The sequence below is a fragment of the Nocardioides lianchengensis genome (assembly GCF_900101465.1).
Taxonomy (GTDB): Bacteria; Actinomycetota; Actinomycetes; order Propionibacteriales; family Nocardioidaceae; genus Nocardioides; species Nocardioides lianchengensis.
Genome location: NZ_FMZM01000007.1, coordinates 125,286 through 182,956 on the forward strand (window position 1 = coordinate 125,286; position 57,671 = coordinate 182,956).

Sequence of the window (57,671 nt, forward strand, 5' to 3'; positions counted from 1 at the left end):
CGTGGTGGCGATCGGTGAGATCGCCGAGATCATCACGAGCATCAACGACTACCAGAACACCATCGCCGCGGCGGTGGAGGAGCAGACCGCCACGACCAACGAGATGTCCCGCAACGTCGCCGAGGCCTCCACCGGCTCGGGAGAGATCGCGACCAACATCTCGGGTGTCGCGGCTGCGGCGGAGAGCACGACGCAGGCGGTCAACCAAACGCTGACCGCGATCGCCGAGCTGGCCACCATGGCCGCCGACCTCAACACCGAGGTCGGGAGGTTCCGCGTGGCGTGACGGGGCTAGCCCGACCCGGCAGCGAGCACGTCGACGACCGTCAGCGGGGGCCGTCCGATCAGCCGGCTGAGCTCGTCGGGCGGCTGGGCGAGCAGCCCGGCGCGGAACAGGGCGTGCACCGGGCCGAACGGGCCCAGCCCGGCCTCGTCGACGGACTCGTGGTGGACGGGACGGCCGAGCCGGTCGGCGAGCTCGCGGGCGAGGGCGTCGTACGTCCACCCCGGGCCGTTGAGGTCGAGCGTCGTCCCGGGCACGGGGTTCGCCAGCGCGCGGGCGGCGGCCATGGCGAGGTCACGGACCGACGCCGTGCGGACCGGATGTCCGTACGTCGCGGATCGGACGACCCCGGTCGTGGTCGCCTCCCACCGGGCCCGGGCGACGAACGGCTCGGTGTAGAGGCCGTTGCGGAGGATCGTGTAGCTCGTCGGACCCTCGGTCAGGGCGCGCTCGGTCCGGTGGTGGCCGGGATCGTGCTCGGAACCGAGAGCGCTGGTGTAGACGAGGTGCCGGGTCCCGGCGGCGGCCACGGCGTCGAGGACGGCGAGGTGCTGACGGCTCCGGGTGGCGGAGTCGAGGACGGGGCTCGACACCAGCAGGACACGGTCGATGCCGTCGCACGCCGCCCGGAGACTGGCCGGGTCGTCGTAGTCGCCGCGGCGTACGAGGACGCCGGACGCGACGAGCGCGTCGGTGTCGGCGCCCGGCCGGGCGAGGGCGACGAGGTCGGCGTGGGGGTCGAGGGTCTGGAGTGCCTGGGTGGCCAGGTGGCCGAGGGTCCCGGTAGCACCGGTGACGAGGTAGCTGGTCATGGTCGTCGTTCCTGGGGAGAAGGGTCGCGTCAACGAGCCGGCGGGACAGGGGGCCGGTGCCCACGAGACGGGCAGGCAGTAGCGGACGAGCGCGCAGGGGCTCGCCGACGGACGCGATCAGCCAGGAGGGTCAGGACTGGGAAAGAAGCACAGTGCGTCGAGGATAGGGGAGTCGGGCGGAGCCCGGTGCTTTACCTTCGTCCCGTGGCGAGACAGGGAGCGTCCTCCGCGGACGAGGTGCGCCGGAGACTGGTGGAGGCGGCGGTCCGCGCGCTGCGGGAGCTGGCGCCCGCGGACCTGCTGTCGGCCATCGGGTCGCGGGAGCTGGCCCGCCGGGCGGAGGTGAGCTCGACCTCGCTCTTCTACCACTTCGGCTCGATGGAGGCGTTCGCCGACGAGGTGGTCGGGCGGGTCTTCGACCCCGACAAGCTCCCGAAAGAGCGGACGCACGCGCTGATCGGCCGGGTCCGCGCCGGCGTCGTCCCCCTGCCCGACCTGCTCGAGCTGCACCGGCAGGAGCTCGGCCGCCTCAGCGGCGACCCCGAGCTGCGGGTCCGGCTGGGGCTGTGGGCGCTGGGCGGGGCGGCGGTCGACGACGTGTACGCCGCGTACCTGACCGAGCTGGACCGGCTGCTCGCGGCGCTGGTGGGACCGGTGTTCGAGGGGTGGGGGCGGGAGCTGCGCTCGCCGTACGACATGGCGACCTTCGTGGCGACCCAGGGCGCGCTGCTGACCGGCTCGGCGATCCGGCACGTCGTCGATCCCCGGGTCAGCCGGCCGGAGGTGTTCGCACGGGCGGCCGGCTCGTTGAGCGTGGTCGCGGTCGGGCCGGTGGGGGACCGGCGCGAGGTGGACGACCGGCTCGCGGAGGTGAACTACTACGCGGATCGTGCCGCGGTCGTCGCCCCGACCGCCGACGGGCGCCGTGAGCGCACCCGGGCCCGGATCCTCCAGGCGGCCAGCGCCCCGTTCGCCGAGCGGGGGTACGACGGCGTGACCCTCGCGCAGGTGGCACGGGCAGCAGGCGTCAGCGTCTCGACGCTTGCCCAGCACTTCCCGACGAAGGCCGCGCTGGCCGCCGCCGTGTTCCGCCACGCCGTCGCCGGGCACCTGGCCGGGCTGACGACGGACCCGACCACCCCGGCCGATGACCGTCTGGCCGACGTCGTGGGCGAGATCGCCCGGGCCGCCGGGACGTACGTCGGGGTCGCCGCGCCGTACCTCGCCGAGGCGACCGCGCACGATCCGCGGCACGAGGGCGATCCGGTGGTGACGGCGGTCCGTGCGCTCGTGGAGGAGCTCGCCGCGGCCGACCGGCTGCGGACGTCGCTCGCCGCGGGAGCGGTCGCGGACCTGCTCGTGGTCACGACGGTCAGCCAGGTCGTCGCCGCCCCGAGCCAGGACCTCGTCCGGCTGGCCCACGACGTGGTCGGCCTGGTCGTCGAGCCGTCCGAGGTTTGAGCGACCGCTCAAGAGGTCCCGCTCGACCCACGGTCACGCGGGGTGGAGATCGATCAGTCCGGTTCCGGTTCAGGTAAAGGACCTCGGGCGGGTGCCGATGCATGGTGTCGTACCGCCTGGCCGTTCGGCCCGCCCCATCCTGTCCGTCCGGTCCTCGAAGGGTCCCGCATGTCCTTCTCCCCGCGCGCCTCGACCTCGCCTACCGGCGTCCGTCGTCGCCGTCGTCTCGCCGTTCCTGTCACGGCCCTGACGCTTCTCGGCGTCGTCTGCGTCCCCGTGACGTCCCCGGCCGCCGCGGCCCCCGCGCCACAGGCCGACGGCTCCGCGATGCGGACCGGCGTGCTGGCGATCGCCGGCGCCATCTCGGCCGTCGGCCAGACGCCCGAGCTCGCGACGGCGCTGCCGTTCGCCCCGACCTCCGTGGCGGAGCTGCTCGACCTGGACGCCAACCTGGCGAAGGGCGTCGAGCGGGCGCTGGAGAACGGTGGGACCAACCTTGCGGCGGCGCTCGACTCGATCGACGGCGTCGACGTCGGCCCCGGGAGCACCGCGCGCTCGATCTCGTTCACCTACGACCGGACCGTCACCACGGACCTCGACCTGGCCTACGACGACGGCGACCTCCGGGTCGGCGGGCAGGGCGCCGGCGGCGAGGTCGAGGTCTCGCTGATCACCGACGACGCGCACCCCTTCGTCGTGAGCATCGACCCCGACCAGCAGGACCCGCTGCTGCGCACCGCCCTGGTCAGCCAGCCCGTCATGGACCTGTCGATCACGGTCGACACCGACGACATCCACGGCCTCGACGCGCGCCAGGGCTTCACCCGGCTCGACGTGACCGACGGCCACTACCGGATCGAGCGCGACCAGCGGATCACCATGCGCGACCCCGACGGTCGCAGCCTGCTCACCATCGAGGACCTGCGGTACTCGACGCTGCCCGACCTCTTCCGCATCGTCACCGGCACCGACGACCTGGACATCGAGCTCGGCCTGGCGCTCCCCGACTCCCTCGCCGGGGGCGCGGACGACGAGCGCACCGGCACCCTGGGCCTGGACGGCGTCCCGTCCGGCGTGGTGTGGCCGAAGGCGGGCGACGCGGTCCGCGACTACGGCACCGCGCTGGCCCGGGCCACGAGCCTCTCGATGGTCGACGGCATGACCTCGCTCGCGCAGTACACCGGCACGGTGCTGTCCCTCCAGGACGCCGCCGACGTCGACTTCCCCAACCTCCAGGGCGGTACGACGGACCTGTTCGCCCCCGGCGACGACCTGCTCGACATGGTCGCGACCTCCGCCGCGGCGCAGGTCCAGTGCGGCGTGGCACCGCAGTCCCCGCCGGGTGGCGTGGCGGCTCCGGGCGACACGACGTACTGCCAGGCGACGACGGCCGACGGCCTCGGCGAGCCCACCGGCATCACCTGGAAGCTGAACGACGGCGGCACCATCGCCAGTGCTCCCGACGCGGCGCTCGGCGAGTCCCCGAGCGACTTCGTCGTGGTCGAGAACGGCGACGGCGAGCCCGACCTCGAGGTCTCCTTCACCGCCGACGGCGAGCCGCTGGCCGGCCGGACGGTTCCGCGCACGGTCCAGGACGTCGTCAGCCGGATCGACGAGATCGAGGGCTCCAGCGCGAAGGCCACCCTCACCGCGGACCGGCTCGACGTCGACGTCTCGATCGTCCGCGCGGAGAACACCGAGTCGCTGGAGCTGGGCAACCCGAGCACGCTGGGCACCCTGGTCGGCCTCACCGGGCTGCGCTCCGAGGACCCGGAGAACCCCGCGACCGCGCCGGCGACGGCCACCGGGGCGAGCTTCGACGTGGGCTTCGGCATCCAGACCGGCCCGCTCGGCGAGGGCGAGTCCCGCGAGACGGTCCTGCTGCCGCGCGACGGCTCCCTCCTCGTCGTCGAGGGGCTCAGCGCCTCGGCTCCGTCGACCGTCACGGGTCTGCCGGCGCGGATCGGCTTCCTGGGCGTGACCACCGACCTCGAGGAGCTGAGCCTGGGCACCGCCGGCTCCGCGAACGCCGTCGAGCTGGAGCGCGTCGTCCGGGCCGGTCAGTCCGTCACCGACCCGCTTCCCCTCACCGACCTCGTCAGCGAGGACGGCACCGTCGACACCGACCAGCTCTCGCTGACCTCCGCCGTGACCGGGTCCATCGCCTTCACGGCGACCGAGCGCCCCCTGCCCGGCGGCGCCCACGCCGTGGGCACCGCGGCCGACCCCGCCAGCGGCACCGCGAAGGTCTCCTGGAGTGCACGCTCCGTGCCCTCCGTCACCGTGGACGCCGGCTACGAGCGCCTCCGGGTCTTCGACCCGGTCCCGGCCGCCTTCCTGCGCGGCACGGCCCGGGTGACCACCACCGACGGCGTCGAGTCCGTGACCGTCGACGTCACCTCGCTCCCGCAGGGCCAGACCCTGTACGACGCGCTCCGCGTGGGCGCCAGCCCCGACCCGGTCGGCGTCGCCCGGCGACTCGTCGGCGACGGCGTCGCCTGCCAGAACGTCACGATCCTCGACGCGGACTCGCTCACCTGCGGCGAGCTCGCGCCCAGCGGCCGGGCCGCCTGGGCCGACGGGGCGACCGTCGACGCGATCGTCCTCGGCAACCCCTACGTCATGCGGGACTCCGTCATCGAGGGCCTGGCCTCCACGCTCTCGAAGTTCGACCAGCTCGCGGGCGACAACCTGACCGGCGCCGACGACCAGCCGGCCGACCAGTACGCCTCCACGCTCCCGCTGGTGGACCTCAAGCCCGCCCAGCTGGCCGTCGAGCGCGACACGCTGCGTGCCGGCATCGGCGGCCTGACCCAGGCCGCGGCGGCCGACGAGGGCGGCACCGGCGGTGCCACCCTGCCGTCGGTCTCGAGCGTCCAGGAGCTCTCCGCCGCCGTCGACACGCTCTTCGCGGCCGACAGCGGTCACCAGCCCACGATCGACTTCGATCTCGGTGCCCAGGCGCTGGCCGTCGAGCTGAGCGTCCAGGCCCCCGAGAGCACCGTGCTGCGGGCCGCCCTCCGCTTCGACGACGCCGGCTCGCCGAGCCAGCCCGGCCGCGGCCAGGTCATGAGCGGCCGGGTCGAGGACGAGCAGCGGACCGTCCCGGTCGCCGTCGAGTCGTCGACGACGCTCGCGCTGGCCGTCGACCGCGCCACGGCGCGCGCCGCCGTCACCGCGCCCACCGGCACCTCCTCGAGCGCCGTGGTCGGGCGCACCGGCCCCCAGCTGGCCGAGCACCCGCTCCAGGCCGGTGTCAGCGCGCTCGAGGTCCTCGGCAAGGACACCAGCGTCAACCCGGTCCAGGACAGCTCGGTCGACCTCGGCGTCGACGTGAGCACGACGTACGTCGCCGACGGTGACGGCCTGCTGCGGACCACCCGCACCAACGCCCGCTCCTCGGGCCGGGCCGCCGAGGCCCGCCTCGTCGTCGGCCCCGGCGACCTGATCTCGTACGACGCCGACGCCACCGACACCTCCGGCGGCGAGGGCACCGCCCAGCCCGCCCCCGACCCGATGCAGGTCGGCTTCCTGGCCGAGGGCCTCGACGGCCTCGCGGCCGCGATCGGCTCCGCGCAGGACGGCGCGGCCCCGCGCAACCTGGACCCGCAGACGAGGGTCCCCGTGTCGGCGCCGCTCATCGGCACCGACCTGGACGCCGGCGCCGGCGTCCCCGACACCCTGACCTCGCTCACCTCCGCCCTGCGGACCGAGCTCGCGGCGCCCGCCGTCGCGGAGGCCGCGGACGCCGCCGCGCTGAAGGGCGCGCTCGACGACGCCGTCTCCGCCGCGGTCGGGTCGACCGAGGGCATCGCCCCCGTCGCCGCGCGCGACGTGGCCGTCGAGGTCACCTGCGGCGGTCTCGCCGGCGCGTGCAGCCCGTGCCCGAGCGTCGACCCCCAGGACCCGGACCCGGCCGCGTGCACGACCGACAGCAGCACCGGCTGGAAGAGCGTCGAGGTCTCCTTCCTGCTCGACGGCGTCGAGGCCGAGGGCGAGGTGGCCTTCGAGACCGGTCTCGCCGGGCTCGAGGTCCGCTCGGACAAGATGGTCGAGACCACGACCACGTGGTCGCTCCCGGTCACGCTGCGCCTCGTGCGCGGCGTCGGCCCGCAGGTCGTCGTCGGTGCGGACGAGGCCCTCGAGACCCACGTCAGCGCCCGCCTCCCCGAGGACGGCATCGACGCCATCGTCGGCTACCTGCCCGCCCACCTGGACGCGCAGGACGCGGCCGACAAGTCCGTCGACACCGTCATCCGGATCGCTCCCGAGCCGGGGGCCTACGACCTGTTCGATCTCTACGACGGCGAGCTGAAGGCGCGCCCGTCGTTTACCGACACCGCCGACGGCCCGGAGGAGGGCCTGACCCTCGGCTTCGCGACCCTGGACCAGCCCGGCCTCCTGGGCCTCGAGGGCACCCTCGGGCTCCCCTGGACGGCCGACGAGGGCTTCGGCGAGGTCACGTACGACGAGGTCACCCTCGACGTCGGTGACGTCATCGCCGGCTTGGCGACGCCGTTCGCGGTCCTGGACCCCTACCTGGCCCCCGTCCGCGACGTCGTCGACGTGATGCGGAGCCCGATCCCCGTGATCTCGGACCTGTCCGAGCTCGCCGGTGGCGACGAGGTCTCGCTGCTGAGCCTGCTGGAGACCGCGGCCAAGGCGACGCGGAAGCCCCAGCTCGAGCTGGCCCACCGGGTCATCGGCCTGACCGGCGGCGTGACCGACATGGTCACGGCCGCGAAGGCGCTCGCCAAGGGCAAGGTCCCGCTCGAGGAGCTCGCCGACGTCGGCGCGCTGCTCACGATCGAGCCCGGCGACGTCTCGCTCCTGGAGAGCTGCACGCAGACCGTCCGCCCCGCCGGCGGCAAGGCGAGCGCCCCGCAGCCGTGCGAGGACGAGGAGGAGGACGACGGCAAGGGCGGCGTGGCCGGTCAGTCGACCGCCGAGAAGCGCACCGGCGACCGCAACGCCAAGAAGACGGTCGACGAGCGGACCGGCGAGGTCACCGCGCAGCTGCCGGGCTTCTCGCTGCCGTTCCTGGCCGACACCGACCAGGTGCTCGACCTGCTGACCGGCGAGGGCGAGGCGTCGTACTTCCGCCTCGACCTGGGCAAGCTCGCCGCCTCGGTCTCCTACAGCCGCAAGTTCGGCCCGATCATGGCCGGCCCCGTGCCGATCGTCCCGTTCGTCGGCGGCTCCATCTCCATCGAGGGCCGGCTCGCGATGGGCTTCGACTCCCTCCCGCAGACGCTGGCCGCCGAGTCGGTCGCGCCCGGTGACGTCGACGCCCTGGTCGCGAAGTACGACAAGTTCGACGGCGGCGACGTGATCCGCGAGGGCTTCTACCTCGACGACCTGGACTCCGACGGCGAGGACGTGCCCGAGGTCAAGCTCGTGACCACGATCGAGGCCGGCGCGAGCGTGTCGATCGGCATCGTGTCGGCGGGTCTCAAGGGCGGCATCACCCTGACGGTCAACCTCGACCTGAACGACCCGAACGACGACGGACGGATCCGTACGGCCGAGATCCGGCAGATCTTCAACGGCAACGCGTCGTGCATCTTCGACGCCAGCGCCACGATCGAGGCCTTCATCTCGATCTTCGTGGAGATCGAGCTGCTCTTCACCTCGCTCGAGTACGAGTTCGACCTGCTCCGCCTCGGCCCGTACGAGCTCTTCAAGTACGGCTGCCCCGACGCGGTGCCGACCCTCGTCACGGCGAGCGGTGACGGCTCGGAGCTGAGGCTCACCAGCGGTGGGCGCAGCGGCGAACGGATGCCCGGCGGCACCGACGGGGTCGACGAGTACGAGGTCCGGCAGTACGACCGCGCCGGCGTGACGACGTACGAGGTCTCCGGCTTCGGCCGGGTCCAGAACGTCACGGTGACGCGCTCCGGGGGCTCCTGGACCGTCCGGATCTTCCAGTCCGGCGTCAACCTGCCGGGCCAGGACGTCCTGCGCACCGTGACCTCCTCGACGCGCCCGACCTTCGTGGCCGACGGCGGCGCGGGCGACGACACCCTCTCCTTCCTGGCCGGCGAGGACTTCGCGGACGACGGTGCCGGTGGCGTGAAGCTCCAGCAGACGCCGTTCGACACCCGGGTCACCGCGCTGACCGGCGGTCCCGGCAACGACGTCCTCGAGACCGGCGACGCCGACGACACCGGCGTCGACGGCGGCCCGGGCAACGACAGCATCTCGCTGGGCCTCGGCGACGACCGCGCCACCGGTGGCACCGGCGACGACGTCATGGACGGCGGCGCCGGACGTGACGACCTCAGCGGCGGCTCCGGCAACGACCGGATCTCCGGTGGCGCCGGTGCGGACCGGCTCCTCGGCGAGAACGGCGAGGACAACCTGGTCGGCGGCCCCGGACGCGACGTCCGTGCCCTCCTGGTGCGCCCCCGCGGCTCGGCAGCCGGCGTGGTGGCCGACCAGGTGCGGCTCGGCTTCGACAGCGGCGACATCATCGTCGGCGGCGCGGGTGCGGACTCGGTCGACGGCGGCGACGGCTCGGACCTGGTCGTGGGTGGCGACGCCCCCTCGCTCAGCAACCCGGCCATCGGCTCGGTGTTCCGCACCGGCAGCCGTTCGGTGAGCGTGCTGAGGCAGGGCGCCACCGACGACGACCCGAACGAGTTCACGACCGAGTCGGTGCCGGTGGACACGGCGACCGTGCCCACCGCCCAGGAGCTCGACACCCTCTGCACGTCCGGCACGCCCGAGACCGGCGCGGGCAGCGCCGACTACGTCACCGGCGGCCCCGAGGCCGACGTGGTCGTGGGCGGCAACGGGCCGGACAGCCTCGACGGCGGTGCGGGACCCGACGAGATCTGCGGGCGCGCCGGCAACGACTCGATCTCCGGCGACGGTGCCGGCGGGTCGGACGGCTCCGACCCCGCGGTCGACTCCGACGTCATCCGCGGCGGCACCGGCGACGACCGGGTCGACGCGGGCCTGGGCGACGACGTCGTCTTCGGTGACGACGTCGACCTCTACCGGGCCGGCAACGGCCGCTGGCTCGACGGGTCCCTGCGCGGGACCGGTCGTGGCCAGGGCGACGACTACCTCGCGGGCGGGCCGGGCACCGACGTGCTCGCCGGCGGCAACGGCGCCGACCTCGTGGTCGGCGGCGCCGGCGACGACGCGACGTACGGCGAGGGCCGCGACACCGCGGCCGTCGGCGGGGCCGCGCCCCCGGTCAGCGAGCGCCTGCTCGACTGCAACCCGGCGACGCGCGTCGTGGCCGGACGCATCGACCTGAACGGCGACCTGCTCGCCGGCCCGGCCGACGCGGTCAACGGCATCGCGGCCGACACCGGCCAGCTCGCGGGCATGGACGTCGTCGACGGCGTGCTCCGGGACCCGGCGACCGGGGCCACCCTCAACGGCCTGCTCAACGGCGACATCGTCGTCGTCGGCGGCCGGGTCGACCTGGACCGCGACGGCGTCGTCGGCTCGGACCGCGACGACACGGGCTCGATCCCGCTGCCCTCGATGCTCGACACCGGCGCGAACGAGGATGGCGACTGCGTCCTGGCCGGCGACGGCGACGACGAGCTGCGCGGCGGCACCGGCTCCGACTACCTCGGTGCGGGCGACGGCGTCGACCTCGCCGACGGCGGGGACGGCAACGACCTGGTCCTCGGCGACGCGGGCACCGACGTCCTGCTCGGCGGACCCCACCACGACGTGCTCGTCGGCGGGATCGGCGACGACCACCTCGTCGGCGGCAACGGCGACGACCGGCTGCGCGGCAACGAGGGCGCCGACGACCTGGTCGGCGGGTCCGAGACCCCGGGCGCCCGCGACGGCCAGGACGTGCTCCTGGGCGGCCGCGACGAGGACGTCCTGGTCGCGGAGAACGGCATCCTCGTCTCCGAGGACATCGTCGCCGCCAGCGGCGCCACGTCCTGGGCGGACGCGGAGATCGTGCCCGACGCCGTGCGCGGCGACGACCCCAGCCTGGTGTTCGAGTCCAGCGCGCTGACCTGCGGTGACGCGCCGACGACCCGCTACCTCACCGTCGTCGCGGACGACGGCGTGGCGGGCACGCCGGTGGCCTCGCCCGGGACCCCGCTCGCCTACGACGAGCTGTACGGCGGCTTCGGCTGCGACGTCGTGCTGGGCTCGCCCGGCGACGACCTCGTCCGCGGCGGCCCGGACAGCGACCTCGTCGAGGGCGGCCCCGGTGCGGACCAGGGCTACGGCGACGACGGCGACGACGTCGTGGTCGGCGGCTCGACCTTCGACCCGACCGCGCAGCGGACGCCGTACACGGTGGAGCGCAGCGGGGCCAGCGTGCCCGACGCCGGCGACCGGCTGTTCGGCGACGGCGGCCCGGACGCGATCGACGGCGCCGACCTGGTCGCCGGCGACAACGCCCTCCCGATCCGGGTCCCGGCGCTCGCCGTGGCCGGGGTGCGGACGGCGTACACCCTGCGCCTCGACAACGTGGCGACCGTGGCCTCCGGGCCGGCGACCATCGGCGCGGGCGACGTCATCAGCGGTGGTGGCAAGCGCGACCTGGTCTTCGGCCAGGCCGGTGCCGACACCATCGACGGTGACGCCGGCGACGACTACGTCGAGGGCAACGACGGGGCCGACGACCTGCGCGGCGGCGCGGACGACGACGACCTCGTCGGCGGCTCCTCGACCGCGGACGGCCTGCCCCTCGGGGTCACCGGCCTGCGGCTGGCGCGTGCCGCCGAGGCCGTCCCGGCCTCGGCCCCGCGCCTGCTCGACGGCAGCGACCGGATCTCCGGCGGTGCGGACGACGACGTGGTCATCGGCGACAACGGACTGCTCACGCGGCCGTCCGACGTCCGGTCGACCCGTGCCGACGGCACCACCCTGCGCACCATCCGGCTCGACGACGTCGTGACGGCCGCCCGGCCCACGGCCGTGCCGGCCTCGGTGGGTGCGGCGGACACCCTGTCCGGCGACGCCGGACGCGACCTGATGTTCGGTCAGGCCGGCAACGACGCGATGTCCGGCGGCGCGGGCGACGACTACCTGGAGGGCAACGTCGGCGACGACAGCCTCGGCGGCGGCGACGGCGAGGACGACCTCGTCGGCGGCGGCTCCAGCCAGGGCGTGGTCATCTCGGTCGCCCAGGGCGTGGTCGTCGACCGCCTGCTCACCGCGCCGACCAAGGCCACCGACCCGTCGGCCGCCGGCCTCGTGGACGGCAACGACCGGCTCGACGGCGGCAACGCCCGGGACGTCCTCCTGGGCGACAGCGGTCGGATCACCCGCCACGGCCCGAACCGGACGCTGCTCGGCGGCGCCTCCGGACCGCAGGTCGTGCGTCAGGTCGCGATGGCCGACGAGCGTCCGGGTGCCTGGGCAGGCAGCGACCAGCTGTTCGGCGGCGCCGGCGACGACGACCTCTACGGCCAGCTCGACTCGACCCTGTCCACGCGGAACCAGCTCTCCTACGGTGGCGAGCGCGTCCGGGGCGACATCCTGGACGGCGGCGCGGGCGACGACGCGCTCGTCGGCGACCAGGGCGTCAGCGTCCCGACGCCCGCGGCGGCCCTCGGCGAGATCGACCGCACCGTCACGGACAGCTCCCGGTTCCTCCGCGAGCTGCTCCGCCCGCGCGGCACGCTGGTCCGGGTCGTGACCCTGACCCAGTCGACGACGGGCGGCGACGACCTGCTGCTCGGCGGGACGGGGGCGGACTCGGTGCACGCCGGGGCCGGCCGCGACCTGGTCAACGCCGGCGACGGCGACGACGTGGTCTTCGGCGGCGACGGCAGCGACGCCCTCTGGGGCGGCGTCGGCCACGACCGGATCTTCGGTGGCGCGGGCGACGACGCCCTCGACCTGAAGCGGCGGGGGACCGACACCAAGCTGTGGCGGCTCGTGGCCCCGACCGTGGACACCGACGGCGTTCGCAAGACGCTCAACGGCCGCGACGTGCTCTACGGCGGCGCCGGCGCGGACGCGATGCAGGCCGACCAGGGCGACTCGGGCACCACCCGGGTCATCCAGGGCGACCGGCTCATCGACTGGCAGGCCAAGACCAACTACCAGAAGGTCTGCGTCCAGGGCAGCGGGGCGGGCAAGGCCCGCGCCACCGTCACCACCTCGATGGTGGCGACGCTCCGTCTGCTCGCCGCCGCCAACGGCTCGGTCGGACCGGCCGAGCTGGCGATCCCGGGCGACGAACGTCGTCGTACCTATCCCGGGGCTCGGAACCTCGTCTGCGAGGTCCGATGACCCCCGTCCCACCCGTCCTGACCCACCCGACACCGATCCACCACTGCACCCCGGAGAGAACCTCATGAAGCTCAGCCGAACCCTGCGCGGCACGTCCCTCGCCGTCGCCGCCGTTCTGGCGGCCTCGACCGCGTCCGCCCTCTGCTCGCCCGCCTCGGCGGCGAGCGTCCGATCCCTCGTCGCGGCCTCGGCCGACGGCCTGGTCTTCGACCTCGACGAGTACGACGCCGGGGACGTCACCGTCCAGCTCCGCGACTCCGTCGCGGGTCCGGTCGACGCCGACGACACCCAGGACCTCCGCTACCGGTGGAAGGTGACCCCGTTCGACAAGACCGTGCCGGCGATCACCCTGCCGGCCACCGGCTTCGACACCGTCACGGACGACGTCACCGGCGCCTTCACCGTCCCGCTGCCGGCCGGTCAGCCGTCCGGCACCTACGTCCTCACGGCGGGCCTCGGCGCCACCGGGACGGGCACGGGCGCGATCGCCGAGAAGGTGCTGCTGACGGTCAAGGCCGGTCAGGCCGCGCTCACCCTGGGCGCCGGCGAGTCGCTGCGGGCTCCGGCCGGCGACGACGTCACGGTCACCGGCGCGCTGGCGCTCGAGGACGGCACCGGCCTGGTCGGCCGGGTCGTCGACCTGGAGCTCACTCGCGGCGCCGCGGGCACCGACCCCCGCGCCGACGCCGGCTTCGTGCCGGCCGTGGCGGGTGCGCCCCTCGAGACGACCCGCCAGCTGACGACCGCCGCCGCCGGGGCGATCTCCGTCGTCGTGAGCGACCCGGAGGAGGCCGGCCAGGGCACCGAGCTCGGCGGCGTCCTCGCCGCGACCACCGTCGAGGACGTCGACCTCGACGACCCCGCCGCGGACACGACCCTCGCCCTCGACCTGGTGAGCCTGGTCCCGCCGGTGGACAGCACGGTCACGATGGGCGACCCCGGTGACGGCAAGCCGGGCGAGGTCCTGGGCAGCACCGTGACCGTGCTCGCCCCCGACGACAGCTTCGACGTCGACCCCGACGTCGAGGGCGTCCAGGGTGACGCCGACGCCGACCCCGACCCCGTCGAGGGCCAGGTCCTCGCGCTCGGTGTCGACCACGGCTTCTTCACCGACGGCGAGGTGACGCTCCCGACCGAGGTGGGCGCCCCCGCCGGCACCTGGACCGACCTGGGCAAGAAGGTCGAGCTGGTGACCGCGGCCGACGGCACCTCGTCGTACGACGTGGCGATCGCGCGGGACAAGGCGTTCGACAAGGACGGGAAGCTCGCCGCCACCGTCTCGGCCGCGGCCGACAAGACCGGCGCGACCGCGACCGCCGACTGGGACACCGCCGCGCCCCTGAACGGCCGCGTCGCCCTGGTCCTCTCGCCGAAGGGCGAGCAGGACGGGCCGGTGGCCCCGGCCCAGGCCGGCACCCGGACCTACTACGAGGTCTACGCCCAGGACCAGTTCGGCAACCCGGTCGGCGGCGAGCCGATCGACCTGTCCTACGCCGGGAACCTCGACGACTGGGACTACAGCGACGACTTCATGGTCTCGGACTTCGACCAGGCCGGTGACATCTGGGTCGTCTCCTTCGAGAACGCCGACATCGAGCTGACCGGCACCTGGAACGACGCGCCGACCCTCACCTACACCGACACGCTCGGCGGCACCGCCGCGGACACCGCTGCGGCGGTCGGCACGGCCACCGCGCGGTTCTACGAGCTCGACTTCGGCCGGAGCCGCTTCGCGCTGCAGTCGTCGGCCACCGGCATGGTCCCGATCGGCACGGCCGTCCGGCAGACCGTCCGGGTCACCGACCAGCGCGGCAACCCGGTCCCCGGCTACCAGGTCCAGTTCTTCCGGCTCGGCCCGGACGGCGGGACCAGCGAGCCCCGCGCCGTCGTCTCCACCAACGCCCGCGGCGAGGCGGCGTACACCTTCGTCGGCTCGGCCGCCGGCCGCGCCCAGGTGACCGCGACGGTCTCCGACGGCTTCCGCAGCCGGACCCTCACGGGCGGCGCGTCCTTCGGCCACCGCGTCAGCGCCACCCTCCGCGGCAGCAAGGCCGCCTCCCGCAAGGACCAGGTCACGGTCACCGCGCCGCGCACCGCGGCGAAGGCCCGGGTCGTGCTCTACCGGGTCCAGGGCAGCAAGCGGATCGCGGTGGCTCGCGGCGTGCTGAGCGGGAAGGGGACGGTCGACCTGGCCGTCCGCGACCGCAACGGCAAGCGCAAGAAGACCACGTACGTCGCGGTCGTCGCGGCTACCGGCACGACCTTCGCGGCGCAGACGAACACGGTCCGCGTGAAGTGATTCCGGCGGATGGGTGAGGCGTCTCTGCGCCGATCCCTCTCCCACTCAGCGCCCCCGGTCCCTCGAGGACCGGGGGCGCTGTGGCGTCTCTCGGACGGGTGGGCTCAGTTCCCGAGCAGGTCGTCGAGCCCGGCGGCGAAGGTCCGCTGCGCGGTGGTGACGTCGCCCAGCATGCCGGCGATCATCGCGCCGTCGCGGAGCATGACGTAGCGGCGGGCGGCGTCGTCCGGCCGGGCGTGACCGGCCTGCACGAACCCGTCCCGGATCACGTCCTGGTACCAGGTGCGGTGGTCGAGCACGGCCCGGGCGACCGGGCTCTCGGGGTCGCTGGTCTCCGCGGCCGCCCGGATGAACGCGCAGCCGTGGAAGCCGGGCCGGCACAGGTCGGCACCGATGTCGGCGCCGATGGCCCGGAGCAGCTCGGCGCCCTTCAGACGGGCGGTCAGCTCGGCGACGGTCGCCTCGATGTGGGCGTGGACCGCCTCCAGGCGGTCGCCACCGCCTGACGATCGCTAGGACACTAGATCTGCCCGGCGCGGTAGGCCTTCAGCACCTCGGCGACCCGCTCCTCGTCCCGTTCGGAGAGCGGGATCAGCAGCTCGGTGACCACATCGGTGAGCTCGGCGATCCGGCGGTTGAGCTGCCGGTTCTCCTGGGCCTCCTCCTCGAGGGCGGCGAGCCGGGCGCGGATGCTGGAGGAGCGGGGGTTCCGCCGCTCCCAGCGGTCGCGGACGATGCGGAACCGGGACTGCAGGACGCTCATGCGACGCTCCTCTGCTGGGACGGGGTCGGGCGGCGGCGGGGCCAGGTCAGGCGGAGCCGGGCGACGGCCGGGTCGGGCTGTCCGACCAGGTCGCTGCTGGGCCCGATCTCCTGGTGCTCCACGACACCGCCCGCGGCCTCGATCTCGGCCACGAGGGCGTCGAAGTCGACGCGCTCGCCGGGGCCGACGGTATCGGGCAGCTCGGGTCCGGAGATCGAGACCTCCAGGAAGCTGGACCGGCCGGACATCCGGCACAGCCGCCACAGGTTGGCCCGCTCGGCGGCGTCGAGGGTCTCGACGAGGTGGCGGGCGTACACGTGGTGGGGCGACCGGGCGAGCTCGGCGCCGAGCAGCATGACGGCCCGGAGGTCGCCCATCGCCACCACGTCGAAGGGCACCTCCAGCTCGAGACGGCGGGCGCGGGAGAGGAGGACGCCCCGGGCGGAGCGGGCGAAGTCGACGGCTCTCACCGGGCGCCCGGTGCGGGCGTACCAGAGCGCGTCGCGGCCGGTGCCGCAGCCGACGTCGACGATCGCCTCGCCGGCGGGCAGCTGACGGTGCACCCAGAAGGCGAACTCGGAGCGCCGGATCGGGGTGGGGGTGGCGCGGTGCTGCTCGGTCCAGGCGCTGACCTGGGTGCGGAACCCGCGCAGCCACCCGTCGAGACGGCGGATGCCGGCGGGCGGGTCGGCGTACTTGAAGGAGGGATCGGGGACCCGCCAGGTCGGGCCGTAGACGAAGGCCAGCATCGCCTCGGGGTCGGCCGGTGCCGGGAAGTCCACGCCGTGCAGCGTGATGGTCGACGGCGGCAGGATCGCCGAGGTCGGCAGCGAGCCGCTGCGGTTGCCGAGTTGGTAGAAGGTGTCACCCACCCGGAAGGCCACGAAGATGTCGATGTGGCAGTCGCGTCCGTCGGAGAGCGGGAGCATCAGCTTCACGTCGCCGCCGGACATCCGGATGGCCTTCCAGCCGCGCGAGCGCATCACCCGCTCGACGTGGAACGACTCGAGGATCACGTCGGCGGGCGAGCCGTGCCGCGACAGGTAGCAGACGTCGGTGTCGGAGTCGTGCGCGATCATCGCGCCGTCGCGGATGGCGCCGAGCAGGGCGCCGTAGTTGAGGTAGGCCTCGACGCCGGCGTGCTCGCGCAGGTCGTCGAGCGCCCGCTTGGTGCCGACGAGGATCTCGTCGCGGATCTGCTCGTCGGTCTCCTCGAAGGCTCGGCACAGGTGGCCGACCTTGTCGATGGCCAGCGGCTGGCCGTTGCGGTCCTCGACGCGCACCCGGGCGTCCTCGTCGACCGGCGTGCCCAGCACGACCTCGTCCTCGAAGAGGGGGGTGTCGGTGTCGCCGACCGCGCCGACCCGGACGGTGCTGCGACCGTTCAGGAAGGACCGGAGGGCTCCGGGCCACTCCACCAGGACGCCGGCGCCCTGCGTGCGGCCGTCGCGCAGCGGGGTGAACGACCAGACGTAGCGCCCGTCGAGGGTGAGGACGAGCGGGTGGGTGGGCGGGGGGTTGAGCCAGATGCCGTCGTCGGTGACCGTGACGGTCATCCGGTGAGGGCCCGTCCGATCGCCGACCGCAGGGCCGTGCTGGAGGTCTGCAGCGTGTAAGGGAACCACACGACCTCGACCCCGACGCCCTCCATGCGGGTCACCAGGGCGTCGCCCTTCGGCGTGCCCCGCCAGTCGTCGCCCTTGAAGAGCAGGTGGAACCCGACCTCCTCCCAGGCGTCCTTCTTGTCGGTGGTGGTCTCGGCGTAGACGGCGTCGACGATGCCGATGGCCTCGACGATCTCCAGCCGCTCGGACAGCGGGACGAACGGGCGCAGGCCCTTGGCGGCCTCGCACACCTCGTCGGACACCACGCCGGCGACGAGCACGTCGCACATCTCGCGAGCCTGGCGCAGTGCGTTCAGGTGACCCACGTGGAAGAGGTCGTAGACGCCCGGCACGTAGCCGATGACGGGTCCCATGGTGCTGCCCCCTGCTTGGTTCACGTACCGCTCAATTCTCACAAAGTCACTCGACTTTATCCGAATGTTCACCCCATTGTCCCATCGACGCGTGCGCCCCCGGGGTCCAACTCACCGAATCTAGCCGACGAGCAGAGCAGCAGCGAGTCCGAGGCCGGCGACGCCCACGGCCCACCGCAGCGGTCGCTCGGGGAGCACCCGCACCACCTGGGGGCCGATCCAGCCGCCCACCAGGGCGCCGGCGGCGAGGGCGGCCACGGACGGCCAGTGCACCGGGGCGAGCACGACGTAGGCCAGCGCGGCGACCAGGTTGGCGGTGCTGGTGGCCACGTTCTTGACGGCGTTGGTGACCGCCAACGGCTCCGAGGTCCGCAGGGCCAGGACGGCCAGCATGATGATGCCGGAGGCCGCGCCGAAGTAGCCGCCGTAGACCCCGACACCCACCACGACGAGCCGCCCGCGCCACGCCGGCGGCGTCGTACGACGGGTCGCGGACCAGGCGCGCAGCCGGTCGCGGGCCAGCAGCAGCACCGAGCCGAGGGCGATCAACCACGGGACCACCGCCTCGAAGACCGACTCGTCGGTGACCAGGAGCAGGACGGCGCCGAGCGCGCCCCCGATCGCGCACAGGAGCATCAGCGTCCGGATCCGCGGCCACTGGCCGGTCAGTTCGCGTCGCGACCCGATGGTGGTGCCGACCGAGTTGCCGAACAGCGCGACGGTGTTGGTGACGTTGGCGGCCAGCGGGGACAGGCCGGTGGCGAGCAGGGCCGGGTAGCTGACCAGCGAGGCCAGGCCGGCGATCGATCCGGTCAGCCCGGCGCCGACCCCGGCGAGCACGAGGAGGGCCGCCTCGCCCGCGCTCACGCGGGGACGGGCGTGACCAGCTCGCCGTGGTCGAGCCAGCGCTCCAGGTTGGCCAGCGTCAGCTCGAGCATCGCCTCCCGGGTCTCGACCGTGCCGCTGGCCAGGTGCGGCAGCAGCACGACGTTGTCGAGCCCGAGCAGGGCCTCGGGGACGTGCGGCTCCCGGGCGAAGACGTCGAGTCCGGCGCCGGCCAGCCGGCCGCTGACGAGGAGGTCCACGAGAGCATCCTCGTCCACGACCGACCCGCGGGCGACGTTGACCAGGAACCCGTCCGGGCCGAGGGCCTCCAGGACCGCCCGGTCGACCAGGTGCGTCGAGCCCGCGCCGCCCGCGGTGGCGACCACGAGCAGGTCGACGGAGGCGGCCAGCTCGACGGCGCTCGCCGCATAGACGTACGGCGACCCCGCGACCGGCCGGCGCGAGTGGTAGCTGATCGGGCAGCCGAAGGCCTCGAGCCGGACGGCGACGGCCTGCCCGATCCGGCCCAGGCCGAGGATGCCGACCCGGGACCCGGAGACCCGCCGGGCGAGCGGGACGTCGCCCCGGGCCGGCCACGCGCCGCGGCGGACGAAGCGGTCGGCCGCGGAGAGCTGCCGCATGGTGTCGATGGCCAGGCCGACGGCGGTGTCCGCGACGCAGTCGGTGAGCACGTCGGGGGTGTTCGAGATCGCGATCCCGCGCTCGCGGGCCGCCGCCACGTCGGTGGTGTCGTAGCCGACCCCGAAGCCGACGATCGCCGCCAGCGCGGGGAGCCGGCCCATCAGGTCGCGGTCGACGCCGTACCGGCCCGAGGTGACGACGACCTCGACCCCCGGGCCGTGCTCGGCCAGGAAGTCCGCCCGCGCGGCGGGGTCGGCCGGCAGCACCGGGGCGTCGTACGACGTGCGCAGCCGCTCGGCCAGCGCCGGCTTGAGGGTGCCGACCTGCAGGACGCGCGCCATCAGCGGGCCGTCATCGGACCAGGCAGGGGCGCTTGGGGTCGAAGGCCCAGCCGGGGACGAGGTACTGCATCGCGAGGCCGTCGTCGCGGGCGCCGAGGCCGTGCTCGCGGTAGCGCGCGTGCGCGGCCGCGACCTTCTCCCGGTCGAGCGTGACGCCCAGGCCGGGTGTGGTCGGGACCTCGATGGCGCCGCCGACGATCTCCAGCGGCGCGGTGGTCAGGCCCTGCCCGTCCTGCCAGATCCAGTGCGTGTCGAGCGCGGTGATCTCGCCCGGCGCCGCGGCCGCGACCTGGGTGAACATGGCCAGCGAGACGTCGAAGTGGTTGTTGGAGTGCGAGCCCCAGGTCAGGCCGAAGTCGTGGCAGAGCTGGGCCACCCGGACCGAGCCGGCCATGGTCCAGAAGTGCGGGTCGGCGAGCGGGATGTCGACGGCCTCGGTGCGGATCGCGTGCGCCATCTGCCGCCAGTCGGTGGCGATCATGTTGGTCGCGGTGCGCAGGCCGGTCGCCCGCTTGAACTCCGCCATCACCTCGCGGCCCGAGTAGCCGCCCTCGGCGCCGCACGGGTCCTCGGCGTACGCGAGGACGTCGTCGAGGCCGCCCAGCAGCCGGACGGCGTCGGCGAGCAGCCAGCCGCCGTTGGGGTCGAGGGTGATCCGGGCGTCGGGGAAGCGCTCGTGCAGCGCGGTGACCGCCGCGACCTCCTCCTCGCCCGCGAGCACGCCGCCCTTGAGCTTGAAGTCGCTGAAGCCGTAGCGGGCCTGCGCCGCCTCGGCCAGGCGTACGACGGCCTCCGGGGTCAGCGCCTGCTCACGTCGTACGCGCTCCCAGTCGTCGGCCCCGTCCGGCTCGCGCAGGTAGGGCAGGTCGGTCCGGTCGGGGTCGCCGACGTAGAAGAGGTAGCCGAGCATCGGCACGCTGGTGCGCTGCTGGCCGTCGCCGAGCAGCTCGGCCACCGGCACCCCCTGCTCCTGGCCGGCCAGGTCCAGCAGCGCCGACTCCAGCGCGGTGACCGCGTGGACGGTGGTGCGCAGGTCGAAGGTCTGCAGGCCGCGGCCGTCGCTGTCGCGGTCGGCGAACCGGGTCGCGACCTCGCGCAGCAGCGAGCGGTAGCGGGCCACCGGCTGCCCGACGAGCAGGTCGGCGGCATCGGCGATCGTGGCCCGGATGGCCTCGCCGCCGGGCACCTCGCCGACGCCCTCGCGGCCGTCGCTGTCGGTCAGGATCGCGATGTTGCGCGTGAAGTACGGCGCGTGCGCGCCGCTGAGGTTGAGCAGCATCGAGTCGTGGCCCGCGACCGGGACCACCTCGATGCGAGCGATATGGGCAGTCACTCGGGGCCCCCACAGAGTTGTTCGGAGGAGCGAAGCGGGGGAGAAGAACTCTGTGGGGAATTCACTCGAGCTCCCCGTCGATGCGGCGGCGCAGGCCCCACGGATTGGCGTCGCGGACGGCATCGGGCAGCACCCCGTCCGGCACGTCCTGGTAGGCGACCGGGCGCTGGAACCGCTCGATGGCCAGGCTGCCGACCGAGGTGGTGCGGGAGTCGGAGGTGGACGGGAACGGCCCGCCGTGGACCATCGCGTGGCCGACCTCGACGCCGGTCGGCCAGCCGTTGAAGAGGATCCGGCCGACCTTCAGCTCCAGGACGGCCAGCAGCGCGCGGGCCGCGTCGGCGTCCGTGTCGGTCGCGTGCACGGTCGCGGTGAGCTGACCCTCCAGCTGCTCCAGGCGAGGGAGCAGGCCGGCGAGGTCGTCGTACCGGACGACGACGCCGGCGGCACCGAAGACCTCCTCGCCCACGGGCCCGTCGAGGCTCGTGGCCTCGACCAGCTGCGGGGCCGGCGCGTCGTCGCCGCCCGCGTCGCCCCGGGCGACGACGCGGACGCCGGCGGCGCCGTCGATCGCGGCGGTGCCGGACCGGTAGGCCTCGGCGATGCCGCTCGTGAGCATGGTGGCGCCGGTGGCGGCCGCGACCGCCTCGCCGGCTGCGGCGAGGAACGCGTCGCCGGCCGCGCCGGTCGGCAGGAAGAGCAGGCCCGGGTTGGTGCAGAACTGGCCGGCGCCGAGGGTGAGCGAGCCGACGTACGCCGTCGCGAGCGCGGCGACGCTGTCGGGGGAGCTCTCGAGGGCGCCCGGCAGCACGACGACCGGGTTGATCGAGGACATCTCGGCGTACACCGGGATCGGCTCGGGCCGCGCGGCGGCGGCGGCGACCAGCGCCAGGCCGCCGCCGCGGGAGCCGGTGAAGCCGACCGCCTTGATGCGCGGGTCGGCGACGAGCTCCTGGCCGAGCTCGAAGCCCGGTCCGAGGAGGAAGGAGAAGGTGCCGGCGGGCAGGCCGGCCCGGGCGACGGCCCGGCTGACCGCGGTCGCGACCAGGTGCCCGGCCCGCGGGTGGGCCGGGTGGCCCTTGACGACCACCGGGCAGCCGGCGGCCAGCGCGGAGGCGGTGTCGCCGCCCGCGGTCGAGAAGGCCAGCGGGAAGTTGCTGGCGCCGAAGACCGCGACCGGGCCCAGCGGGATCTGCCGCTGGCGGAGGTCGGGCCGCGGCAGCGGGGTCCGGTCGGGGAGCGCCGGGTCGAGGCGCACGCCGAGGTGGTCGCCCCGTCGTACGACGCCCGCGAAGAGGCGCAGCTGCCCGGTGGTGCGGCCCAGCTCGCCGGTGATCCGCGCGAGCGGGAGGTGGCTCTCGGCGACCGCCGCCTCGATGATCGCCTCGCCGTCCGCCTCGATCTCGGCGGCGACGGCCTCCAGGAAGGCGGCGCGCTCCTCGGGGCCGGTCGCCCGGTAGGCGGCGAAGGCCTCGGTGGCGGCGGTGGTGGCGGCGACGACGTCGGGTCGGTCGGACTCGGTGCCGGCGATGATCGAGCGGGGGTCGGTCATGGGTTCCTCTCGGGCGGTGCGGTCAGGAGATCCGGGCGACGAGCTCGCGCAGCTCGTCGACCTCGTCGGCACGCAGGTTCGTCAGCGGCGGACGGACCGGCCCGGCCGGGCGGCCGATGGCGGCCAGGCCGCCCTTGACGATGGACACGGCGTACCCGGCGGTGCGGTCGCGGATGTCGAGGTAGGGGAGCACGAACTCGTTCAGCCGACGGTAGACCTCGTCGCGGTCCTGGGCGCGCACGGCGTCGTAGAACTCGATGGCCCACGCGGGGGCGAAGTTGAAGAGCGCGGAGGAGTAGGTGCTCACGCCGAGCTGCAGCAGCGGGAGCGCGAAGGTCTCCGCGGTGGGCAGGCCGCCGACGTAGACCAGCCGGTCGCCGACCTTCGCGTAGGTGCGGGTCATCTGCTCGATGTTGCCGACGCCGTCCTTGAAGCCGATCAGGTTCGGGTTGCGGTCGGCGATCTCGGCGACGGCGACGTCCTGGAGGACCGCGTTGGCGCGGCTGTAGACGACCACGCCGAGGCTCGTCGACGCGCACACCCGGCTGACGTGCTCGACCAGCCCGGCCTGGCTGGCCTCGGTGAGGTACGGCGGCAGCAGCAGCAGACCGTCCGCGCCCGCGGCCTCGGCGGCCTGCGCCTGGGCGATCGCGTGGGCGGTGCTGCCGGTGGCCGGCGCGAGGACCGGCACCACCCCGTTGACCTCCTCGACGGCGGCGCGCACGACGCGGTCGGTCTCCTCGAAGGTGAGCGAGAAGACCTCGCCCGTGCCGCCCGCGGCGAACAGCCCGGCCACCGGGTGCTCCGAGAGCCAGGCGAGGTGCTTGCGGTAGCCGCCCTCGTCGACCTCGAGGTCGTCGGTGAAGTGCGTGACCGGGAACGAGAGCAGGCCGCTCTTGAGCTGGGCCGCCAGGTCGGTCGGGCTGTAGTCGGTCACGGGGGGTCCTTCGCGTCGTGGGCGGGGTGACGAGCACCACGCTAGGAACGCCGGACGATGCCTGTCCAAGCCCGTTTTTGCATTCAGCGATGCCTGCCGGGCATCGTCGCGGGCTGTAACGCGATGTTCGCCGCACTAGGTACGCGCTGCAGCGTGTCCCCAGTGCGGCGAACATCGCGTTACAGCTCCGGCGCGCCCCCGCCCGGCAGCGCCGCCCGGATCACGTCCAGCACCCGCCGTACGACGGGGGAGACCGCCTCGCGCGACCAGATCGCGTGCAGCTCGACGGGTCGCTCGGGGTCGGCGTCGAGGTCGGTGTCGCCGCCACCGTGGGCGAGCTCGCGGAAGACCACGCCCTCGACGTGCAGGGAGGCCGCCGAGGCGGGGGCCAGGGCGAGGCCGCGGTCGGCGGCGGCGAGCAGCATCGCGGTGAGGACCTGGTGGACCCGCTGCTCGATCCGCGGGTGGGCGTTGGCGAGGAAGCGCACCGACAGCTCGGCGAAGTAGCGCGACTGCTGCGGGTGGTAGCCGATCACCGGCTCGCCCTCGAAGTCCTGGGGGGTCAGCGGCCGGTCCAGGGCGGTCAGCGGGTGGGAGGACGGCAGCACGGCCATCAGCGGCTCGCGGACCACGACCCGCGAGGAGAGCAGGGCGGTGTCGAACGGCGGGCGGGCCAGGCCGATGTCGAGCTCGCCGCGCCGGATGCCGTCGACCTGCGCGAGGGTGACCCGCTCCGAGAGTCGGACCTCGACGTCGGGGAGCTCGGCGGTGAGCCGGCGCAGCAGCGGCCCGAGCACCTCGATGGCGGAGACCGCCGTGAAGCCCAGCCGTACGACGCCGGCCGCGCCCGCGTCCACGCGGCGGGCCAGGTCGCCGGCGCTCTCGACCAGGTTGAGCATCCGGTAGGCCTCGTTGAGGAAGGCCGCTCCGGCGCCGGTCAGGGCCACCCGCCGGTTGTCGCGCTCCAGCAGTCGGGCGCCGACGGACTTCTCGAGGCGTTGGATCTGGCGGGACAGGGGAGGCTGGGTCATCTGCAGTCGCTCGGCCGCCCGCCCGAAGTGCAGTTCCTCCGCGACGGCCACGAACACACGCACCTGGTCGAGGGTGATCACGATACCCAGAGTAGATCACTCCATGCTCAATCGGGCTTGGACGGGCATCGACCAACGTTCGTAGTGTCGGTGGTCACACAGCACCACCTCCCGAGCACGCCCCAAGGAGCCACACGATGCGCAAGTCCACCACCTGCCTCGCCGCCGTCGCCGGCGTCGCGACCCTGGCCCTCGCCGCCTGCGGCGGCGTGCAGAACACCGCCGGCGGCGGCAGCGACTCGGGCGACTACCCGAGCGGCGCGGTCGACATGCCCGTCGGCGCGTCCGCCGGTGGCTCCTCCGACCTGATCAGCCGCCAGATCTCGCGCGGCCTCACCGACGAGCTCGGCGGCACCTTCCCGGTCATCAACCGTGAAGGCGCCAACGGCGCGCTGGCCGCGGCCGAGGTCGCCAAGGCCAAGGCCGACGGCTCGACCATCTCGGTGCAGAACGCCTCGCTCTTCACGATCACCCCGCTCGCCGTGAGCGAGGACGAGGCCACCAGCATCGACGACTTCGACGTCGTCCAGGGCGTCTCCCGCGACGACTACGTCCTCGTCGCCAGCAAGGGCAGCGGCTTCACCTCGATCGACGACTTCGCGAAGGCCGACGGCAAGATCACCTACGGCACCACGGGCGTCGGCACCGGGGCTCAGCTCGCGTGCGCGTTGACCTACAACGTCAACGAGACCCCGGCCGAGGCGATCCCCTTCGACGGCGGCGCCCCGGCGCTGACCGCCCTGCTCGGCGACCAGGTCGACACCGCCTGCCTGCAGGTCGGCGAGGCCATCGAGAACATCAAGGCCGGCAAGATCGTCCCGCTGAGCGTCTTCGGGCCCGAGCGCGTCGGGTTCCTCCCCGACGTCCCCACCGCCAAGGAGCAGGGCCTCGACGTCGAGGTGACGCAGTACCGCTTCATGACCGTCCCGAAGGGCACGCCGCAGGACGTCCAGGACGCGATCGCCGAGGCGATGCAGGCGACCTTCGAGACCTCGACCTACCAGGACTTCAACGAGACCAACAACCTGACGCCGCTCGAGATCCCGGGCGACGAGGTCAAGGCCATGCTCGAGGAGGACAAGCAGCGCTACGCCGACCTCGTCGAGGAGTACGGCATCGACCTCGGCAACGCCGGCTGACCTCCCGACCCGTCCCGGCCCGACCGGGCCCGACCCGAGCCGAGAGGCGAGAGACCATGAGCGAGCGCGACACGCGAGCCGCCGACGAGCCCGACATCCTGGCCGAGATCCAGGCCGAGGTCGCCCGGGAGCTGGAGGAGGACCGGCCGCCCGTCGGCGGCCCGGCGTACCAGGTAGTGGCCGCCATCGTGGTCCTGGTCCTGGGCCTCGCCGCCGCGTACCTCGCCCAGGGCTACGGACTCGGGACGCTCCAGCGGCCCGGCCCGGGGTTGTGGCCGTTCGCGGTCTCGGTGCTGATCGCGGTGCTCGCCGTCGTCCTGCTCGTGATCGGCCGCCGACTCGAGGACGCTGAGAAGTTCTCCCGAGCGAGCCTGCTCGTCCTGGCCGGCGGGGCGACGTTCGTCGGGCTCGGGGTGCTGCTGCCCACCATCGGCTTCGAGATCCCGTCCGTCCTGCTCTGCATGGTCTGGCTCCGCTTCCTCGGCGGCGAGTCGTGGCGCAGCACGATCGTCATCGCCCTCGCCACGACGGCGACGTTCTACCTGCTCTTCCTCTACGCCCTGGGCATCCCGCTGCCCCACCTGATCGCCTTCTGACCCGAGAGGAGACCCCGATGGACTGGAACGCCTTCCTCGACGGCTTCGGCGTCGTGACCGAGCCCAACAACCTGCTCTACTGCCTGATCGGCGTCCTGATCGGCATGCTGATCGGCGTCCTGCCGGGCCTCGGCCCGACCGCCACGATGGCCATCCTGCTGCCGATCGCCTACAACGCCAGCGACCCGGTCTCGGCGATCATCATGCTCGCCGGCATCTACTACGGCGCCCAGTACGGCGGCACGATCACCTCGGTCCTGCTGCGCATCCCCGGTGAGGCCAGCTCGGTCGTCACCGTCTTCGACGGGTTCGCCCTGGCCAAGCAGGGCAAGGCCGGCACCGCGCTCGGCATCGCCGCCATCGGCTCGTTCGTCGGCGCCACCGTGTCGATCATCGGACTGACCTTCCTCGGGCCGATCGTCGCGGGCTACGCCCTCGACTTCGGGCCGCCGGAGTACGCCACCCTCGCCCTGCTCGGCGTCTTCATGGTCGCCTCCATCGGGAACGGGAACACGGTCAAGGCCCTGATCGCCGCCGCGGTCGGCCTGCTGCTCGCCACCGTCGGCTCCGACAGCTTCACCAGCGCGAACCGGTACACGTTCGACACCCTCCAGCTCCAGGGCGGGATCGACTTCGTCGTCGTCGCCATGGGCCTCTTCGGTGTCGGCGAGATCCTCTACAACCTCGAGGAGCGGCACGGCAAGGTCCACGTGCCCGCCGCGATCGCCAACATCTGGCCCTCGCGCAAGGACCTCAAGGAGGCCTCGCCGGCCATCGGTCGCGGCTCGGTCATCGGGTTCTTCCTCGGGGTTCTCCCCGGCGGCGGCGCCGTGATGGCCTCGCTGGCGGCGTACGCCACCGAGAAGCGCGTCGCGAAGGACAAGTCCCGCTTCGGCCGCGGCGCCATCGAGGGTGTCGCCGGGCCGGAGTCGGCCAACAACGCCGCGGCCACCTCGTCCTTCATCCCCCTGCTGACCATCGGCATCCCGGCCAACGCCTCCATGGCGATGCTGTTCACCGCGCTGCTCGTCGTGGGCGTCACGCCCGGACCCAGCCTCATCGACGACAACCCCGAGCTCTTCTGGGGCGTCATCAACTCGATGTACATCGGCAACCTGATCCTGCTGATCCTGAGCATCCCGCTGGTCGGCGTCTTCGTGAAGATCCTGCGGGTGCGGCCGGCGATCCTGGCCCCGATCACGGCGCTGATCACCATCCTCGGCGTCTACACGATCAACAACTCGGTCTTCGACATCTTCGTGATGATCACCTTCGGCATCATCGGCTACCTGATGAAGAAGACCGGATTCGAGCCCGGCCCGCTGGTGCTGGCCTTCGTGCTCGGGTCGCTGATGGAGTCGAACTTCCGCCGCTCGATGCTGATCTTCGACGGTGACCCCACCGGCTTCCTCACACGGCCGATCTCCGGGACGATCCTCGCCTTCCTGCTGATGGTGCTGCTGTACCCCCTCGTCAAGCTGCTCTTCCGGCGGCGCACCCCTGCGACGACCCCCGACACCGAGAACCACGACCAGGAAGCAGGCCTGCGATGACCCTCCTCATCGGCTACGTCCCCACGCCCGTCGGCGAGGCGGCCCTCGAGGCCGGCCTCGCGGAGGCCGCCGTCCACGGCGACGACGTCGTGATCCTGAACAGCCCGCGTCGCGGGTCGACCGTCGACGCCGACCTCGTCGACGAGGAGGCGGAGTCCGCGCTCGTGGCCCGGGCCACGGCCGTCGGGGTCACCGCCCGGGTCGACCACGCCGACCACGGGCCGGACGTGGTGGCCACGTTCGAGGCGCTGGTCCGGGAGACCGGGGCGCGGCTCATCGTGATCGGGCTGCGTCGTCGTACGCCGGTGGGCAAGCTGGTGATGGGCAGCAGCGCCCAGCGGATCCTGCTCGAGGCCAGCGTGCCCGTGCTCGCCGTGAAGCCCGCATGACGCGGTCCAGGATCAGCCGGGTCGTCGTCACCCCGGTCGCGTTCGCCGACCCGCCCCTGCTCAACGTCGTCGGGGTCCACCAGCCGTGGGCGCTGCGCGCGATCGTCGAGGTGCACACCGACTCCGGTCTCCTCGGTCTCGGCGAGATCTACGCCGACGAGATCCACCTGGCCCGGCTCGGGGCCGTGGCCGCGGTGCTGCCCGGGCACGACCCCTTCGACCTGCACGGCCTGCGCCGCCTGGTGGCCGACGTCCTCGGCCGGGAGACCGGCGGCGGAGGGGCGTCCTTCGGCGGCATGCTCGACGTCTCCTCGGCCCTCCCGACCGTCTACTCGCCGTTCGAGGTGGCCTGCCTCGACATCCAGGCCCGGGCGCTCGACCGCCCGCTGAGCGACCTGCTCGGCGGGGCCGTCCGCGACCGGGTGCCCTTCAGCGGCTACCTCTTCTACAAGTGGGCTGGGCACCCCGGCCAGCCTGACGACGAGTGGGGCGCGGCCCTCGATCCGGACGGGATCGTCGCGCAGGCACAGCGGATGGTCGACGGCTGGGGCTTCGGCTCGCTGAAGCTCAAGGGCGGCGTCCTCCACCCCGACGAGGAGTGCGCGGCGATCGAGGCGCTGCGCGCGGCGTACCCCGACCTCCCGCTGCGGCTCGACCCCAACGGCGCCTGGACCCCCGAGACCTCGGTCCGGGTGGCCGAGCGGCTCGCGGGCGTCGTCGAGTACCTCGAGGACCCGACCCCCGGCATCGGGGGCATGGCGTACGTCGCCGCGCGCACCGACGTCCCACTGGCCACCAACATGTGCGTGATCGCGTTCGAGCACGTCGCCCCGGCCGTCGCCGCGGACGCCGTGCAGGTGGTGCTCTCCGACCACCACCTCTGGGGCGGCCTGCGCAGCTCGGCACTGCTCGGCGGGATCTGCGAGACCTTCGGGATGGGGCTGTCGATGCACAGCAACTCCCACCTCGGCGTCTCGCTCGCCGCGATGGTCCACCTCGCCGCCGCGACACCCAACCTCACCTACGCCTGCGACACCCACTACCCGTGGAAGACCCAGGACCTGGTCACTCCCGGCGTGCTGTCCTTCGAGGACGGCGCGGTCGCCGTCCCGACGGGACCGGGCCTCGGCGTCGAGCTCGACCGCGACCAGCTCGGCGTCCTGCACGAGCAGTACCTCACCTGCGGCGTACGACGTCGCGAGGACACCGTCTACATGCAGTCCATCCAGCCGGACTTCACCCCCAACACCTCCCGCTGGTAGCGCCGCTGTCCGTCGAGTCAGCACCAGTGGTGCTGACTCGACCCGCAACTGCTGCTGACTCGGCCCGTCAGGCCTGGAGACGGCGGCGGGTGTTGCCGAGGTGCAGGCGCATGGCGGCGCGGGCGGTCTCGGGGTCGCGGGCCAGGACGGCGGCGCCGATGCTGTCGTGCTCGCGGCGGACCCGGTCGACGTGGGTGGCGTCGTGGTGGGAGAACTCCTCGGGCAGGCGGGTGCGCGGCAGCATGATCATCATCGGGCCGAGCGAGTCGAGCAGGTCGACGTAGAAGCGGTTGCCGGTGGCGGCCGCGACGGCGCGGTGGAAGGCGAAGTCGGCCTCGACCGCGTGGTCCGGGCCGGCGGTGGCGAACGCCTCCAGCGCCGCCCGTACGGCGTCCGCCGCGGCGGGGGTGTGGTGGGTGGCGGCGAGGGAGGCCGCCTCGCACTCGACCCCGAGCCGGAAGTCGACCATGGCCAGCACGTCGTGCTGGGTGCGGATGGCCGAGGCCTCCACGCGGAACGACGTCGGCTCGGGCACCGTGAGCACGAACGAGCCGCGGCCCTGGAAGGTCTCCACGAGGCCCTCGGCCCGCAGCCGGGTCACCGCCTCGCGGACCACGGTCCGCGAGACGGCGTACTCGTCGATGAGGTCGGACTCCGAGGGCAGCTTGGTCCCGGGGGCCAGCCTGCCGTCGAGGATCCGCTCCTTGAGCCCGGCGACGACGCGCTGGGCCAGGGTGGTCGTCACGAGCCGAAGGTAGCGGTCTCCACCGTCAGGTCGCGCATGCGCTGGGTCAGCGTGAAGCCCAGGCCCGGGCGGTCCGGCACGAAGATCTGGCCGTCGCGGATCTCGATGCGCTCCTCGAAGAGCGGGTTGAGCCACTCGAAGTGCTCCACCCACGGCTCGGTCGGGTACGTCGCCGCGAGGTGCAGGTGGATCTCCATCGCGTAGTGCGGCGCGAGGTCGAGGCGGTGGTGGGCGGCCAGGGTGGCGAACTTCAGGAACGGGGTGATGCCGCCGATGCGGGGGGCGTCGGGCTGCACGATGCCGCGGTAGCCGGCGTCGACGAGGCCCATGTGCTCGGCCACCGAGGTCAGCATCTCGCCGGTGGCGATCGGGGTGTCGAAGGTGTGCGACAGGTCGGCGTGGCCGACGTGGTCCCAGGCGTCGAGGGGCTCCTCGATCCAGACCAGGTCGAACTGCTCGAGCTCGCGGCACATCCGACGGGCCCGGGCGCGGTCCCACTGCTGGTTGGCGTCGACCATGAAGGGCCCGTCGCCGAGGTGCTCGCGCAGGGCGGCGACCCGGCGCAGGTCCTCGCGCCAGTCGGGCTGCCCGACCTTGATCTTGATGCCGCCGATGCCGGACTCCAGGGACGCGGTGGCCTTCTCCTTGATCTCCTCGACCGAGGCCTGGAGGAAGCCGCCGGAGGTGTTGTAGACCCGGCAGGAGTCGCGGTGGGCGCCGAGCAGCTTGGCCAGCGGCAGGCCGGCGCGGCGGGCCTTGAGGTCGTAGAGCGCGACGTCGAGCGCGGCGACGGCCTGGGTGGCGACGCCCGAGCGGCCGACCGAGGCGCCGGCCCACATCAGCGACTCGTAGATCTTCGCGATGTCGTTGGGGTCCTGGCCGATCGCGACGTCCATGACCTCCTGCAGGTGGGCGTACTGCGCCCGGCCGCCCGCGCGCTTGGAGTAGCTGAAGCCCATGCCCTCGAGGCCCTGCTCGGTGGTGAGCTCGACGAAGAGCATCACCGTCTCGGTCAGCGGCTTCTGACGACCGGTGAGCACCTTGGCGTCGCTGACCGGGTTCGGCAGCGGCAGGACGACGTGGGACAGGGTGACGGAGCGGATGCGGTCGGCGGTCATGGGCGGCCCTTCGGTGGAGAGCTGAACTTGTATGATGAGATGACAACTTATCGTACAAGTGAGGATGGGTCCATGGCTCTGCTCGACGACCTGCGTGCCCTGCTGGGCGCGGACCACGTGCTGACCGAGGCGGCCGACGTGGCGCCGTACCTCTCGGACTGGACGGGGGCGTTCGTCGGGACGGCCGCGGCGGTGCTCCGCCCGGCCGACACCGCGCAGGTCGCGGCCGCCGTCGGGGCGTGCGCGGCCGCGGGGGTGGCCGTGGTGCCGCAGGGCGGCAACACCGGGCTGGCCGGGGGCGGCGTGCCCGACGCCTCGGGGGAGCAGGTGGTGCTGGTGCTGGACCGGCTGCGCCGGGTCCGCTCGGTCGACCCCGTCGCCGACACCATCACCGTGGAGGCCGGGGTGGTGCTGGCGACCGTGCAGGAGCAGGCGGCCGCGGTGGGTCGGCTGTTCCCGCTCTCGCTGGGCTCCGAGGGGTCGTGCACGGTCGGCGGCAACGTCTCGACCAACGCCGGCGGCACCGCGGTGCTGCGCTACGGGATGATGCGCGACCTGGTCCTGGGCCTCGAGGTGGTGCTGCCCGACGGCCGGGTCTGGGACGGGCTGCGCCCGCTGCGCAAGGACAACACCGGCTACGACCTCAAGCAGCTGTTCATCGGCGCCGAGGGCACCCTCGGCATCGTCACCGCGGCCGTGCTGCGGATGCTCCCCGACACCCCGCGGCGCGCGACCGCGCTGCTCGCACTGCCCTCGGTCGACGCGGCCGTGGCGCTGCTCCCGCTGCTGCGCGAGCACGGCGGCGGGGAGCTGAGCACCTGGGAGCTGGTCGACCGGCAGGCCCTGGAGCTGGTCACCGCGAACCTGCCCGAGGCGCGCGACCCGTTCGGCGAGCCGCACCCCTGCTACGGCCTCGTCGAGTACGCCGGCTCCGCGGACCACGTCGCCTCCCGGCTGGAGGAGGCGCTCACCGACGGGGTCGAGCGCGGTCTGGTCGTCGACGCAGTGGTCGCCGGCAGCCCCAGCCAGCGGGCCGAGCTGTGGGCGCTGCGCGAGGGCGTCTCGGAGGCCCAGAAGGTCGAGGGCGCCACCCTGAAGCACGACGTCACGCTGCCCATCACCGACCTGGCCGGGTACGTCGCCGAGGTCGGCCCCCGGGTCCTCGACGCGCTGCCCGGTGCCCGGCTGGTCGTCTACGGCCACATCGGCGACGGCAACCTGCACTACAACGTCAGCGCCCCCGTCGGCGACGACGACGCCCTCCGTGCGGCCGCGCCGGCGCTGACCCGGATCGTCTACGACGCCGTCGCCGCGCGTGGCGGGAGCATCAGCGCCGAGCACGGGCTGGGTGCACTCAAGCGGGACGCCGCGGCGTCGTACAAGTCGGACGTCGAGGTGGAGCTGATGCGCACCGTCAAGCGGGCCCTCGACCCGCGCGGGCTGATGAACCCCGGGAAGGTGCTGCCGGACTGAGGGGTCAGGCCACCGGGTCGAAGCGGGCGACGAACGCGCGCAGGTCGTCGGCGAGCAGCTGCGGCTCGATGCTCATCCGGACCGGGGCCTCGGTGCCGTCGGCGCGCACGACCGGCACCGTCACGCTCACCCCGAGCAGCACGCTGCGGCCGTTCGTGTGGTGGAGCGTGGTGCCGGCGACGTGGGCCTGGTGGAAGCGCGGCGGGATCACCAGCGTGACCCGGCGGCCGAGCAGGTCGGCCTCGTCGTCGTACCCGAGGAACGCGACCGCGGCCGGGCTCACCGCGACGACGACGCTCGCCTCGTCGGTGGCGACGACCGCGGCACCGGTCGCGGCCAGGGCGCGGAAGGCGGGCTCGATGCCCGTCACCTCGCGTACGACGGCGCCCGGGTCGTGGTCGCCGGCCCACCCGGTCGGTCCGTCGCCGCCGGCCTGGCGGAGCACCTCGTGGCAGACCCAGGCCCGCAGCTCGGCGGCCTCGGGCTGCGTCGAGGCGCCGAGCAGCGCGCCGTCCTCGGCGAGCTCGCGGGCCCGGCGCAGGAGCAGGTCGAGGGTCTCGAAGTGGGCGACCGCGGAGCGGGGCACGCGCAGCGCGACGACGTCCGCGGTGACCGCGGGCTCGACGGCGCTGGCCATCACGGCCTCGGGGTCCTCGGCGACCACCGGCGCGGGCACCTGCTCGTAGAGCAGGCCGAGGGCCGCGCTCGCCTCGGCGTGCTGCTCGAGGACGGCGGGGTCCTCGTCGAGGCGGACCAGGAGGTACTCGCGCAGCAGGGCGGCCGCGTGCTCCTGCCAGGCCCAGTGCATCAGCAGCGGCATCCGCAGCAGCCGCACCTCGACGCCCTCCTCGGCGGGCGTGGGGTCGGAGCCCGCGTCCGAGGACGGCATCGGGTCGCCGAGCTCGAACCACACCGTCTTGCCGCCCTCGCGCGGCTCGACGTCCCAGCGGTCGACGCTGCTGGCGAGCAGGTGCAGACCGCGTCCGGTGGCCGCGGTCGCGGAGTGCGTACGGCGGGCCGGCATCGTCGTGGTCCCGTCCTCGACCTCGACCCGCAGTGAGGTCGGCCGCAGCCGGACCCGCAGCTCGATGTCGGTGCCGGCGTGGACCACGGCGTTCGTCACCAGCTCGGTCACCGCCAGCTCGGCGCGCTCGGCCCAGCCGGACCACTCGGGCCGGTCGGCCACCGCGGAGCGCAGCACCTGCCGAGCCTCGCGGGCACTGCGCGGGTCGGCCGGCAGCAGCTCTCGTAGGACGGTGTCCGTCGCCTCGCTCGACACCCGGGTCCCCTTCCCTGTCCGCACCGCCGCGAACCTCCACCGCTGCAACATTCAACCACTGCGAACGGGTCGGTCAGGGCACCTCCCGCGTCCTGCCTGCCGGACCCGTGCTGCCGAAGGCGACCCCCGCTGTGGACAATGAGCCGGTGACCACCGAGGCCGGCCGCGCGCTGAGACTGCTGCGCGCCACCGTGCTCGCCGGCGTCGTCACGGTGCTCGGCACGGTCGCCCACAGCCTGGCCGGTGGCCGGCTCCCCGGTGCGACCGGCTTCGCCGTCCTCCTCGTGCTGCTGGTCGCGGGCGCCGCGCCGCTGCTCGCCCGCGCGGCCTCGACCCGGCGCCTCGTCGCGCTGGTGGTCGGCGGCCAGACCTTCGTCCACGCCGTCCTGACCGCGACCTCCGGGCACGCCGGCGACGGGGTCGGCGCCTCGTCGCCCGCGCCGGTCGTCCCGACGATCCCGGACTCCGTGCTCACGAGCAGCCACCGCGAGGGCACCCTGGCCGAGCTGCTGCACCCGCAGCCCGCCGCCGGCTCGGGCGCCGGCCCGACCGTCCCGGACTGGGTCCTGCACCTGCTCGCGGACCTCCAGCCCGCCCAGCTGCCGATGGCGCTGGCCCACCTGCTGGCCGCCGTGGGCGTCGGCTGGTGGCTGGCCTCGGGGGAGCGGGCCCTCTTCGTGTTGCTCGTGCTGGCCGCGGCCCCGCTGCTGCGGCTCCTCGCCCCGGCCGCGCTGCCGGTGGCGATCGGTCCGGTCCGCGCGGTCCGGACCGCGTTCCGCCTCCGCGTCGTGCGGCGCGAGGTCCTGCTCTCCAGCTCGCTGGCCCGCCGCGGCCCGCCGGCGCCGGTGCTCCTCGCCACCTGACCCGCTCCCGACGGAGGGCGCGGGTCGTCGTACCCACCCTTCCTCGAGATCCAGATCAGGAGCACCACCATGTCCGTCCGCACCCTCGCGCGCCTCGGCGCGCCCGCCGCCGCCGTCGCCCTCGCCCTGAGCGTCGCCGGCCCCGCCGCCGCGCACGTCACCATCACCCCGACCGGGGGCACCGCCGCCGGGTCCTACACCGTCCTGACCGCCGCCTTCGGCCACGGCTGCGACGGCTCGCCGACCACGAAGCTCGCGATCCAGGTCCCGGAGCAGCTCAACGCCATCACCCCGACCCGGGTCGCGGGCTGGCAGGTCGAGAAGGTGATGGAGAAGCTCGACGAGCCGATCACCGACTCGCACGGCAACGAGGTGACCGAGCGGGTCGCCCAGGTCGTCTACACCGCCGACGAGCCGCTGGCCGACGGCTACCGGGCGGCCTTCGACCTCTCGCTGCAGCTCCCCGAGACCCCGGGCGAGACGCTGGCCTTCCCGACCATCCAGACCTGCGAGCAGGGCGAGACCGCCTGGACCGAGGTCGCCGCCGAGGGCGCCGAGGAGCCGGAGCACCCGGCGCCGAGCGTGACGATCACCGAGGCCGCGGAGGGCGGGGCCCACGGCGCGGCCGACACCGCCACCCACGAGGAGGACGCGGAGGGCGCCGAGACCGAGCCGGTCGCGTCGACCACCACCGAGGCGGACGCCGACGACGACGGCGGCAACGCCCTCGGCGTCGCCGGCCTGGTCGCCGGCCTGCTCGGTCTGGCGGCCGGCGTGACCGCGCTGGTCACCAGCCGCCGGAAGGCGTGACCCGCCTCCTGCGGCTGGTCCTCGCCCTCGTCGTCGGGCTCCTCGTGGCGGCGGCCGGCACCTCGCCGGCCGCCGCCCACGCCCAGCTGATCGAGAGCGACCCGGCCGACGGGAGCGTGGTGGCGTCCGCCCCGGACACCGTCACGCTGACCTTCAACGAGCCGGTCCGCCTCGAGCGGGCCAGGATCTTCGCCGCCGACGGGACCGAGCTCGACGTCGATGCCCGCTCCAGCGACAGCATCGTGACGATCGACCCGCAGGACGACCTCGGCGAGGGCACGGTCGTGGTCAGCTGGGAGCTGGAGTCGGCCGACGGCCACGTCGTCTCCGGCGCGCTGTCCTTCTCGGTCGGCGCCCCCTTCGCGGGCTCCACCGGTACGACGGGCAGCGCGTCCGGGACCGACGCCGGCCCGGACGCGACCGCGGCCGCGGTGCTCGGCCTGCTCGGGGCGGCGGTGGCCGTCGCCGGCCTGCTGCTGCGCCGACCGGTCCTGGTCCGCGGCGGCTGGACCGTCGCGGTGGCGGCCGCCGTCCTGTGGCTGCCGCTGCAGACCGGCGGCGGGCTGCGCGAGTCGGCGAGCTGGCTCGACGGGGCGCTGTCGTGGCGGGGGCTGCTGCTGGTCGGCACCCTGGCCGGCCTGGCGGGGGTCGTCTCCGCCGGGCGGCGGGCGACGCTGGCCCTCGGTGCGGTCGTGCTGGTCGCGGCCGGGACCGGGCTGGTCGTCGTACCCGGGCCGACGACGGTCGCGCCCGCGGTCGCCGCGCCCGCGGCCGGTCCCCAGGAGCTGACGGGCGCGCTCGGCGACGGCACCGTCACCGCGGTGGTGGACCGCGCCGACGGCGGGTCGACCACGCTCGAGCTGTCGGTCGTGGACGAGGCCGGCGAGCCGGTGGCCCCGGTCGCCGTCCCGGCCGTGCGGTTCCGCTCCGCCGACCTGGACATCGGCCCGATCGTGCTCGAGGAGGCCGGCCCGGGCGCCTGGACCGGCACCGCCACGCTCCCGACCGCGGGGGAGTGGACGCTCGAGGTCGGCGTCCGGATCACGGAGTTCGACAACCCGGTGGTTGACCTGCCCTTCACCATCGAGGGGTGAGCGGGCTCCGTCGTAGCGCCGACGACCTGCTGCGCGCCGCCACCGGCGCGCGGCGGGTCGTCCGGCTCTGCCCGGCGTGCGGCAGCGGCGAGCACGGTCGCCCGGTGGCGCTGGGCAGCGACGCCCACGTGTCGATCTCGTACGCCGGCGACCTGGTCGCCGTCGCCTGGTCGTACGACGGGCCGGTGGGGATCGACGTGGAGCTCGACATCGAGCAGGGCGCGGACCGCCAGGAGTGGACCCGTGTCGAGGCGCTGCTGAAGGCGACCGGCGAGGGGGTCCGCGCCTGGCCGGACGTCACGCTGCCCGACCTGCCGAGCCGGCCGATCGACGTCCCCCGCGGCTACGTCGGCACGGTGGTCGGGACCGGGGTCAGCTGGCGGCTGGCAGGTCCGGCAGCTCAGGCCGGTCCAGCCAGGCCATGAACAGCGCGGCGAGCGCGGCACCGGTGCGCTGCTCGGCGTACGCGACGAAGTCGGCGGTCGTCACCGAGCCGCCGGCGTGGTCGGCGACCCAGCCGCGCAGCAGGTCGAAGAACGCATCGTCGCCGACGCTCAGCCGGATCGCGTGCAGGGTGAGCGCGCCGCGCTTGTAGACCCGGTCGTCGAACATCAGCTCCGGGCCGGGATCGGCCAGCACCAGGTCCTGGTCGAGGCCGGCCAGCCGCTCGTGGTGGCGCCGGGCGTGGTCGTCGGCGGGCTCGCCGCCGGACCGCTCCGACCACAGCCACTCCGCGTAGCAGGCGAAGCCCTCGTGCAGCCAGATGTCACGCCACTCGCGCAGCGTCACCGCGTTGCCGAACCACTGGTGCGCGAGCTCGTGGGCGACCAGGCGCACGGCGCCCCAGTCGTCGCTGAGGAAGTTCCGGCCGAAGGTCGACAGCCCCTGCGACTCCAGCGGGATCTCCAGGTCGTCGTCGGTGACGACCACGGCGTACGACGCGAACGGGTAGGGGCCGAACAGCTCGGTGAACACCTCGAGCATCTCGGGCTGCCGCCCGAAGCCGGCGTCGAAGCCCTCGGCGGTCCCCTCCGGTACGGCGGCGGTCATCGGCACCGAGGCGTCGAGCTCGCGGACGTCGTACCGGCCGAGCTGGACGGTGGCCAGGTAGGTCGCCATCGGCTCGTCCTGCTCGTAGACCCAGGTGCGGGTCGCGCCGCGGCGGGCGCTGCTCGCGAGCCGGCCGTTGGCGACCACGGTGTAGTCGGGGTGGGTCGTGATCGAGAGCCGGTACGGCGCCTTGTCGTCCGGGCGGTCGTTGCAGGGGAACCAGGTCGGCGCGCCGTGCGGCTGGCCGGCCACGATCACGCCGTCGGTCAGCTCCTCCCAGCCGGCGTCGCCGTGGTGCTTCTCGACGAGCGGCTTGGGCTTGCCGGCGTACTTCACGGCCAGGGTGAACGTCGATCCGGCGCTGATCGGTGCCTTCAGGGTGAGCACCAGGCGGTTGCTTCGGGTGGCGTACTTGGCGGGCGGGCGGCCGTCGACGAGGACCTTCTCGACGTCGAGGTGGGCCAGGTCGAGCACGACCCGCGCCAGGTCCTCGACCGCGACCGCGGCGATGGTCGCCTCGCCGCGCAGCCGGTTGCCGTCGGCCTCGTAGGTGAGCGCGAGGTCGTAGCGGGTGGCGCTCCAGGAGGGGTCGCCGTGCCCGGGGAGGTAGGGGTCGGCGGTGGGGAGGTCGGACCCCCTCACGAGCCCGCCACCCACGGCCCGATCGGGTTGCCGATCCAGGTCGTCTTGTCGGGCACCGACTCGCCCCTCATCACCAGTGACACAGGGCCGACCGTAGCGTGGCGGCCCAGCGTGGCCGCGGGCAGGATCACGCTGTTCGGGCCGAGGGTCGCGCCGCGGCGGAGGGTGACCTCGTCGAGGCTGAGCACCCGGTCGTGGAAGAGGTGGGTCTGCACGACGCTGCCCTGGTTGACGGTGGCCCCGTCGCCGAGGTCGACGAGGTCGGTCTCGGGGAGCCAGTAGGTCTCGCACCACACGCCGCGGCCGATCCGCGCGCCCATCGCGCGGAACCACACGTTGAGCAGCGGGGTGCCGGCGACGGCCCGGGCGAACCACGGCGCGGCCAGCACCTCGACGAAGGTGTCGGCCAGCTCGTTGCGCCACACGAACGAGCTCCACAGCGGGTGCTCCCCGGCCCGGACGCGCCCGATCAGCAGCCACTTCGCGGCCACCGTGACGGCGGCCGCGAGCAGGCCGCCGGCGCTCAGCACCGGTCCGGCCAGCAGCAGCGCGACCAGGGGATGGGTCCGGTCGGCCAGGGCGACCAGGGACAGCGCGGCCAGGCCGGTCAGCGCTACCGCGGCCACCACCGGCACCAGCCGGCAGAGCTCGACCGCCCCGCGCAGCGCCTTCAGCGACGCCGGCGGCTGGTAGGTCCGCCCGGCGTCGGTGTCCTGGCTGACCCGCCGCAGCGGGGCGGGTGGGCTGCCGAGCCAGGACTCGCCCGAGCGCGCCTTGGTACGACGAGGTGCCGCCGAGAGCACGGCCACCAGCGACGCCTTGGGCACCTTGCGGCCCGGCGCCGCCATGCCGGAGTTGCCGACGAAGGCACGCTTGCCGATCTTGACCCGCTCGACGCGCAGCCAGCCGCCGCCCAGCTCGTAGCCGCCGATCAGGGTGTCGTCGGCCAGGAACGCCTGCCCGCCGACCTGGGTCAGCGACGGGATCATCAGCACTGTCGAGGCCTCGACGTCCTTGCCGATCCGGGCGCCCAGGGCGCGCAGCCAGGTCGGGGTGAGCTGGGAGGAGTAGAGCGGGAAGAGCCAGGTGCGGGCCTCGTCGAGGACCCGGACCGTCGTCCACACCGCGAGCGCGGGCGCGCTGCGGACGGGGTGCACGCCGGTGCGGACCGCGAGGCCGGCCACCCGGACCACCGCCCAGACCAGGCCGGCCAGCACCAGCAGGCCGACCACGGTCGAGACCGGCAGCCAGCCGGCCAGGCCGAGGACCTCGTCGTACCCCTGCGGGTCGGCCGCCAGCAGCGGTACGGCGAGGCCCGCGGCCACCGCGGCGACCGGCAGGCCGGACAGGAGCAGGGCGACGGCGGCGTAGGCGACCACCCAGGCGCGGTGGTTCGAGGGCCGGGCGTCCCAGGGGCCGCGGGCGTCGGTGGCCAGCCGGGTGGCGGGGGAGCCGGACCAGAACTCGCCGTCGGGGACAGCACCGAAGACCGCCGAGCCGGGGGCGACCTCCGCGCCGGCTCCGACGTCGGCGCCGGGGACCAGCATCGAGCGCGCGCCGACCCTGGCCCGCGCGCCGATCCGCACCGCGCCGAGGTGGAGCACGTCGCCGTCGACCCACGACCCGCTCAGGTCGACCTCGGGCTCGACCGAGCTGCCCTTGCCGAGGGTCAGGAACCCGGTGACCGGCGGCAGGCTGTGCAGGTCGACGTGCGGACCGACGTCGGCGCCGAGCAGCCGCGCGTACCAGGTCATGTACGGCGCCCCCGCGAGCGAGGTGGCCCCGAGCTCGTCGGCGACCCGGGTGGCCAGCCACAGCCGCAGGTGGACCTTGCCGCCGCGCGGGTGCTCGCCGGGCTCGACGCCGCGCAGCAGCAGTCGGGCGCCGGCCGCGGCGAGCAGCATCCGGCCCGGCGGGGCCACGAAGAGCAGCACGGCCAGGACCAGCAGCACGGGGTGCAGGGTCGGCAGCCAGTCGAGCCCGAGCCAGGCCAGGACCTGGCAGCCGATCGCCGCCCAGGTGAGCCAGCGCGGCCCGGCCAGCGCCCGCAGCCCGAGCAGCGCGACCACCTGGCCGGCCTGCGTCTTCACCGGCACGACCGGCACCGTGCGGTCGCTGGTCGGCCCGGTCTCGGCCATCCCGTCGAGGTACGTCGCCAGCGCCCCGACCGTCGGCTGCTCGTAGATGTCGCCGACCGCGACCTCGGGGTAGCGGGTCCGCAGCCGGGAGACCATCTGGGCCGCGGTCAGGCTGCCGCCGCCCAGGTCGAAGAAGTCGTCGTCGCGGCCGCGGACGCTCGCGCCCAGCACGTCGAGCCAGAGCTCGGCGACCCAGGCGGCGGTGCCGTCGAGGCCGGCCGCCCCGGGATCGGTCCGGGTGGGCAGCGGCCAGGGCAGGGCGTCCCGGTCGACCTTGCCGGAGGTGCGGGTCGGCAGGGTGTCGACGACGGCCAGCCGCGGCACCAGCGCCGCGGGCAGGTCGCGGCGCAGGATCTCCAGCGCCCGGGCCTGGTCGAAGGTGGCCTCGGTCGCGACGTAGCCGACCAGCAGCTGGTTGCCCGCGGCGCTGCGTCGTACGGCGGCCGCGGCCCCGTGCACGCCCGGCAGCTGGAGCAGCGCGCTGTCGATCTCGCCCAGCTCGATGCGCCGTCCGCCCAGCTTGACCTGGTCGTCGGCGCGGCCGCCGAACAGCAGCCCCGCGGGCTCGAAGGTGACCAGGTCGCCGGAGCGGTAGGCGCGGTCCCAGCCCAGCGTGGGCATCGGCGCGTACTTCTCGGCGTCCTTGGCGGGGTCGAGGTAGCGGGCCAGGCCGACGCCGCCGATGATCAGCTCGCCGGTCCCGCCCGGCGCGACGTGCTGACCGGCGGGGTCGACGACGGCCAGGTCCCAGCCGTCCAGCGGCAGCCCGATCGGCACCGGGCCGACGCCGGTCAGCTGCGCGCCGCAGGCGACGACGGTCGCCTCGGTCGGGCCGTAGGTGTTCCAGACCTCGCGACCCGGTGCGAGGAGCCGGGCGGCCAGCTCGGGCGGGCAGGCCTCGCCGCCCATGATCAGCAGCCGCACCCGCGCCAGCGCCTCGGCCGGCCACAGCGCGACCAGGGTCGGCACGGTCGACACCACGGTGACCCGGTTGGCCACCAGCCACGGACCGACGTCGATGCCGCTGCGCACCAGGGCGCGCGGCGCCGGGACCAGGCAGCCGCCGTACCGCCAGGCGAGCCACATCTCCTCGCAGCTGGCGTCGAACGCGACCGACAGGCCGGCCATCACCCGGTCGCCCACGCCGAGCGGCTCGGCCTGCAGGAACATCCGCGACTCCGCGTCCACGAACGCGCCGGCGCTGCGGTGGCTGACCGCGACGCCCTTGGGCGTGCCGGTCGAGCCGGACGTGAAGATCACCCACGCGTCGTCGTCGAGGCCCGGGTCCTCGGCCTCGCGCGGCGGCCCCGGACGTCGTACGGCGACGGCCAGGTCGTTGCCGACCATTGCGGCGACGTCGGCCTCGCCGAAGACCAGCCGGGCCCGCTCGTCGGGGTCGTCGGCGTCGACGGGCACGTACGCCGCCCCCGCGAGCAGGACGCCGAGGATCGCGACGTACAGATCGGTGGTGCCGGAGCCGACCCGGACGCCGACCTTGTCGCCGCGGCCGACCCCGAGCGCGTTGAGCTCGGCGGCCAGCTCGTCGGCCGCCTCGGCGAGCTCGGCGTAGGTCAGCGCGCCGGTGCCGGCGTCGACCGCCGGCTCGTCGGCCGCCTGGTCGACCGTGGCGCGGAAGACCTCGACGAGGGTGCGGGCGGGCGGGGCCTGGTCGCCGCGCAGGAGCGCGGCGGTCGGGTCGTGGGCGTCGGGCACGGGGACACGCTGCCGCATCGAGATGAACGGTAGGTGGTTACCGTGTCGGGGTGCCCCTCCCGTCCTGCCGGATCGAGTCCGACGGCCCCGGCCGGCTCCGCGTCGAGGGCGACCTCGACGAGCTGGGCGTCCCGGCCCTGCGCAGCGCCCTCGAGACCCACGGCGGTGTTCCTGCGCTGGTGGTCGACCTCAGCGACGCGTCGTACCTCTGCTCGCAGGCGGTGTCCGTCCTGGTCGGCGCCATCCGCGGCAGCGAGGCGATGGGCCGCAGCCTCACCCTCGAGGCCCTCGACGGCTCCATCGCCCACCGCGTCCTCCAGGTCCTCGCCATCCCCCACGAGGCCATCTGACCTGCGGATGGTGGCGGATCTATCCACAGGCGGAGTTGGTCAGGGGTGGAGGTGCCAGACCTCGGTGGCCTCGCGCCAGCCGGTGGCGGCGGGGTCGCGTCCGGGGTTGAACGGGGTCTGGCACGGGTCGGTGTGGGTCCACCACTCGCGGGTGACGGGGTCCTCGGCGATCCGGGCCATGTCGGCGGCGTGATCGGTGCCGACGTACTCGTAGTAGGCGAAGAGGGTGTCGTCGATCGCGAAGATCGAGTAGTTCGTGACGTGGCAGTCGCGGAGCGTCTGCTCGACCTGCGGCCAGACGGCGGCGTGCAGGCGGAGGTACTCCTCGCGCCTCTCGGGGACGACGTCGACGACCAGGCCGTGCCGCTCGGTCACAGGCCCCGCGCCTTCTGGGTCGGCAGTCGGCGGCGCTGCCACGCGTCGAGGATGTGCCGGTTCATGCTCTCCTGGGCCTTCGTGGCCTCGCGGGCGGCGATGGCGGCGAAGATCGCCTCGTGCTCGTCGAGCGTGACCTGGAAGTTGTCGCTCGGATCGACGCCGTGGTACCTCGTGCTCTCGAGCGCGCGGTCGAAGAGGATGCGCGCGATGCTCTCGGCCAGCCGGTTGCCCGAGGACGACATCACCGTCTCGTGGAAGGCGATGTCGGCGGCGCGGAACACGGCCTCGTCGTGCAGCGCCTCGCGCATCCGCTGCAGGTGCTCCCCGAGCTCCTTGAGCTGGACGTCGGAGCGCTGCTGGGCGGTGTCGGCCGCCATCACCGACTCCAGCTGGGCCCGGACGACGCTGAGCTCGTCGAGCACGCCGAGGGAGTCGTCGTGCTTGATCAGGGAGGTCAGCACGACCTGGTCGAGGATGTTCCAGGAGCTCGTCGGGCGCACCGAGGTGCCGCGCCCGCGGGCGATGGTGACCAGCCCCTTCTCCTCGATCCGCTTCACCGACTCGCGGATGACCGTGCGGCTGACGCCGAACTGGTCGCTGAGGGGCCCCTCGGGCGGGAGCAGGTCGCCCGGCTGCACCGCCCCGGAGACGATCGCGTCGACGAGGGCGTCGACGACCGCGACGCCGAGCATGGGCGACGGGTCACGCTTCTCGGCGAACGGGAAGCCGGGTCGTGCGTCGCTGGGCATGGCGGGAGCATAGGGCAACGAATCTCGTGACGTACGTCAAACGTATGACGTACGCTCACTGCGCTCGGCTGCCGGCGGGTCGCCACCCGCCAGTCGGCCCGCTGGTCGCCGGGCCTCGTTCGTTGGTCGAGGCGCTGCCCTGGCGGCCCTGCTCGCTGGTCGAGTAGCGAGGGGAGCGCTGCTCGTTGGTCGAGTAGCGAGCGCCAGCGAGCGTATCGAGACCCTCGGCGGTGTGGTCTCGATACGCCCCGCTCGTTCCTCGCGGGGCTACTCGACCAGCGAGGGGGGTGTTGCTGCTCGTTGGTCGACCAGCGAGGGGGGTGTTGCTGCTCGTTGGTCGAGTGGCGAGGGGAGCGCTGCTCGTTGGTCGAGTAGCGAGCGCCAGCGAGCGTATCGAGACCCTCGGCGGTGTGGTCTCGATACGCCCCGCTCGTTCCTCGCGGGGCTACTCGACCAGCGAGGGGGGCGTTGCTCGTTGGTCTCTCTCGCGAGCGCCAGCGAGCGTGTCGAGACCCGACGCGTCATCATCCCGATTCGTCCGACCGATCCCGCCGCCGGCTGAAGTCCTTCTTGGCCAATGCCGGCAGGCCGGCGTAGTCCTGTCGGATCAGGGCGAGTCGCTTCACGCGACTCCAGTTCTGGACCTGCTTCTCGCGGTGAAACGCCGCCCCGACGTTCTCGTGCTCCTCGTGCCAGACGAGCTGCACCGGGAGGCGGTGGCGGGTGTACGCCGCGCCCTCGCCGATCTGGTGCTCGTAGAGCCGGTGCTCCAGGTCGCGGGTGCTGCCGACGTAGAACGAGCCGTCGGAGCAGAGGAGCATGTAGGTGTAGGCCATGGCGAGGATGCTTGGTCGCATCGCGCGGCGGAGCAACGGTCCCCAGGGCGACCTGTGGACGGGGTCTCGATACGCCCCACTCGTTCCTCGCGGGGCTACTCGACCAGCGACAGGGTGAGGTGAGGGCTGGCGGGCCCTGTTCGTTGGTCTCTCTCGTGAGCGCCAGCGAACGTATCGAGACCCTTGGTGGTGGTCTCGATACGCCCCGCTCGTTCCTCGCGGGGCTACTCGACCAGTGAGAGGGGCGGGCTGCGCGATCGACGAGGGGTCAGGGGGTCGGGCGGCGGCGGTCCCAGGCGCGGGTGATGTGCTCGCCGATCGCGGCGGCGGCGCCGGCGGGGTCGCGGGCGAGCAGGCGGGCGAGGATCTCGGCGTGCTCGCCGTTGCTGGTCCGGCACCCCTCGGGGGTCGGGTGGCCGGCGTAGAGCGCGCTGGCGCGCGCCTCGTCGTGGACCGTTCGGACGATCGAGCTGGCCAGTCGGCTGCCGGCGGCGCGCATGATCCGGTCGTGGAAGAGCACGTCGGTCTCGATGAAGGCGTACGGCGTGGCGATCTCGCGCTCCATCCGCGCGTGCAGCTCGGCGATCTCGGCCAGGTCGGCGTCGCTCGCCCGGGTCGCGGCCTGGATCGCCAGCATCGACTCGAGGGAGGCGCGGACCCGGACCAGCTCGTCGAGGACGGCCAGCCCCTGCTCGTGGCGGCAGGCGGCCGCCAGCACGTCGGGCTCGAGGAGGTTCCAGTCGTCCTCGGGCCGTACGACGGTGCCGAGCCCCTGGCGGACCTCGACCAGCCCCTTGGCCTCCAGCAGCTTGACCGCCTCGCGGACGGTGCTGCGGCTGACGCCGAACGACTCGGCCAGCAGCGGCTCGGGCGGCAGCGCCTCGCCGACCCCGACCGCGCCGGAGACCACGGTGTCGATCAGGCTGGTGACGACGCCCTGCGCCAGCCGCTCGCGGGGACGTCGGGGAGTGGCCTGGACCGGTGTGACCCCGATCTCTCCCAAACGCTTGACGTCAGACATCATACGTTCGATGATAGCGCACGGCGGGGTTGTGGCAGCAGTCACAGCATCCACAAGATCCAGCGAAATCAGGAGGGCCTCCATGCCCGCAGCACTCTCCAACGGGACCCGGTCCCGTCGGTTCTCCACGCGGCTCGCCGCCGTGGCCATCGCGCCCCTGGTGCTGACCCTCGCCGCGTGCGGCGCGGCGTCGGACGACGGCGGCGGCAGCGAGGGAGGCGGCGAGAGCGGCAAGCTCGTCGTCTGGGACTGGAAGTCCGGCGACCCGACCGCGAAGGCCTACGTCGACGCGGCCAAGGCCGACTTCGAGAAGAAGCACCCGGACGTCGAGGTCGAGTTCGTCGCCCAGCCGTTCGACAACTACTACACGCTTCTCGGGACCGCGATCGAGTCGGGCTCCGGCCCGGACGTCGTGCTGTTCAACGGCGGCGCGCAGCTGCGCGACCGCGTGGACGCCCTGGTGCCGCTCGACGACTACCTCGGCGACAACGAGGAGCGGCTGGCCGGCTGGGAGGCGTTCCAGGACGCCGACCAGACCTACGCCGTCCCGATCACGCTGCAGGGCGAGCCCTTCTACTACAACAAGAAGATCTACGAGGAGGCCGGTCTCGACCCCGAGGCCCCGCCGACGACGTACGACGAGCTCACCGACGTCTGCGAGGCGATCGCCAAGATCGACAAGGACTGCTTCTCCCTGGGCAACAAGGAGGGCATCGGCATGGAGTTCCACCTGTCGACCTTCGGCCCGGGCGTCTTCACCCCCGAGCAGTACGACGCGTGGCTGGCCGGCGACCGCGACTGGTCCTCGCCCGAGGTCAAGCAGCTCTTCGAGATGTGGGTCCAGCAGAACGAGGACGGCTGGTTCAACGACGGCGTGAACTCGACCGCGATGTTCATGGACGAGTTCACCAAGTTCCAGGGCGGCGAGTCCGGCAACGTGGTCGGCCTGATCTCCGACGTCGCGCACTGGAAGAGCTTCGACGAGTTCCTCGGCGACGACCTCGGCGTCTACCCGGGCCCGATCGTCAACGAGGGCGGCCAGTCCTTGATGCCCGCCGAGGGCGGCATCGGGTACGGCGTGACCGAGTGGACCGCCGACAAGGAGCTGGCCTACGACCTGGTCGACAGCCTCTCCAGCACCGATGCGCTGACCGCGTTCTACGCCGACGCCGGCGCGATCGCCTCGGACACCACGATCGACACCTCCGACTCCGGCATCCCGGTCGTCGCGGACATCGTGTCCTGGCTGCCCGAGTCCAAGCCGAACCTGCACACCGTGCTCTCGGCCGACACCCTCGACCTGCTGCACCGCCTCTCGCAGCAGCTGATCGACGGCAAGGTCACCGTGGACGACGCGCTCGCGCAGCTGGCGGCGTCGGACAAGTGACCGACATGAACACCTCTCGCCTCGGCACCCGGACGGACGCCGGCGACCCCGGCTCCGCCCGGGTGCCGGGCGGGACCCCCGGTGCGACGACCCCTCCCTCGACCCGCACCGGTCAGCGGGCCGCCGGCTCCGGCCGGCGGCCCCGCTGGACCGAGGACCGGGTGGTGCCGTACCTGCTGGTGCTGCCCGCCGTCCTCATCGTGGTGCTGCTGCGCATCGTGCCGCTGGTGATGGGGGCCAACTTCTCCTTCACCGGCGACGGCGACGCCAACGGCGCCTGGGTCGGCCTCGACAACTACCGCACGCTGTGGGACGACGAGGTCTTCCGGACCGCGATGAAGAACGTGGGGCTGCTGCTGCTCGCGCTCCCCGTCGCGGTCGCGATCCCCGGCCTGCTCGCCACCTTCCTGTTCCTGAAGGTGCCGGGCTACCGGCTCTACCGCAGCGTCTACTTCTTCCCGGTCGTGCTCAGCCCGGTGATCATCGGCGCGATCTTCAACGTCGTGCTGTCCTTCGACGGGCCGGCCAACCAGCTGCTGGAGAAGGTCGGGATCGAGCCGATCGACTGGCTCGGCGACTCGACGTACGCCATGTTCACCGTGATCGGCGTGCACATCTGGGCGACCTTCGGCATGGCGCTGGTGATCTTCATGGCCGGCTTCGCCACCGTCGACCAGTCGCTGCTCGACGCCGCGCGCTCGGACGGCGCCAACCTGCGCCAGACCGTGTGGCACGTGATCATCCCCGAGCTCAGCCAGACCATCCAGTTCGTCTTCGTGACGACGATGATCGGGATGCTGACCGGGATGTTCGGCCTGCTCTACATCATGACCGGCGGCGGTCCGGGCGGGGCGACGTACCTGCCCGAGCTCTACATCTGGACCCAGCAGGGCCAGATGAACCGTCCCGCGCTGGCCTCGGCCGCGTCGATGGTGCTCTTCGTGCTGATGCTCGTCGTCGGCTTCGCCCAGCTGCGCCTCCTCAAGCGCGCGACCAAGGAGTCCTGATGGGTACCCGTGGTCTCAGCCGCTGGGTCATCGCGATCCCGATGGCGCTGCTCGCCATCGCGACGATCTACCCGCTGCTGTTCACCCTCAACGTCTCGCAGAAGACCCGGCGCGAGTACGTTCTCGACCGCTTCGGCCTGTCGAACACCTTCGGCCTCGACAACTTCGTCGACGCCTGGCAGACCTCCGGTCTCGGCACCTACGCGCTGAACTCGACCATCGTCACTCTCGGCAGCGTCGCGCTGCTGCTGGTCTTCGGGTCGATGGCCGGCTTCGCCTTCAGCCAGCTGCACTTCCGCGGCAGCAAGGCGGCGTTCCTGCTGATCCTCGGCGCGCTGCTGGTGCCGTTCCAGGTCGTGATGGTCCCGTTCTTCCGGGTCCTCGGCCAGATCGGGCTCCTGGACACCTACCCCGGGCTGGTGCTGGCCTACACGGCGCAGTTCCTGCCGTTCACGGTCTTCCTGATGACCAGCTACTACAGCCGGATCCCGGGCGAGATCATCGAGGCGGCCCGCATCGACGGGGCCAGCACGTTCGGCATCTACCTGCGGCTGATGCTGCCGCTGGGCCGCCCGGCGCTGGTCTCGGTCGGCATCCTCAACGCGCTGTTCTGCTGGAACGACGTGCTGATCTCGCTGCTGACCATGCAGTCGGCCGACCACCGGACGCTGATGGTCGGCGTGACCGCCCTGCGCGGCCAGTACTCCGACAACATCCCGCTCTTCGCGGGTGGCGTCGTGATGGCGGCGCTGCCCGTCCTGGTCGTCTACCTGTTCTTCCAGAAGCAGATCACCGACGGCGTCACCGCCGGATCGACGAAGGGCTGAGCCGATGCGCATCACCGGCTACCGGACCCTCTCGACCCTGCACCGCTGGGGCCGCCCGATCGGCGACGTCAACGGGTACGTCGAGTCCGGCAAGACCGTCGTCCCGGTCGTGCTCCTGGAGACCGACTCCGGCCTGACCGGGGTCGGCCTGGGCAGCCACACCGGCCTCGACACCGTGTTCCCCGCCCTGGAGGGCGAGGACCCGCGGGCCACCACCGCGCTCTACGACCGGATGCTGGCCTGGGTCTTCAAGTCCGGCCACGGCGGCGTGACGTTCGGCGCGATCGGCGCCTTCGACATGGCCCTGTGGGACCTGAAGGCCAAGGCCGCCGGCCAGCCGCTGTGGCGGCTGCTCGGCGCCCGCGACCACGTCGTCCCCGGCTACGCCTCCGGGCTGGACGGACCGCTCGACGACGAGCGGCTGCTCCAGGTCCAGCAGGAGTTCGCCGACCGCGGCTTCCGGGCCGTGAAGCTCAAGGGCGGGCTCGACATCGCCACCGACATCCGCCGGCTCGAGGCCGTCCGGGACCTGTACGCCGACGCCGCGGGCGGCCGTGTGCCCTCGCTGATGCTCGACGCGAACGAGTCGTGGTCGCGCAAGGAGGCGATCCGCTACCTGCACCGCATCGAGCAGCGGGTGCCGCTGGCCTGGGTCGAGGAGCCGGTGCGCCGCTGGGACGTCGAGGGTCACGCCCACGTCGTCCGGGCGGTCGACGCCGCGGTCGCGACGGGCGAGAACCTGACCGGCCTCGAGCAGTTCCGGCCGCTGATCCAGCACGCCGCGGTCGACATCGTGCAGACCGGCAGCGTCTGGGGCATCACCCACTTCCTGCGGGTGGCCGCGCTGGCCCACGCCTTCGAGCTGCCCGTCAGCCCGGTCGGCTACAACGCGAACCCGCTCGCGCACGCGGCGGCCGCCGTACCCAACCACCTGGCGACCGAGGTCCAGGACCTCGGCTTCCCGGAGGGGATCCGGGCCGACCAGCACTTCGAGGACGGGCACCTGGTCCTCGGCGAGGCCCCGGGCCTCGGCCTGGAGGTCGACGAGGCCGCGATCGCCGGTCTCGGCGAGCAGGCCGACTGGGGCCTCGGCACCGGACCGCACGTCCGCCCGCACCGCGCGGGCCGCCGGCTGATCTCGCCGGAGCCGCACCTCTTCGCACCCCTGGCCAACGGGGTCGCCACCACCGATGGGAGCCCCACGCTGTGACCGCCGTGACCTACGAGAAGGCCCAGCGCCTCTACCCCGGCTCGACCACCCCCGCCGTGGACGCCCTCGACCTGGAGATCCGGGACGGGGAGTTCATGGTCCTGGTCGGACCGTCCGGCTGCGGCAAGTCCACCTCGCTGCGGATGCTCGCGGGCCTGGAGGAGGTGACGTCGGGGTCGATCCGGATCGGCGACCGCGACGTGACGCACCTGCCGCCCAAGGACCGCGACATCGCGATGGTCTTCCAGAACTACGCGCTCTACCCCCACATGACCGTCGCCGAGAACATGGCCTTCGCGCTCAAGATGGCCGGCGTGGGCAAGGAGGAGCGGGCCGCCCGCGTCAAGGAGGCCGCGGCCCTGCTCGACCTCGACGCCTACCTCGACCGCAAGCCGAAGGCCCTCTCGGGTGGTCAGCGGCAGCGGGTCGCGATGGGGCGCGCGATCGTGCGCCAGCCACAGGTGTTCTGCATGGACGAGCCGCTGTCGAACCTGGACGCCAAGCTCCGCGTCTCGACCCGCACCCAGATCGCCGCGCTGCAGCAGCGGCTCGGGATCACGACGGTCTACGTCACCCACGACCAGGTCGAGGCGATGACCATGGGCGACCGGGTCGCGGTGCTCAAGGACGGCGTCCTGCAGCAGGTCGACACCCCGCTGGCGCTCTACGACAAGCCGGCCAACCTCTTCGTCGCGGGCTTCATCGGCTCTCCGGCCATGAACCTCATCGAGGGCGAGCTCCGCGAGGGCCACGCCGTCGTCGGCGGGCACGAGATCCCGGTCGACCGGGCCGCCGCCGCGGCCGCCACCGGTCCGGTCACCCTGGGCGTGCGCCCCGAGGCCTTCCGGGTCGTCGGCGAGGGCCAGGACGGGCTGCCGGTCAAGGTCACCCTGGTCGAGGAGCTCGGCGCGGACGCCTACGTCTACGGCACCTCCGGCGTCGAGGGCACGCCCAGCAACGTCGTCGTCCGGGTCCCCGGCCAGGTCGGCCACCAGAAGGGCTCGACCATCCGGGTCACCACCGACCCGACGGCCGTGCACCTCTTCGACAACGCCACCGGGCGGCGCCTCAACCCGTGAGGATCGACGCCCACCACCACCTCTGGGACCTGGCCCGCCGACCGCAGCCGTGGACGGCCGGCCTGGCCCCCCTCGAGCGCTCCTTCGCGTACGACGAGCTGCTGCCGCAGCTGGACGCTGCCGGGATCGACGGCACCGTCGTCGTGCACACCGTCGCCAGCGTCGAGGAGACCCACGAGCTGCTGGCCCTCGCGGCCGAGCAGCCGCGGCTCCTCGGCGTGGTCGGCTGGGTCGACCTGACCGCGGACTCCTTCGGCGCCGAGGTGGCCGAGGCCCGCGCGCTGACCGGCGGCGAGCACCTGGTCGGCGTGCGTCACCAGCTCCAGGTCGAGCCCGACCCGGACTGGCTCGCGCGGCCCGTCGTACGACGCTCGCTGGAGCACCTCGGCGAGGCCGGGCTGGCCTACGACGTCGTGGTCTCGCCCGCCCAGCTGCCGGTCGTCACCGCGGCGGTGGCGGTGACGCCGGGGACGACGTTCGTGCTCGACCACGCCGGCAAGCCCGGGCTCGGCGGCGACTTCGCCGACTGGGGTCGCGACGTCGCCGCGCTGGCCGCGCACCCGCACGTGTCGGTGAAGCTGTCCGGCCTGGTCACCGAGGCCGACTGGCGGGCCTGGACGGTCGCCGACCTGGTGCCCGCCGTCGAGACGGTGCTGGCGGCGTTCGGCGCCGACCGCGTCATGTGGGGCTCGGACTGGCCGGTGAGCCTGCTCGCCGACACGTCGTACGCCCGCTGGGTCGAGGTCAGCGAGAAGCTGCTCACGGGGCTCTCGGCGTCCGAGGCGGCCGCCGTCTGGGGCGGCACCGCCGCCCGCGTCTACGGGCTGGCGTCATGAGGACCCGCACGATCGGGCGCCGCGGGATCGCGCTGACCGAGCTCGGCTTCGGCGCGGCCTCCCTCGGCAACCTCTACAAGGCCACCCCCGACGAGGACGTGACCGCCGCGGTGGCCGCCGCCCACGAGGCCGGCGTCCGCTACTTCGACACCGCGCCGCACTACGGCCTCGGCCTCTCCGAGCGCCGGCTCGGCGCCGCCGTCCCCGGGCTGCCGGACGTGGTGCTGTCCACCAAGGTCGGTCGGCTGCTCGAGCCCAACCCCGCGCCCACCGGCTCCGACCTGGAGAGCGGCGGCTTCGACGTCCCCGACGACCTGGTCCGGCGCTTCGACTTCACCCGCGACGGCGTGCTGCGCAGCTTCGAGTCCAGCCTGCAGCGGCTCGGCGTGGACCGGGTCGACGTCGTCTACCTGCACGACCCGGACGACCACGCCGACGACGCCGTCCGGTACGGCGTCCCCGCGCTGGCCGAGCTGCGCGACCAGGGCCTGGTCGGCGCGATCGGCGTCGGCATGAACCAGGTCGCCGTCCCGCTGCGGCTGGTCGAGGAGACCGACGTCGACGTGGTCATGCTGGCCAACCGCTGGACCCTGCTCGACCGCTCCGGCGAGCCGCTGCTCGACGCGTGCGCCGAGCGGGGCGTCTCGGTGGTCGCGGCGGCGCCGTACAACTCCGGGCTGCTGGCCAACCCGCGGCCGCCCTCCGACGCGACCTTCGACTACCAGCAGGCCGACCCGGCGGTGCTGCGCCGCGCGCACGCCATGGCCGACGCCTGCGAGCGGCACGGCGTCAGCCTGCCCGAGGCCGCCCTCCAGTTCCCGCTGCGCCACCCCGCCGTGGTGTCCGTCGTCGCCGGCCTGCGCACCGCCGGGCAGGTCACCGAGTCGGTCCGCCGGCTCGGCGTACCGGTCCCGGACGCGCTCTGGGCCGAGCTCACCCCCGTCTAGAGGAGATCCCCATGCTCACCGCGTCGTACGTCGGCGACGGCACCCTGAAGGTCGCCGAGGCCGAGCCGGTCGCCCCCGCCCCCGGGGAGGTCCAGGTCGAGGTCGCGTACGTCGGCATCTGCGGCACCGACCTGCACATCCTGCACGGCGCCATGGACGCCCGCGTCGCGATGCCGGCGATCATCGGGCACGAGATGTCCGGGACCGTCGCCGCGCTCGGCGAGGGCGTCACCGGCTGGTCGATCGGCGACCCGGTCACGGTCATGCCGCTGGCCTGGGACGGGACCTGCCCGGCCTGCCGGGCCGGCCACCAGCACGTCTGCCAGCACCTCGACTTCGTCGGCATCGACAGCCCCGGCGCCCTGCAGGGCCGCTGGAACGTCCGGGCCGACCTGCTGGTCCGCCTCGGCGCCGACGTCTCGCTGCAGCACGGGGCGCTGGTCGAGCCGGTCGCCGTCGCGGTCCACGACGTACGGCGCTCCGAGGTCGGCCTGGGCGACACCGCGGTCGTCCTCGGCGGCGGGCCGATCGGCGTGCTGATCGCCGTCGTCGCCGCGGCCGCCGGGGCCCGGGTGCTGGTGTCCGAGCCCGACGCCGGCCGGCGCGCGACCATCGCGTCGCTCGGTCACGAGACCTTCGACCCGACCGCGGGCGACCTGGTCGCCCACGTGGAGGCCTGGACCGGCGGGGCCGGGGCGGACGTGGTCTTCGAGGTCTCCGGCGCGGCCCCGGCCGTGCTCGCGGCGACCGCGGTCGCCAAGGTCCGCGGCACGGTCGTGGTCGTGGCCATCCACCCGCAGCCGGTGCCGGTGAACCTGCAGCGCGTCTTCTGGCGCGAGCTGCGGATCCTGGGCGCCCGGGTCTACGAGCGGGCCGACTTCGAGCGGGCCGCGGCGCTGATCGCCGACGGGTCGATCCCGGCCGACACCATGATCACCGCCGTGCTGCCGATCTCCGAGGTGGCCGAGGCGTTCGCCTCCCTGGAGTCGGGTCGGGCCATGAAGGTCCTCGTGGACACCCAGGCGGTGCCGGCATGAGCGACCTCTTCGACCTGACCGGGCAGACCGCGGTCGTCACCGGCGCCCGCCGGGGCATCGGCCTCGCGATGGCGGTGGCGCTGGCCGAGGCCGGCGCCGACGTCATCGGCGTCTCCGCGCAGCTCGAGGACGACCCCGAGGTCGGCCGCCTGGTGCGGGCCGCCGGGCGGTCCTTCGAGGGGCGGCGCTGCGACTTCGCCGACCGGTCCGCCGTGCTCGCCCTGGGGGCGGAGCTGGCCGAGCGGGCGCCCGACATCCTGGTCAACAACGCCGGCACCATCCGCCGCCAGCCCGCCGCCGAGCACGCGCTCGAGCTGTGGGACGAGGTGATCGCGGTCAACCTGTCGTCGCAGTTCGCGCTGACCCAGGCGCTGGCGGCGCCGATGTTGGAGCGCGGCTCCGGCAAGGTCGTGTTCACCGCGTCGCTGCTGTCCTTCCAGGGCGGCATCAACGTGCCCGGCTACACCGCCTCCAAGTCCGGCGTCGCCGGGCTGACCAAGGCGCTGGCCAACGAGTGGGCCGGTCGCGGCGTCAACGTCAACGCGATCGCCCCCGGCTACATCGCCACCGACAACACCCAGGCCCTGCAGGACGACCCGGACCGCTCGCGCTCGATCCTGGAGCGGATCCCGGCCGGTCGCTGGGGCGGCGGCGAGGACCTCGCCGGCGCCACCGTCTTCCTGTGCAGCCGCGCCTCCGACTACGTCAGCGGCATCACGCTGCCCGTCGACGGGGGCTGGCTCGGCCGATGACCGGCCTGCTCACGATCGGCGAGACGCTCGGCCTGGTGGCGACCGGGCCGCTGCGGCACGCCACCACCGCGTCGGTCGGGATCGGCGGGGCGGAGAGCAACGTCGCGATCGGCGTACGACGCCTCGGCGGGCCGGCGACCTGGCTGGGCCGGGTGGGCGACGACCCGTGGGGCGAGCGGGTGCTGCGCGAGCTCCGCGCCGAGGGGCTCGTCGTGGTCTCCGTGTCCGATCCGGACGCCCCGACCGCGCTGATGACCAAGGAGCGGCGCAGCGCGCTGGCCACGACCGTGCTCTACCACCGGGCCGGCAGCGCGGGCAGCCGGCTGCGGCCGGCCGACGTACCGCCCGGGCTGGTGGACGACGCCGGTCTGGTGCACCTCACCGGCATCACCCTCGGCCTGTCGGACACCGCCCTGGCGACCGCGCTGCACGTGCGCGACCGGGCGGCCGGGGCCGGCGTACCGCTCTCGTTCGACGTCAACCACCGGGCCGGGGTCTGGGGCACGCGCGACGCCGCCTCGGTCTACCGGTCCTTCGCCGCCCGGGCCGCCGTGGTCTTCGCCGGCGAGGACGAGGCCCGGCTGCTGACCGGCACCGCGACGACCGACCCGGAGGCGCTGCTCGACGAGCTGGTCGCCGGCTGCGGGGGCGACGTGGTCCTCAAGCGCGGCGCCGACGGCTGCCTGGCCCGGATCGACGGCGTCGACCTCGCCGTCCCCGCGGTCGTCGTACCCGTCGTGGACACCGTGGGCGCCGGCGACGCCTTCGTGGCCGGCTACCTGGCCGAGCTGCTCGCGGGCCGCGACCCCGCGACCCGACTGGCGACGGCGGTGCGCTGCGGCGCGTTCGCCTGCCTGTCGCCCGGCGACTGGGAGGGCCTGCCCACCCGCGCCGACCTGGACACCCTCGACCGGCCCGACCCGGTCACCCGCTGAACCCACCTAGGAGAACACCATGCGTTTCGCCCGCCTCGGCCCCGTCGGTGCCGAGATCCCCACCGTGATCGTCGACGGCACCCACCTGGACCTGCGCCCGGTGACGGCCGACCTCGGGCCCGCGTTCTTCGCGGGCGGCGGCCCGGACGCCGTCCGCTCGGCGGTGGCGGCCGGTTCGCTGGTCCCGCTCGAGGGCGCGGCGGACCTGCGGGTCGGGGCGCCGATCGCCCGGCCGGGCAAGATCCTCTGCATCGGGCTGAACTACCGCGACCACGCGGCCGAGACCGGGGCCGCGATCCCTGAGGAGCCGGTGCTCTTCATGAAGGACCCGTCGACCGTGGTCGGCCCGTTCGACACCGTCTACGTGCCGCGGAAGTCCGTGAAGACCGACTGGGAGGTCGAGCTCGGCGTCGTCATCGGCACGAAGGCGCGCTACCTGGACTCGCCCGAGCAGGCGCTCGCGCACGTCGCCGGGTACGCCGTCTCCCACGACGTCTCCGAGCGCGAGTTCCAGCTCGAGCGCGGCGGCCAGTGGGACAAGGGCAAGAGCTGCGAGACCTTCAACCCGCTCGGCCCCGAGCTGGTCACGGCCGACGAGGTCGCCGACCCGCAGGACCTGCGGCTGTCGCTGTCGGTCAACGGCACCGTTCGCCAGGACGGCACCACCGCCGACATGGTCTTCGGCGTCGCGCACGTCATCTGGTACCTGTCGCAGTTCCTCGTCCTCGAGCCCGGCGACCTGATCAACACCGGCACCCCGGCGGGTGTCGCGATGGGCATCGAGGGCCAGCCCTACCTGCGCGCCGGCGACGTCGTCGAGCTCACCATCGCCGGCCTCGGCACGGCCCGGCAGACCTTCGAGCAGGCATGACCACCCCCGTGCCTCGTCCGGGGGAGTACGACGGCCTGGTCGCCGCCGTCACCGGCGGCGGCGCCGGCATCGGGGCGGCCGTCGTCACCGAGCTGCTCGCCCGGGGAGCGCGGGTCGCCGCCCTCGACCTGGACCCCTCCGCGGCGCCGGACGGCGCGCTGCCGGTCGTCTGCGACGTGGCCGACCGGGCGTCGGTCGACGCGGCCGTCGCCCGCGTGGCGGCCGAGCTGGGCGGCCTCGACGTACTCGTGAACAACGCGGGCATCTCCGCCGTCGGCACCGTCGAGGAGAACGACGACGCCACCTGGGCCCGGGTCCTCGACGTCAACGTCACCGGCATCGCCCGGGTGACCGCGGCCGCGCTCCCGCACCTGCGGGCGTCGTCCGCGGCGGCGGTCGTCAACCTGTCCTCGATCGCCGCCCTGAACGGGCTCCCGCAGCGCGCGCTCTACTCCGCGTCCAAGGGCGCGGTGATGTCGCTGACCTTCGCGCTGGCCACCGACCACGTCCGCGAGGGGATCCGGGTCAACTGCGTGTGCCCCGGCACGGTGCACACGGGCTTCGTCGACCGGCTGCTGCAGAACTTCCCCGACCCGGTCGCCGAGCGGGCCGCGATGGACGCCCGCCAGGCCACCGGCCGGATGGTCACCCCGGCCGAGGTCGCCCACGCCGTCGCCTACCTGGCCTCGCCCCGCAACGGCTCCACGACCGGCACGGCGCTCGACGTCGACGGCGGCGTCACGCACCTGCGGGTCCGGCCGAGCTGAGGCTAGGCGGGGTCGGGGAAAAACTGACGGGCCAGCGGGGTCCGGTGCACCGCCTGGAGGCGCTGGTGCGTCAGTTTTCTCCTCCCGGGGTCGCGGGCGGCCCCGGCCCCGGAAAACCGACGGGCCAGCACGCTCCGGCGACCTGCCCGGAGACGCTGGCCCGTCAGTTTTCCCGCCGCGGCGACCGGCCTCTACGGCAGCACGAGCACCCCGTCCAGGCGGCGGGGGAGGCCCCACGGGTTGGCGTCGCGCAGCGACGCGGGGAGTACGG

Annotated in this window: 49 protein-coding genes (2 of these 49 cut by a window edge); 28 read left to right on the plus strand and 21 right to left on the minus strand. The window is 73.8% G+C overall.

Annotated elements, in window-relative coordinates; all coding sequences use genetic code 11:
* A protein-coding gene (locus BLT76_RS13870) for a methyl-accepting chemotaxis protein (protein WP_090856966.1) crosses the window boundary here: on the plus strand, positions 1–286 show its end. Its footprint begins 1,331 nt before the window's first position; 286 of the gene's 1,617 nt are visible here — the last part of the coding sequence; its start codon lies beyond the left edge, outside the window; it ends in the stop codon at positions 284–286.
* 5 nt (positions 287–291) lie between these two features.
* On the opposite strand, the gene BLT76_RS13875 is transcribed toward BLT76_RS13870, so the two are convergent.
* Positions 292–1,095: an NAD(P)H-binding protein gene (locus BLT76_RS13875; protein WP_090857532.1), complete on the minus strand. Its 804-nt coding sequence runs from the start codon at positions 1,093–1,095 to the stop codon at positions 292–294.
* A gap of 204 nt (positions 1,096–1,299) precedes the next feature.
* Between BLT76_RS13875 and BLT76_RS25410 the strand changes: the two genes are divergently transcribed.
* From BLT76_RS25410 to BLT76_RS13895, 3 genes are all read left to right on the plus strand, one after another.
* Positions 1,300–2,556, plus strand: coding sequence for a TetR/AcrR family transcriptional regulator (locus BLT76_RS25410; RefSeq protein ID WP_170867060.1), 1,257 nt, complete (start codon positions 1,300–1,302; stop codon positions 2,554–2,556).
* A gap of 168 nt (positions 2,557–2,724) precedes the next feature.
* Positions 2,725–12,786, plus strand: a complete 10,062-nt coding sequence (locus BLT76_RS13890) for a calcium-binding protein (protein WP_139175536.1) — start codon at positions 2,725–2,727, stop codon at positions 12,784–12,786.
* Between the two features lie 64 nt (positions 12,787–12,850).
* The gene (locus BLT76_RS13895) at positions 12,851–15,085 is read left to right on the plus strand and encodes an Ig-like domain-containing protein (RefSeq protein ID WP_090856974.1); all 2,235 of its coding nucleotides are present in this window, start codon (positions 12,851–12,853) and stop codon (positions 15,083–15,085) included.
* A gap of 104 nt (positions 15,086–15,189) precedes the next feature.
* Here BLT76_RS13895 and BLT76_RS13900 read toward each other — a convergent pair whose 3' ends face one another.
* Positions 15,190–15,384 carry a hypothetical protein gene (locus BLT76_RS13900; protein ID WP_090856977.1) on the minus strand — a complete coding sequence of 65 codons (195 nt, stop codon included), beginning with the start codon at positions 15,382–15,384 and terminating at the stop codon, positions 15,190–15,192.
* A 63-nt stretch (positions 15,385–15,447) separates the two neighbouring features.
* Here BLT76_RS13900 and BLT76_RS26175 point away from each other — a divergent pair, with 63 nt between their 5' ends.
* Positions 15,448–15,591 (plus strand): hypothetical protein, encoded by a 144-nt coding sequence (locus tag BLT76_RS26175; protein WP_211752955.1) that lies wholly within the window; start codon positions 15,448–15,450, stop codon positions 15,589–15,591.
* 14 nt (positions 15,592–15,605) lie between these two features.
* Here BLT76_RS26175 and BLT76_RS13910 read toward each other — a convergent pair whose 3' ends face one another.
* From BLT76_RS13910 to BLT76_RS13950, 9 genes are all read right to left on the minus strand, one after another.
* Complete coding sequence (locus BLT76_RS13910; RefSeq protein WP_244509408.1) at positions 15,606–15,848, minus strand: DUF6752 domain-containing protein; 243 nt, start codon at positions 15,846–15,848, stop codon at positions 15,606–15,608.
* The gene (locus tag BLT76_RS13915; protein ID WP_090856984.1) at positions 15,845–17,404 is read right to left on the minus strand and encodes a class I SAM-dependent methyltransferase; all 1,560 of its coding nucleotides are present in this window, start codon (positions 17,402–17,404) and stop codon (positions 15,845–15,847) included. The genes BLT76_RS13910 and BLT76_RS13915 overlap by 4 nt, the downstream gene beginning before the upstream one ends.
* Positions 17,401–17,850, minus strand: a complete 450-nt coding sequence (locus BLT76_RS13920; protein ID WP_244509409.1) for an FAD synthase family protein — start codon at positions 17,848–17,850, stop codon at positions 17,401–17,403. Before BLT76_RS13920 ends, BLT76_RS13915 begins: the two co-directional genes overlap by 4 nt.
* Before the next feature lie 96 nt (positions 17,851–17,946).
* Positions 17,947–18,693: a sulfite exporter TauE/SafE family protein gene (locus tag BLT76_RS13925; protein ID WP_090856990.1), complete on the minus strand. Its 747-nt coding sequence runs from the start codon at positions 18,691–18,693 to the stop codon at positions 17,947–17,949.
* Entirely contained in the window at positions 18,690–19,634 is a 945-nt protein-coding gene (locus BLT76_RS13930) for a 2-hydroxyacid dehydrogenase (protein ID WP_090856993.1), read from the minus strand. The genes BLT76_RS13925 and BLT76_RS13930 overlap by 4 nt, the downstream gene beginning before the upstream one ends.
* A 10-nt stretch (positions 19,635–19,644) precedes the next feature.
* Entirely contained in the window at positions 19,645–20,967 is a 1,323-nt protein-coding gene (locus BLT76_RS13935; protein ID WP_244509410.1) for an enolase C-terminal domain-like protein, read from the minus strand.
* Positions 20,968–21,028: 61 nt separating this feature from the next.
* Positions 21,029–22,519, minus strand: a complete 1,491-nt coding sequence (locus tag BLT76_RS13940; RefSeq protein WP_090856996.1) for an aldehyde dehydrogenase (NADP(+)) — start codon at positions 22,517–22,519, stop codon at positions 21,029–21,031.
* Between the two features lie 22 nt (positions 22,520–22,541).
* Positions 22,542–23,456: a 5-dehydro-4-deoxyglucarate dehydratase gene (gene kdgD, locus BLT76_RS13945; RefSeq protein WP_090856999.1), complete on the minus strand. Its 915-nt coding sequence runs from the start codon at positions 23,454–23,456 to the stop codon at positions 22,542–22,544.
* A 179-nt stretch (positions 23,457–23,635) separates the two neighbouring features.
* Positions 23,636–24,568 (minus strand): LysR family transcriptional regulator, encoded by a 933-nt coding sequence (locus BLT76_RS13950; RefSeq protein ID WP_090857002.1) that lies wholly within the window; start codon positions 24,566–24,568, stop codon positions 23,636–23,638.
* A 116-nt stretch (positions 24,569–24,684) separates the two neighbouring features.
* Here BLT76_RS13950 and BLT76_RS13955 point away from each other — a divergent pair, with 116 nt between their 5' ends.
* From BLT76_RS13955 to BLT76_RS13975, 5 genes are read left to right on the plus strand one after another with little or no spacing between them, the layout of a single operon-like run.
* Positions 24,685–25,686 carry a Bug family tripartite tricarboxylate transporter substrate binding protein gene (locus tag BLT76_RS13955; protein ID WP_090857005.1) on the plus strand — a complete coding sequence of 334 codons (1,002 nt, stop codon included), beginning with the start codon at positions 24,685–24,687 and terminating at the stop codon, positions 25,684–25,686.
* 56 nt (positions 25,687–25,742) lie between these two features.
* Complete coding sequence (locus BLT76_RS13960) at positions 25,743–26,282, plus strand: tripartite tricarboxylate transporter TctB family protein (protein WP_090857008.1); 540 nt, start codon at positions 25,743–25,745, stop codon at positions 26,280–26,282.
* A gap of 17 nt (positions 26,283–26,299) precedes the next feature.
* Positions 26,300–27,835 carry a tripartite tricarboxylate transporter permease gene (locus tag BLT76_RS13965; protein ID WP_090857011.1) on the plus strand — a complete coding sequence of 512 codons (1,536 nt, stop codon included), beginning with the start codon at positions 26,300–26,302 and terminating at the stop codon, positions 27,833–27,835.
* Positions 27,832–28,224, plus strand: coding sequence for a universal stress protein (locus BLT76_RS13970; RefSeq protein ID WP_090857014.1), 393 nt, complete (start codon positions 27,832–27,834; stop codon positions 28,222–28,224). Before BLT76_RS13965 ends, BLT76_RS13970 begins: the two co-directional genes overlap by 4 nt.
* A complete protein-coding gene (locus tag BLT76_RS13975) occupies positions 28,221–29,486 on the plus strand; it encodes an enolase C-terminal domain-like protein (protein ID WP_090857017.1) in 1,266 nt (421 codons plus the stop codon). The genes BLT76_RS13970 and BLT76_RS13975 overlap by 4 nt, the downstream gene beginning before the upstream one ends.
* Before the next feature lie 67 nt (positions 29,487–29,553).
* Here the strand turns inward: BLT76_RS13975 and BLT76_RS13980 are convergent, their stop codons facing one another.
* Together BLT76_RS13980 and BLT76_RS13985 are read right to left on the minus strand one after the other, a co-directional pair.
* Complete coding sequence (locus BLT76_RS13980) at positions 29,554–30,231, minus strand: FadR/GntR family transcriptional regulator (protein WP_090857020.1); 678 nt, start codon at positions 30,229–30,231, stop codon at positions 29,554–29,556.
* Complete coding sequence (locus tag BLT76_RS13985; RefSeq protein ID WP_090857024.1) at positions 30,228–31,349, minus strand: L-talarate/galactarate dehydratase; 1,122 nt, start codon at positions 31,347–31,349, stop codon at positions 30,228–30,230. The genes BLT76_RS13980 and BLT76_RS13985 overlap by 4 nt, the downstream gene beginning before the upstream one ends.
* A gap of 72 nt (positions 31,350–31,421) precedes the next feature.
* Between BLT76_RS13985 and BLT76_RS13990 the strand changes: the two genes are divergently transcribed.
* The gene (locus tag BLT76_RS13990) at positions 31,422–32,822 is read left to right on the plus strand and encodes an FAD-binding oxidoreductase (RefSeq protein ID WP_090857027.1); all 1,401 of its coding nucleotides are present in this window, start codon (positions 31,422–31,424) and stop codon (positions 32,820–32,822) included.
* A 4-nt stretch (positions 32,823–32,826) separates the two neighbouring features.
* Here BLT76_RS13990 and BLT76_RS13995 read toward each other — a convergent pair whose 3' ends face one another.
* Positions 32,827–34,101, minus strand: a complete 1,275-nt coding sequence (locus tag BLT76_RS13995) for an ATP-binding protein (RefSeq protein ID WP_170867062.1) — start codon at positions 34,099–34,101, stop codon at positions 32,827–32,829.
* Between the two features lie 146 nt (positions 34,102–34,247).
* On the opposite strand from BLT76_RS13995, the gene BLT76_RS14000 reads away from it, so the two are divergent.
* The 4 genes from BLT76_RS14000 to BLT76_RS14015 all read left to right on the plus strand — a co-directional run bounded on the left by BLT76_RS14000 (position 34,248) and on the right by BLT76_RS14015 (position 37,293).
* Positions 34,248–34,964, plus strand: a complete 717-nt coding sequence (locus BLT76_RS14000) for a hypothetical protein (RefSeq protein WP_090857034.1) — start codon at positions 34,248–34,250, stop codon at positions 34,962–34,964.
* 69 nt (positions 34,965–35,033) lie between these two features.
* A complete protein-coding gene (locus tag BLT76_RS14005) occupies positions 35,034–35,774 on the plus strand; it encodes a YcnI family copper-binding membrane protein (protein WP_090857036.1) in 741 nt (246 codons plus the stop codon).
* Positions 35,771–36,868, plus strand: coding sequence for a copper resistance CopC family protein (locus tag BLT76_RS14010; RefSeq protein ID WP_090857039.1), 1,098 nt, complete (start codon positions 35,771–35,773; stop codon positions 36,866–36,868). The genes BLT76_RS14005 and BLT76_RS14010 overlap by 4 nt, the downstream gene beginning before the upstream one ends.
* On the plus strand, positions 36,865–37,293 hold the full coding sequence (locus BLT76_RS14015; protein ID WP_090857042.1) for a 4'-phosphopantetheinyl transferase family protein: 429 nt from the start codon (positions 36,865–36,867) through the stop codon (positions 37,291–37,293). The genes BLT76_RS14010 and BLT76_RS14015 overlap by 4 nt, the downstream gene beginning before the upstream one ends.
* Here the strand turns inward: BLT76_RS14015 and BLT76_RS14020 are convergent.
* Entirely contained in the window at positions 37,241–38,560 is a 1,320-nt protein-coding gene (locus tag BLT76_RS14020) for a M1 family metallopeptidase (RefSeq protein ID WP_090857544.1), read from the minus strand. The two genes, BLT76_RS14015 and BLT76_RS14020, sit on opposite strands and share 53 nt — an antisense overlap.
* The gene (locus BLT76_RS14025) at positions 38,557–42,429 is read right to left on the minus strand and encodes a Pls/PosA family non-ribosomal peptide synthetase (RefSeq protein ID WP_090857045.1); all 3,873 of its coding nucleotides are present in this window, start codon (positions 42,427–42,429) and stop codon (positions 38,557–38,559) included. Before BLT76_RS14025 ends, BLT76_RS14020 begins: the two co-directional genes overlap by 4 nt.
* A 32-nt stretch (positions 42,430–42,461) precedes the next feature.
* Between BLT76_RS14025 and BLT76_RS14030 the strand changes: the two genes are divergently transcribed.
* Positions 42,462–42,761, plus strand: coding sequence for an STAS domain-containing protein (locus tag BLT76_RS14030; protein WP_090857049.1), 300 nt, complete (start codon positions 42,462–42,464; stop codon positions 42,759–42,761).
* A 39-nt stretch (positions 42,762–42,800) separates the two neighbouring features.
* Here the strand turns inward: BLT76_RS14030 and BLT76_RS14035 are convergent, their stop codons facing one another.
* The 4 genes from BLT76_RS14035 to BLT76_RS14050 all read right to left on the minus strand — a co-directional run bounded on the left by BLT76_RS14035 (position 42,801) and on the right by BLT76_RS14050 (position 45,748).
* Positions 42,801–43,136 (minus strand): L-rhamnose mutarotase, encoded by a 336-nt coding sequence (locus BLT76_RS14035; RefSeq protein ID WP_090857051.1) that lies wholly within the window; start codon positions 43,134–43,136, stop codon positions 42,801–42,803.
* The gene (locus BLT76_RS14040) at positions 43,133–43,888 is read right to left on the minus strand and encodes a FadR/GntR family transcriptional regulator (protein ID WP_090857056.1); all 756 of its coding nucleotides are present in this window, start codon (positions 43,886–43,888) and stop codon (positions 43,133–43,135) included. The genes BLT76_RS14035 and BLT76_RS14040 overlap by 4 nt, the downstream gene beginning before the upstream one ends.
* A gap of 524 nt (positions 43,889–44,412) precedes the next feature.
* Positions 44,413–44,724, minus strand: a complete 312-nt coding sequence (locus BLT76_RS14045; protein WP_090857059.1) for a GIY-YIG nuclease family protein — start codon at positions 44,722–44,724, stop codon at positions 44,413–44,415.
* A gap of 268 nt (positions 44,725–44,992) precedes the next feature.
* The gene (locus tag BLT76_RS14050; protein ID WP_170867063.1) at positions 44,993–45,748 is read right to left on the minus strand and encodes a FadR/GntR family transcriptional regulator; all 756 of its coding nucleotides are present in this window, start codon (positions 45,746–45,748) and stop codon (positions 44,993–44,995) included.
* Between the two features lie 79 nt (positions 45,749–45,827).
* Here BLT76_RS14050 and BLT76_RS14055 point away from each other — a divergent pair, with 79 nt between their 5' ends.
* From BLT76_RS14055 to BLT76_RS14110, 12 genes are read left to right on the plus strand one after another with little or no spacing between them, the layout of a single operon-like run.
* The gene (locus BLT76_RS14055) at positions 45,828–47,132 is read left to right on the plus strand and encodes an ABC transporter substrate-binding protein (protein ID WP_090857547.1); all 1,305 of its coding nucleotides are present in this window, start codon (positions 45,828–45,830) and stop codon (positions 47,130–47,132) included.
* Between the two features lie 5 nt (positions 47,133–47,137).
* A complete protein-coding gene (locus tag BLT76_RS14060) occupies positions 47,138–48,139 on the plus strand; it encodes a carbohydrate ABC transporter permease (protein ID WP_090857551.1) in 1,002 nt (333 codons plus the stop codon).
* A complete protein-coding gene (locus BLT76_RS14065; protein ID WP_090857065.1) occupies positions 48,139–48,966 on the plus strand; it encodes a carbohydrate ABC transporter permease in 828 nt (275 codons plus the stop codon). The genes BLT76_RS14060 and BLT76_RS14065 overlap by 1 nt, the downstream gene beginning before the upstream one ends.
* Positions 48,967–48,970: 4 nt before the next feature.
* A complete protein-coding gene (locus BLT76_RS14070) occupies positions 48,971–50,176 on the plus strand; it encodes a mandelate racemase/muconate lactonizing enzyme family protein (RefSeq protein ID WP_090857070.1) in 1,206 nt (401 codons plus the stop codon).
* Entirely contained in the window at positions 50,173–51,255 is a 1,083-nt protein-coding gene (locus BLT76_RS14075) for an ABC transporter ATP-binding protein (protein ID WP_090857073.1), read from the plus strand. The genes BLT76_RS14070 and BLT76_RS14075 overlap by 4 nt, the downstream gene beginning before the upstream one ends.
* Positions 51,252–52,091 (plus strand): amidohydrolase family protein, encoded by an 840-nt coding sequence (locus BLT76_RS14080; protein ID WP_090857076.1) that lies wholly within the window; start codon positions 51,252–51,254, stop codon positions 52,089–52,091. The genes BLT76_RS14075 and BLT76_RS14080 overlap by 4 nt, the downstream gene beginning before the upstream one ends.
* Positions 52,088–53,038, plus strand: a complete 951-nt coding sequence (locus BLT76_RS14085; RefSeq protein ID WP_090857079.1) for an aldo/keto reductase — start codon at positions 52,088–52,090, stop codon at positions 53,036–53,038. Before BLT76_RS14080 ends, BLT76_RS14085 begins: the two co-directional genes overlap by 4 nt.
* Positions 53,039–53,049: 11 nt before the next feature.
* Entirely contained in the window at positions 53,050–54,075 is a 1,026-nt protein-coding gene (locus tag BLT76_RS14090) for a zinc-dependent alcohol dehydrogenase (protein ID WP_090857083.1), read from the plus strand.
* Complete coding sequence (locus BLT76_RS14095) at positions 54,072–54,827, plus strand: SDR family oxidoreductase (protein WP_090857086.1); 756 nt, start codon at positions 54,072–54,074, stop codon at positions 54,825–54,827. The genes BLT76_RS14090 and BLT76_RS14095 overlap by 4 nt, the downstream gene beginning before the upstream one ends.
* The gene (locus tag BLT76_RS14100; protein WP_090857089.1) at positions 54,824–55,762 is read left to right on the plus strand and encodes a sugar kinase; all 939 of its coding nucleotides are present in this window, start codon (positions 54,824–54,826) and stop codon (positions 55,760–55,762) included. The genes BLT76_RS14095 and BLT76_RS14100 overlap by 4 nt, the downstream gene beginning before the upstream one ends.
* A 19-nt stretch (positions 55,763–55,781) precedes the next feature.
* Positions 55,782–56,633 (plus strand): fumarylacetoacetate hydrolase family protein, encoded by an 852-nt coding sequence (locus BLT76_RS14105; RefSeq protein WP_090857093.1) that lies wholly within the window; start codon positions 55,782–55,784, stop codon positions 56,631–56,633.
* The gene (locus tag BLT76_RS14110) at positions 56,630–57,400 is read left to right on the plus strand and encodes an SDR family NAD(P)-dependent oxidoreductase (RefSeq protein ID WP_090857096.1); all 771 of its coding nucleotides are present in this window, start codon (positions 56,630–56,632) and stop codon (positions 57,398–57,400) included. The genes BLT76_RS14105 and BLT76_RS14110 overlap by 4 nt, the downstream gene beginning before the upstream one ends.
* A 191-nt stretch (positions 57,401–57,591) precedes the next feature.
* Here the strand turns inward: BLT76_RS14110 and BLT76_RS14115 are convergent, their stop codons facing one another.
* Positions 57,592–57,671, minus strand: the end of a protein-coding gene (locus BLT76_RS14115; RefSeq protein WP_090857099.1) for an aldehyde dehydrogenase (NADP(+)). Its footprint extends 1,429 nt past the window's final position; the window shows 80 of its 1,509 coding nt (coding positions 1,430–1,509); the start codon falls outside the window, past its right edge — the gene reads right to left on this strand; it ends in the stop codon at positions 57,592–57,594.

Excerpts from the sequence above, each read along its gene's own strand:
- BLT76_RS14065 (WP_090857065.1), top strand. The coding sequence starts at position 48,139 with ATGGGTACCCGTGGTCTCAGCCGCTGGGTCATCGCGATCCCGATGGCG.
- BLT76_RS13990 (WP_090857027.1), top strand. The coding sequence starts at position 31,422 with ATGGCTCTGCTCGACGACCTGCGTGCCCTGCTGGGCGCGGACCACGTG.
- BLT76_RS14100 (WP_090857089.1), top strand. The coding sequence starts at position 54,824 with ATGACCGGCCTGCTCACGATCGGCGAGACGCTCGGCCTGGTGGCGACC.
- BLT76_RS14070 (WP_090857070.1), top strand. The coding sequence starts at position 48,971 with ATGCGCATCACCGGCTACCGGACCCTCTCGACCCTGCACCGCTGGGGC.
- BLT76_RS13955 (WP_090857005.1), top strand. The coding sequence starts at position 24,685 with ATGCGCAAGTCCACCACCTGCCTCGCCGCCGTCGCCGGCGTCGCGACC.
- BLT76_RS13895 (WP_090856974.1), top strand. The coding sequence starts at position 12,851 with ATGAAGCTCAGCCGAACCCTGCGCGGCACGTCCCTCGCCGTCGCCGCC.
- BLT76_RS13915 (WP_090856984.1), bottom strand. The coding sequence starts at position 17,404 with ATGACCGTCACGGTCACCGACGACGGCATCTGGCTCAACCCCCCGCCC.
- BLT76_RS14060 (WP_090857551.1), top strand. The coding sequence starts at position 47,138 with ATGAACACCTCTCGCCTCGGCACCCGGACGGACGCCGGCGACCCCGGC.
- BLT76_RS14025 (WP_090857045.1), bottom strand. The coding sequence starts at position 42,429 with ATGCGGCAGCGTGTCCCCGTGCCCGACGCCCACGACCCGACCGCCGCG.
- BLT76_RS14055 (WP_090857547.1), top strand. The coding sequence starts at position 45,828 with ATGCCCGCAGCACTCTCCAACGGGACCCGGTCCCGTCGGTTCTCCACG.
- BLT76_RS13970 (WP_090857014.1), top strand. The coding sequence starts at position 27,832 with ATGACCCTCCTCATCGGCTACGTCCCCACGCCCGTCGGCGAGGCGGCC.
- BLT76_RS14095 (WP_090857086.1), top strand. The coding sequence starts at position 54,072 with ATGAGCGACCTCTTCGACCTGACCGGGCAGACCGCGGTCGTCACCGGC.
- BLT76_RS13910 (WP_244509408.1), bottom strand. The coding sequence starts at position 15,848 with ATGAGCGTCCTGCAGTCCCGGTTCCGCATCGTCCGCGACCGCTGGGAG.
- BLT76_RS13940 (WP_090856996.1), bottom strand. The coding sequence starts at position 22,519 with ATGACCGACCCCCGCTCGATCATCGCCGGCACCGAGTCCGACCGACCC.
- BLT76_RS14085 (WP_090857079.1), top strand. The coding sequence starts at position 52,088 with ATGAGGACCCGCACGATCGGGCGCCGCGGGATCGCGCTGACCGAGCTC.
- BLT76_RS13930 (WP_090856993.1), bottom strand. The coding sequence starts at position 19,634 with ATGGCGCGCGTCCTGCAGGTCGGCACCCTCAAGCCGGCGCTGGCCGAG.
- BLT76_RS14090 (WP_090857083.1), top strand. The coding sequence starts at position 53,050 with ATGCTCACCGCGTCGTACGTCGGCGACGGCACCCTGAAGGTCGCCGAG.
- BLT76_RS14050 (WP_170867063.1), bottom strand. The coding sequence starts at position 45,748 with ATGATGTCTGACGTCAAGCGTTTGGGAGAGATCGGGGTCACACCGGTC.
- BLT76_RS13965 (WP_090857011.1), top strand. The coding sequence starts at position 26,300 with ATGGACTGGAACGCCTTCCTCGACGGCTTCGGCGTCGTGACCGAGCCC.
- BLT76_RS13985 (WP_090857024.1), bottom strand. The coding sequence starts at position 31,349 with ATGACCGCCGACCGCATCCGCTCCGTCACCCTGTCCCACGTCGTCCTG.
- BLT76_RS14005 (WP_090857036.1), top strand. The coding sequence starts at position 35,034 with ATGTCCGTCCGCACCCTCGCGCGCCTCGGCGCGCCCGCCGCCGCCGTC.
- BLT76_RS14045 (WP_090857059.1), bottom strand. The coding sequence starts at position 44,724 with ATGGCCTACACCTACATGCTCCTCTGCTCCGACGGCTCGTTCTACGTC.
- BLT76_RS14105 (WP_090857093.1), top strand. The coding sequence starts at position 55,782 with ATGCGTTTCGCCCGCCTCGGCCCCGTCGGTGCCGAGATCCCCACCGTG.
- BLT76_RS14040 (WP_090857056.1), bottom strand. The coding sequence starts at position 43,888 with ATGCCCAGCGACGCACGACCCGGCTTCCCGTTCGCCGAGAAGCGTGAC.
- BLT76_RS13975 (WP_090857017.1), top strand. The coding sequence starts at position 28,221 with ATGACGCGGTCCAGGATCAGCCGGGTCGTCGTCACCCCGGTCGCGTTC.
- BLT76_RS13875 (WP_090857532.1), bottom strand. The coding sequence starts at position 1,095 with ATGACCAGCTACCTCGTCACCGGTGCTACCGGGACCCTCGGCCACCTG.
- BLT76_RS13960 (WP_090857008.1), top strand. The coding sequence starts at position 25,743 with ATGAGCGAGCGCGACACGCGAGCCGCCGACGAGCCCGACATCCTGGCC.
- BLT76_RS13890 (WP_139175536.1), top strand. The coding sequence starts at position 2,725 with ATGTCCTTCTCCCCGCGCGCCTCGACCTCGCCTACCGGCGTCCGTCGT.
- BLT76_RS14110 (WP_090857096.1), top strand. The coding sequence starts at position 56,630 with ATGACCACCCCCGTGCCTCGTCCGGGGGAGTACGACGGCCTGGTCGCC.